The sequence below is a fragment of the Maribacter algae genome (assembly GCF_047345745.1).
In the GTDB taxonomy this organism is placed as follows: domain Bacteria; phylum Bacteroidota; class Bacteroidia; order Flavobacteriales; family Flavobacteriaceae; genus Maribacter.
Genome location: NZ_JBLFES010000004.1, coordinates 57,672 through 115,342 on the forward strand (window position 1 = coordinate 57,672; position 57,671 = coordinate 115,342).

A 57,671-nucleotide genomic window follows, 5' to 3' on the forward strand; every position below is an offset into this window, starting at 1 on the left:
CCTTATCATATGCTTTTAAAGCGCCGTCCAGCGCCTCCAAAGCCTCCGGTTCTCCCATATCCGGGATACTTCCCAAAAGCGTGGGTTTATATTCATGGGTAGTAGAAATACTGGAAAATACTTCCGTTGTATTTCCTTCCCATTTTTTTAATTCGCCGTTCACCAAATAATGTCTTTGGTCTATCGTGTCCGTAATCTGAAATTCTTGAGGTATGTTGGTCGTTTTCATATGTGTTTTTTATCTAGTCGTATAAAAGTGGAAAATAATCAAACCAAATATTCAAATAAGTCCGGTTTGTCATTCAAATAGTCGCCGTAAAAGTTATTGACTTTCATCCGGTGTACCAAAGGTGCTAAATCTTCGGGAGACTTCAATTCGATTCCTACTACGGCCGGGGCATTTTCCTTGCTGGACCTTTTTGAGTATTCAAAATGGGTAATATCATCCAAAGGGCCCAAAATCTCCGCTACAAACTCTTTTAGAGCCCCGGGCCTTTGTGGAAAACGAACAATAAAATAGTGCTTTAACTTTCCATAAAGCAATGCACGCTCCTTTATCTCTGCCGTTCTTGCTATATCATTATTGCTCCCACCAACAATACAAACTACGTTTTTTCCAACGATTTCCGTTTTAAAATCATCTAATGCAGCAATGGTCATGGCTCCCGCAGGCTCTACCACAATGGCATCCCTATTGTATAAATCTAAAATTGTTTGGCACACCTTACCTTCCGCTACCGTTACCATTTCATTAAGATATTTATCGCAAATGGGAAATGTAAGTTCCCCTACTCGTTTTACTGCGGCACCATCTATAAATTTATCTATCGTTTCTAAAGTGACTACCCTTCCCTCCGCAATGGAAGTTTTCATTGAAGGTGCGCCCATAGGCTCCACCCCGATAATCTTTGTATTTGGGGAAAGTTCCTTAAAAACGGATATCAATCCCGATGCCAATCCACCACCACCAATACATACGAACAAATAATCAATAGGAGTTTTGTCCTGTTCCAGAATTTCCAACCCCACCGTAGCCTGACCTTCTATAATTTTAGGATCGTCGAAGGGATGCACAAATATTTTTCCGGTTTCCTCTTCATGTACTTTGGAGGCGTTAAATGCGTCATCAAACGTATCACCTTCCAATACAACAGTTACCCAATCCCCACCAAACAGTTTTGTTTGCTGTACTTTTTGATTTGGCGTTACGGAAGGCATGTAAACCGTACCTTGAATTTTTAAATGGTTGCATGCAAAAGCAACGCCTTGGGCATGATTCCCGGCACTGGCGCAGACGACTCCTTTTTTACGTTCTTCTGCAGAGAGCGAACTTATCTTATTAAAAGCTCCACGAATCTTATACGAACGCACGCGTTGAAGATCTTCCCTTTTTAAAGAAATAGTACTATCAAAAACCTTGGAAAGTCGAAAACTCTCTATCAACGGTGAAGGCTCGGCAACTTGGGCGATGGTCTTGGCCGCCGCCCGTATGTCTACTATGCTTGGAAAATATGCCATAAAAAATCGGGCACATGGCCCGATCAACTTTGGTTGGTAATTAAACTATCGGTTTCATTGCGGTCATGGACTCACGGAGCCTTGCTCCTACTATTTCTACATCATGCTCGCGCAACGCTTTGTTTACGGCGATTAATTTAGCGTTATCTACGCCATTTCCATCGCCTTCGCTGTACGTTTTACCGATTACATCGGTATCAATAGTCTTCATGAAATCCGCTAACAAAGGTTTGCAGGCATGGTCAAACAAATAACAGCCATATTCAGCGGTATCCGAAATAACCCGATTCATTTCGAACAGTTTTTTTCTTGCTATAGTATTGGCAATCAATGGCGTTTCATGTAATGACTCATAATAGGCCGATTCCCCTATGATTCCGGATTCGGTCATGGATTCATAGGCCAATTCTACCCCTGCACGAACCATAGCCACCATCAAAACTCCATTATCATAAAATTCCTGCTCACTTATTTCCATATTGCCAGCTGGAGTTTTCTCAAAAGCGGTTTCACCTGTTGCAGCTCTCCACGTTAACAAATTTTTATCGTCATTGGCCCAATCTTCCATCATCGTCTTAGAGAAATGACCGGTCATGATATCATCCATGTGCTTTTGGAACAAAGGGCGCATGATATCTTTCAATTCTTCGGACAATTCAAATGCTTTTATTTTGGCAGGATTGGAAAGACGGTCCATCATATTGGTGATACCACCGTACTTCATACCTTCCGTAATGGTTTCCCATCCGTATTGAATCAATTTTGAGGCGTATCCGGCATCGATTCCCTTTTCGATCATCTTATCGAAACAAAGAATGGAACCGGTCTGCAACAAACCACAAAGAATGGTCTGTTCCCCCATTAGATCCGATTTTACCTCTGCAACGAAAGAGGACATCAACACCCCTGCCCTATGGCCTCCCGTGCCTACGGCATATGCCTTTGCCTGTGCCAAACCTTTACCTTCCGGGTCATTCTCCGGGTGAACCGCAATCAAAGTAGGTACTCCAAAACCTCTTTTATATTCTTCACGAACTTCTGAACCTGGGCTTTTAGGAGCGACCATAATTACGGTCAAATCTTCCCGAACCTGCGTTCCTTCTTCCACAATATTGAATCCGTGGGAATAAGAAAGTGTAGCTCCTTTTTTCATTAAAGGCATCACGGTACCGACTACAGCGGTATGTTGCTTGTCCGGTGTCAGGTTGATAACTACATCCGCAGAAGGAATCAGATCCTGATAATTTCCAACGGTAAAACCATTTTCAGAAGCGTTTATATAAGATTGTCTTTTCTCTTGAATGGCAGCGTCCCGTAAAGCATATGCAATATCCAAGCCGGAATCCCTCATGTTCAAACCTTGGTTAAGTCCCTGTGCGCCACAGCCAACAATGACTATTTTTTTTCCTTTTAGGGCATTAATACCATCAGCGAATTCAGCAGCATCCATAAATCTGCACTTTCCTAACTGCTTTAATTGGTCACGTAATGATAGCGTATTAAAATAATTTGCCATTTTGTATTCTCTTTTGTTTAATTATAAATTGATTAGTTGTGTTGAAATTCTCTTAACAATGCCGAAATCTGCATTTCATCTTTTGAGACGGATATTCTCCCGGAGCGAACAAACTGCATGATTCCATAAGGTTTGAACTGCTCGTATATTTCATCAATTTCATGCTTTCTTCCTGTTTTAGCGAGCACGAAAAAATCACGGGCTACCGTAACGATCTGAGAATTGCTTTCCTTTATAATATTCTGTATCTGACGTTCATCAAACAATAAATTCGAAGCAATTTTGAACAAAGCGGATTCCTGATAAATAGTCTCATCATCTATATGATAGAAAGCTTTTATCACTTCTATCTGTTTCTCTATTTGACCTACAATATTACGCACCCATTTTTCCGTAGTATAAACGACTATAGTGAATTTTGAAACATTTTCAATTTCTGATTTTGAGACATTTAAACTCTCTATATTAATATGTCGCTTTAAAAATATTCCAGATATTCTATTCAATAATCCTACATTATTCTCAGAATAAACCGATATGGTAAACCATTGTTTTTCCATGTGTTACTATCTCTACTTTTAATATTTTCTAACCGCTAAAATTACCCCGGAAGACCAATTCATCTTAGTGATGCCAAAATCTTTTCTACCTTCTAAATATGCCGTTAAATCTGTCACATTATCCTCGTGACCTTCTAGCCAATTGGGCTGTGATACCATATCATCGATTACATAAAACCCACCGATTTTTATCATGTCCATAATGGTGTCAATATGGCTATATTTTCCTGGCCACGTATCGGCAAAAATTAAATCGAACTTAGGGCCTTTGTAATTTTCTATCCATTTGCCACCATCTTCACGGATAATTTGTAATCGCTCATCATGTCCGAAATACTGTTGTGCGATAGCGATAAGCTCTGGATCGTTATCAACTGTGATTAATTTAGAGCTTTTATCCATTCCATCAACCATCCATGAAAGACTCAGGCCGATACCGGTACCCAATTCCAGAATATGAGCGTTTGGCTTGGAACTTACCAACGTTTTTAAAAGCGAACCGATATACAAATCCGATGGCATTGAAAATCCGATTTCCTCTGATTTTGCCTGAATCCGATGATGTATTTTTGGTATGTCCTGAATATTTGAATCGTTCATCACCAATTTATAGCATATTCCGTTTAGAAAATTAATTTGTGAATTATTTCAGTCTGATCTCAGAAACCGCTGCTCCAGAGGGTATCATCGGGAATACATTATCTTCTTTCTCCACTTTTACTTCCAAAAAGTACGGTTTGTCCGATGCCATCATTTCCTGCACCGCAGCTTTTAGATCTTTACGTTCACTGACCCGTTTCGCTTCAATATGATATCCTTCCGCAATTTTTACAAAATCGGGATTTACCATAACGGTGGAAGCATAGCGTTTGTCAAAAAATAGCTCTTGCCATTGGCGTACCATCCCTAAATGGTCATTATTCAGCACTACAATTTTTACAGGTATATTATGTTGAAAAATAACCCCTAGTTCCTGAATGGTCATTTGGTAACCGCCATCTCCGATAATGGCAACCACTTCCCTATCCATGGCACCCATTTTAGCCCCGATAGCCGCCGGTAGCGCAAATCCCATAGTTCCCAGGCCGCCAGAGGTAATATTACTTTTTGATTCCTTGAATTTTGCGTAGCGACAAGCAATCATTTGGTGCTGTCCTACATCTGTTACGATAGCTGCTTTATGTTCCGAAGCGATATTGATTTCTTCGATTACTTCGCCCATAGTCAACCCTTCCTTTGTTGGATGGATGTCATTCTTTATGACGGTATCGTACTCTATTTGATATTTTTCCTTGAACTGGTTATGCCAGGCTTCATGTTTGTTTGAATTGATCAAAGGAAGCAATAACCCAAGTGTTTCTTTGGCATTGCCCAATACAGCTACATCTGCATTTACATTCTTATTGATTTCGGCCGGATCAATTTCAAAATGCAATACAGTAGCTTGTTTGGCATAATCTTCCAATCTACCCGTAACCCGATCATCAAAACGCATTCCTACGGCTATCAATACATCGCACTCGTTGGTAAGGATATTGGGGCCGTAATTACCGTGCATTCCTACCATACCAACATTTAAAGGATGGTCCGTATCCAAGGCCGATGCTCCCATGATGGTCCAAGCAGCAGGAATGCCTGCCTTTTCTACAAAAGCCCTTAGTTCTGATTCGGCTTTTCCTAAAATGATTCCCTGCCCCCAAACAATAAACGGTTTTTTAGCGGCATTAATGACTTCTGCAGCTTCCTTAATTTGGGACATATCCGGAGTTGGAACGGCTTTATAACTTCTAACACCTTTACATTTTTCGTATGAAAACTCAAATTCATCAAATTGGGCATTTTTGGTAATATCGACCAGTACGGGGCCTGGACGGCCAGATTTGGCAATATAGAATGCCTTTGCCATAATTTCAGGAATTTCAGAAGCCTTTGTGATTTGATAATTCCACTTTGTAACGGGTGTCGAAATACCGATGATATCCGTTTCTTGGAATGCATCCGAACCCAACAAATGTCTTGGCACTTGTCCGGTGATACAGACCATAGGCGTTGAATCTATTTGTGCATCGGCCAATCCTGTCACCAAATTGGTAGCACCCGGCCCCGAAGTAGCCATAGCAACACCTACTTTTCCCGAAATCCTGGCATAACCTTGTGCCGCATGTGTGGCACCCTGCTCATGACGTGTCAAAATATGGGTCAGTCTATCCTGGAACTTATAAAGCTCATCATAGACCGGCATGATTGCACCGCCGGGATAACCATATAATAAATCTACTCCCTCCTCCAAAAGGCAATGAATAATTGCCTCGGCACCGGTAATTTTCATGGAAGTCTTCTTTTTGATTTCCGTACTATTTTCCTTTAATGTCTCCATTTCTAATACTCGAATTCAAGTACGGAGTTAAAAATCAAATCATTGAAATTTGTCCCAATACTTACTTTACATCTTAAAATTGGTCGGTAACGCAGCCTTGAGAAGCTTCCGACACTGTATTGGCATATTTATACAAACTTCCCTTTCTGACTTTTAAGGGAGGTTGTACCCAGGTTGCCCTCCTCTTATCTATTTCATCTTGCGTTAAATCGACTGAAATTTGATTTTTTTCTGCATCTATGGCAATGATATCGCCATCTTCTAAAAGACCGATCAACCCGCCCTCTTGCGCTTCAGGACATACATGCCCCACCACAAAACCATGTGTGCCTCCTGAAAAACGCCCATCCGTAATTAGGGCCACCTCTTTTCCCAAACCGGCACCCATAATGGCCGAAGTAGGTTTCAACATTTCAGGCATACCAGGTCCTCCTTTGGGGCCTTCATAGCGAATGACGACCACATCTCCTTTTTTCACTTCGCCCTTGCCAATGCCCTTATTCGCTTTAAACTCATCATTATAGACTTTGGCCGGTCCGGAAAAATACAAACCTTCTTTGCCCGTTATTTTAGCTACGGCACCTTTTTCGGCCAAATTCCCATAAAGAATACGCAAATGTCCTGTTTCCTTTATCGGCGCGTTCAAGGGTTTAATAATTTGTTGACCTTCCTGCAAAGCTGGTAATTCCGAAAGATTTTCTGCTACTGTTTTTCCTGTCACCGTAAGGCAATCGCCATGAAGCATACCGTTTTCCAGCATGAATTTCATTACCGCTGGTGTTCCACCGGCTCGGTGCAGATCTTCCATCAAATATTTTCCACTTGGTTTTAAGTCGGCCAAAAAAGGAGTGGAATCGCTTATTTTTTGAAAATCATCCAATGTGAATTCTATCTCAGCGGCTTTGGCAATGGCCAAAAAGTGAAGTACGGCATTCGTAGACCCCCCTAACAAGGTTAAAAGACGAACCGCATTTTCCAAAGATTTCCTAGAAATGATATCGCTGGGTTTAATGTCTTTCTTTAATAAGTGCTCCAAAGCCCTACCGGAATCAATAGCATCTTTTTGTTTTGGCTTCCCGATAGCCGGATTCGAAGAATTATAAGGCATTGCCATTCCTAAAGCCTCGATTGCGGAAGCCATGGTATTTGCGGTATACATGCCACCACAAGCACCAGCACCTGGACAAGCGTTTTGAATAACACCTTTATAATCTTTCTCGTTCATCGTCCCCGCTACCTTTTCGCCCCAAGCTTCAAATGCAGAAACGATATCCAATTTTTTATCCTTAAAACATCCCGAAGCTATTGTACCTCCATAAACCAAGACCGAAGGGCGGTTCAAACGAATCATGGCCATTAAAGCGCCAGGCATGTTTTTATCACAGCCCACGACCGTCACCAAACCATCATAATTCATGGCCTGAACAACGGTTTCCATAGAATCTGCAATAATATCACGGGAAGGCAAGGAATAGCGCATGCCATAAGTTCCCATTGAAATACCGTCACTTACACCGATGGTATTAAAGACCAACCCAATTAATCCGGCATCATTTGTTCCCTTTTTGACCTCTAGTGCCAAATCGTTCAGATGCATGTTACACGGATTGCCTTCGTACCCCGTGCTACCAATTCCTATGAAAGGCTTTTTTAAGTCTTCTTCTGTTAAACCGATTGCGTACAGCATAGCCTGTGCCGCTGGTTGTGTAGGGTCTTGGGTAACGTTTTTACTATATTTATTCAATTCCATGCTGTTGTTCTCGTATGCTTTTTAATGGATTTTATAAGCGTCTTCAATCAAAGATAAAAGTTTAAATAGGCTTGTCATTTTAACAAAATTCATCAGTCCAAATTCATTTACTATAAAAATTATTTAAAAAACTGATAATCAATATTTTAAATATTCAATTTATATCATATTCAGTGCTTATAGATGTTCTATTATATCTAAATTTACTCTATAAAAAAACCTGTATCGAACGGGTCCGATACAGGTTTTTCAAATCAATGAATAACTATATCATTCCCTGTAGGGAATAATAATAATCACATTAATTATGACATTCATTAATTTCATGAAGCAATAGTACATAAAATTTTTTTATCGTAAAAATTTAGATTTAGAATTCTTTACATTCGCAATACCAGCACCACGCATATTTCACTTCATATCTATGGAAAAAACGGTTAGCGAAGCAATTGCATATAGAAGATCGGTACGGATATTTGATAAAAATATAGCGCTAGACGATAATAAAGTAAAAGCATGCATTAAAAATGCAGTCTTAGCCCCCACAAGTAGCAATCTACAACTATGGGAGTTTTATCATATTACGAATGAGACCACATTAAAGCAAATGACAAAGGCATGTCTTGACCAGAACGCCGCGAAAACAGCAAAGCAAATGTTGGTAGTAGTGGTTCGCAAAGATCTTTGGAGAAAAAGAGCCAGAGCCAATATTACTTTTCTAAAGGAGCAATACGGAAACAAAAATCCAAAGGACTACTCCAAAAGAGAAAAATTTGCCTTGAATTATTATAAAAAAATAATTCCTTCTATTTATATGGATTTTCTCGGGATTTTAGGATGGACAAAATATATTTTATTTCAGCTGATTGGACTGTTCAGGCCCATTTACAAACAGGTTCGCCATTCCGATATGCGCATAGTAGCCCACAAAAGTGCGGGATTGGCCGCCCAGAATTTTATGATCAGTATGGCTGCGATAGGATATGACACCTGCCCCATGGAAGGGAACGATACCGGAAGCGTAAAGAAGATTCTAAATTTACCTCGGGGAGCCGAAATCAATATGGTCATCGGTTGCGGAGTGAGAGCGGCTAATGGTATATACGGTCCTCGTTTTAGGGTACCTTTTGAAGAGGTTTATCAAAAGATATAAGTTATATCAATTTAAAGGAAACGGTACTGCCCTCCCTTTTTTGGGCCAAGATAGAAATCGCCATATCCGATAGTTGTAGAATACGTGGGTACCCACCTGTGGTCTGACCATCCTTCATCAAAATAATCAGCTTTCCGGATGGCGTCAGTTGCACAGTTCCGGGCAAAGTGGCCGAGGTCAACATACTCATTTCATGCCCGGGGATGGTTTCGGTCAATTGGTAAGCCATCCTATTATTCTCTTTGGAAATAGTGAAATCCTTTGAAAAAAGGGGTTCAAGTTGTTTATCCGTTAAGTTATCGAATTCTGGAGCTTTATAGACCTCCAAAATGGTTTCGGTCAAAAAAGAGTCCACCTTGATTTCCGATATTTTTGGTCTAAAGAGTTTGTTGTACTCAAAGGGTATTACATCCCCGTCATTAACCCTATTCTCTTTGAAAATCGGTCTAAAGAAAGACCTACTCCCATAAGTTTTTTTTGTTTTAAAACCACCTTTAACGGCCAAATAAGAACGAAAACCTTTATATAGCCTACCAAAAGAAATTATGTCCCCCACATCTATCTGATAGACTTTATAAGCTTGTATAGGTTCGTTGTTAAGCGTAACGGACATTTCCGCTCCAGCAAGTGCTATATAGGTTTCTTCTTCAAAAATCAATGTTGGTCCGGTCATCGTGATTTCCAAAACGGCATCCGTATCATCATTTTCCAAAAGGGCATTTGCCTTTAAAACAGAAGCGCTATCCATTACCCCAGATACCGGAACGCCTTTGTTTCTAAGACCAAACCTTCCTAGATCCTGAACGGTAGTGTAAAACCCTGATTTAAGGACTTTAATCATTTATTTCTATTCTTTCCGGTGTATAAATGCCTACTTCAGCCTCAATTTTATGCAAATCATATGCTGCACGGGAAATTTCATAAAATTGAATCTTATCTCCTACACTTACAAAACAAGGCTTTTCATCCTTCGTATTGAACATGGGTACGGAACAATTTCCTATAATATTCCAACCTCCGGGCGACTCCTGTGGATAAATTCCGGTCTGTTGCCCCGCAATGCCGACCGCTCCTTTTTTGACCTTCAACCTTGGAGAGGCTTTTCTGGGGATTTCCAATTCTCTGGGCAAACCGCCCAAATACATAAAGCCGGGCAAAAATCCGATTCCATAGACCGTATAGATGTTATTGGTATGCAATGCTATTATTTCATGAACAGATTTGTTTAATTTTTCCGCGACCTCTTCTAGATCTATCCCGAATTCCAAATCATAGGATACCGGCAGCTTCCACAGACTTCGTTTTTCTATTTTTTTTTCTTTTATCTGGTCGTACCAACCCTGGATTTTTTTGCGGAACGAAACATAGTCCAATGTGCGGTTTCTATTCAGTAACAGTAAGGAATTATAGGCCGGAACGGTTTCCCATCCCTCTTCTACAAGGCAATTTTTTTTCAAGAAAGCTTCAAACTGAAGAATGCTGTTCAAAATAGTTTCGTTTACTTCTGCCGGCCACTCGATCAAAATAGCATGGACACCGAAAGGCTTTATGGTTATAGGTGGGAGATTCACTTTTTAACGAAACAATTATAGTTAGGTAATTCCTTAGAAAGATACGTTAATATTTGCAATGCGGAAGGAGTATCGCCATGGATGCAATAGGTATCTGCCTTTATGGCCTTTTTTTTAAGTGAAACGGTTTTCACCAGGTTATGCGTTACCATATTTACAACATGTTTCAAGACCAGGGATGGCTCGGTAATCAAAGCGTTTTCTTCTCTTCTGGAAACAAGGGTAAGGTCGTCATTATAATTTCTATCGGCAAAGGCCTCCCTTTTAATTTTGTAGCCTTTCACAAACGCAAGTTTTTCTATGACCGATGCATATGGAACGTACAAAAACAACTCTTTTTTATATTTTTCAATAGCTTTTAAAAACAATGACGCAAGTTTTTCACTTTTAGCAACATCATTATATAATGCACCGTGCGGTTTTATATGATATAAATCGATATTTTCTTTTTTTGATATTGAACGTAAAAGTTCGATTTGTTCTTGAATACTTTCCAATAAGTCAGTATCGCCAATATCCATAGAAATACGCCCGAAGTTCTCTTTATCGGGATACGATGGGTGCGCCCCTATTTTCAATTGATGCTTTTTGGCCAATCTGACAACCATGTGCATAGTAGAGGCATCTCCGGCATGACCGCCACAAGCAATATTACAAGATGATATCAATGGGAAAAGCTGCGCTTCGTGACCTATGCCCTCTCCCACATCGCAATTCAAATCTATATAATATTTTTCCATCTAAAAAAGACCAAATACCTTGAAAATACTCCTTACCCCTAGCAGAATGGCCAACCCTATTATAGCAACTCCAAGGATATTTTGAAGCATAGTGTTTTTATAGTTGCCCAGAACAGAAGCTTTATTAACGACCCATAATAAGAAAATGGCGATTACCGGCAGTAAAATGCCATTGGCAACTTGAGCGAATTTTATGATTTCAATTGGTTTTATATCAAACGACAGAAAGAAAACGCCCAATGCTAGAATCAGTATCCATACCGACCGAAACTTTATATTTTTGTAATCGACCTTCCATCCAAAGCAACTATTAGCAACGTAAGCCGCAGCTAGAGGTGCCGTAATCGCAGAGGTTACCCCGGCAGCAAATAAACCAATCCCCATGAAGTATTTTGCCGCCGACCCGTATAAGGGCTCTAAACCTTTAGCCAAGTCCATCACATTTTTCACCTCTACATTTGTAATGGCAGCGGCTGCTATAATAATGCTAATAGATACTAGGCCACCCAATATAACGGATATAAACGTATCTCGTTTAGCCGCTTTTAAATCCTTCTTGTTTTTCCACTTTTCCCCGACCAAAGAAGCATGTAAAAATAAGTTATAGGGCACTACCGTAGTTCCTACCAGGGCAATGACCGTAAGGATGCTTTCATCAGGCATTGTAGGGACCAACAAACCCTTGATAACTACAAACAGGTTTGGTCTGGTTATGATAGCTGTTAAAACAAAAGAAAGACTCATAGTCATGACCAACAGTACAAATACTTTCTCCAATACCTTATAATTTCCTATATATAATAAGATAAATGCCAAACCGCCTATTATAAATGGATAGTAAGCCGAAAAGGAAGTGCCAAAAACAGCCTGTAGTCCAAGGGTGGCACCACCAATATTGCCTGCCTCGTACGCGGCGTTCCCGATAACGATGGCTCCCAAAATAATTCCAATGACGACAACGCGTACCCAAGGGGTTTCTAATTCCTGTTTAATGACATCGGCCAATCCGTTCTGGGTGACTACTCCCAACCTGGCCGACATTTCTTGAAGCACTACCGTAGCGATGATAGATAACAACATGGCCCACAGTAGCGAATACCCGAATCCTACCCCGGCCAAGGTACAGGCCGTAACCGTGCCAGGACCTATGAAAGCCGCTGCAACCAAAACTCCCGGACCTAATTTTTTAAACATTCCATAAAGAAAAACGATTTTGGTAAATATAGTCTCAATTATCAGAATAAATAACCCTGCAAAAATAGATTTTCACCACAATTTTAACATTTTAAAATGTAGTTTATCTAAAAAAATGTAGTTCGTCTAAAAATAGGCTGTCATACATCGATAGTAAATACTAAGACGGAAAATACAGGGTTATATCAATCCCAAATCAAACTTAACCTACTTATTAAATGACCTGTTTAGAATGTAAAAAGGAACTTGGTTACTTAGACCATAAAAATGCTATGGACAGCCTTGGTGTGGAACTATGCGAACCACATCACAAGCGTATGCAAGAGCTTATCAAAACCCACGACACCCCTTTAGAGGCCATACAACTATATTACGGTCTAAAAGAAGCCGGTATACAGGCCATGCTAGAATGGTGGGACGGTAAAAAGTCTATCGATATTGCCATATCACGCGTAAAACTGAACATTGAAATAGATACAGAGTACGAAAAACTCACTGAGAAACAGGCTATCGAGAATCTAGAAGAGGCCATGCATTCTTTTAAAAACGGCTTTACAACGATACGTATTCCCCATATCGTTGTGAGATACTATTTAAACGAAACCGTGAAAAATATCATGGGAATCATGGATGGTCTAAAGGCCAATTTAAAGGTCATTTGATTTAAAATAATTATTATGGAAAAGTCAGATAAAATTTTAAAAACACCCATTAGAATAGCGTTAGTCACTCTTTTATGCGGAATGATCATGCGGGTGCTAAACGTGTCCTATTCCGCTGGAATTATCTTTACGGCTTTTTTAGCCATATTGATCCTATATTTTTTGCGTTTTTCCAAGAAACGAAACAAACAACCCGTAGCCTATATTAAAATGGTACTCGTTCTTTTTTGGGCCACAAACGGACTTCTTAAAATACTGGATTTCCCTTATACCTTAATTTTTCAGATTGGAACCGGTGTTACTTTTATCACATGGTTTGCTATGGAAGGAACGGCCTATTTTATGGACGAGGATAGAAAAACCAAAAATAGTATGTTGGAAATAGTATGGAATTTCTCCATGGTCATGGGTGTACTGATTATCATCTGCGGGTCGCTCATGCACTTATTGGATTGGGATTACGCCATATCCACTTTGACCGTAGGCCTCACTATTGTCACCGCGTACATCTTAAAAGACATCTTTAGACCTTTAAAGGAAAAAAATCCCAATCAAAATGATGAGGAGTTTTTATTGTAATGCTTATGCTAACTGGATAAACTAAACCAAAAAAAATGGAAATCAACATTTTATAATTTATTGGGTGTCCTTTACTCCAATGCCTTGGTGAGAATCCCCATTCATTAACAAAATATTTTTTTCATTTCTATTCAACATGAATTCAGGTCTCTTCCTATCGATAATAAAGATTGTATACAACGAATTATTTTTCATTTCTACCCTAAAGAGAATTCCTGATAAATATTTGTTAACGAAATGAATGTTTCACCTAATTTTAACTAATTTAAAGAAAATTTAATGATGTTAAAAATGGGTAGATTCTTCATATTATTGTCATGTATCCTCTTCAATTTCAACGTTTCAGGGCAAACTTCTCAGGAAAACTTGGTCGGCACATATTCCGATTATTTTGAACTGCCCAGGGAGTCCGGTTATTTACATACTAATAAGACTACCTACATTACGGGAGAGAACATCTGGTTGAAGAGTTATGTTTTCAACAGAAAGACCTCTAAACCCTTTGTAAAAACGACCAATCTTCATATCGCCTTGCATAACGAGGAAGGCAATGTGATCAAAAGAGCGCTCATACTTTCAAAAAACGGGTACGGTCAAGGCAACATTCAGGTAGATTCTTCCCTAGCAAGCGGAAACTATTTCTTGAGTGCCACTACTAATTGGATGCGTAATTTTAAGGAGGACGATAGCTTCGTGCGCCCAATCACCATAGTGAACAAAGTAAGGAAAACACCTATATTCCAAAACGATGAATATGAGCTAATGGTCTTTCCAGAGGGCGGCAACCTAGTAGCCGATGTTGAAAGTACTGTTGGCGTAAAACTTACCGATAGTAATGGGTACGGTGTTCCATTCATAAACGGAGAAGTGCTTAACGAAGATGGATTGAAAATTATGGATTTCAAGAGCAACCGTTTTGGAATCGGTAGTTTTCCCATTACCCCAGAATTGTCTGAATACAGTATAAGAACAACTCTTGTGGATGGTACCACCATCAAGGCCAAACTACCTGCCATCCATAGAAACGGGGTCGTTTTGAAGGTCTTGAACAATTACGAGGATTCTAAAATAAAAATTTCTGCTGCGGTACATAATGTCTTTGCCGATGGTATGGAAAAGTATTCTATTCTTGTCCATAAAAACGGTACTTCCAAGCTTATTCCGTTGGTAAAGGACGAAAACGATGCGATAAAAATTTTGGAGATTGAAAAAAATGAGCTTCTTCCCGGCATCAATATCATTACGCTGTTCAACGAATCGTATGAACCCCTTGCGGAACGAATGGTATTTAACGAAATGCAGGGGAAAAAAGACCCTGAGATCAATATTGGGGTCTTGGAAAGATCAAACGATTCAATCCTTATCAGTTTGAACATTGAAAATGATTACGGAATAAAACAAAATCTAAGTGTTTCTGTACTTCCAAACGTTTCATTGGCCAATAAAAGTCCTTTGAACATTAAATCGGAGTTTTACCTGAAACCATTTATTAGAGGTTTCATAGAAAGTCCGTCCTATTATTTTGAAAATGTTGACAGGCAAAAGCACTACGACCTTGACCTTCTGTTACTGACCCAGGGTTGGAGTAGATATGAATGGAGAAACATCTTCAACGGTGCCCCGGAGAAGAAGTTTGAAATTGAAAATGGGCTAAAGTTGATTGGACGTATCAATGAAGAGAAAATGGAAAAATACAATTCCGTTTTTATAGAGGCCTCGGATTATCATGATAGCCGCGTAATAACTTTGGAGGATACAAATTTTACCGTTGACGGATTTTTCATTGACACCAATGACTCCGTAGAGGTTAAACTTTTGGATAAGAAGGGAAAGGCGAAGGCACCTTATTTATTTACCGCCTTGCGCTCCGATTTTAGCTTAAGTAAACTTTCGGAAGAATACTTACGTTACAGGTTTGAAGACCATGATGTTCCAGACCTGAACTTTGATCTAAAGGACAAAATTATTGTACTGGATGAGGTGCAAGTTTCAGACGAGCGTTTGGATAATGTCTCCTCAGTTATTAGGGATGGGCCCATAAATATAAACCTTGAAATTGCACAAATGTATCCATTGGTCACAGATTTGATAAGAAGACGTTCATTTAATGTTATACAATCAATGGGAGATTTAAGGATAATAAATCGGAGGAGCGTTTCTCTCAATGGTGGATCTACTCCATTGATTTTTTTAGACGGTACTAGAATGCCCCTAAATGGGCAAGCTCTCGACTTCTTATCCACTCTTAGAACCGCTGAAATAGAACAAATTGAAATAAACCCATATCCAGACGTAATGCAAGGCATCAGAGGGGCCAATGGAACGATTAGGATTTGGACAAGAAAAGATTTCCTTTTGGGTGATGGTTATGTCCCTTTTGTAAAAAGAGCTTTTGTACAAAACAATTACGCTTTCACTGCTCCCAAGGAATATTACAGTCCAAAATACGATTATGGCTTTGAGCTGTTCTCCTATCTGGGAGCCATACATTGGGAACCGGAACTCGTCTTAGAAGGTGATAGTAGTGTTAAATTCAAGATACCCGATAGTGGATTGAACAACATCGATTTTTATATAGAAGGCATGGGCAATGATGGAAGCTTAATCTCGGAAATAAAAACAATCAACTTGACTAAAAATAGTTTGAACTAACCTAACCATCCTTCCCTATCCAGACTACGATATTGAATGGCTTCACTGATATGAGATTCGTTAATTTCTGTTTCATTTGCCAAGTCGGCGATGCTTCTTGCTACCTTTAAAATTCTATCGTAAGCACGAGCCGAAAGGTTTAGCCGCTCCATGGCATTTTTGAGTAGGGTCTTGGATTTTTCGTCCAATTTGCAATATTCCCTAATCTGTTTCGTATTCATCTGGGCATTATAATGTACATTATCCAGTTCAGCGAAACGATTGGTCTGAATTTCCCTTGCCGTAGTCACTCGCTTTCGGATATCAACACTACTCTCCCCTTTTCTATCTTCGGAGAGTTTTTCGAAGGGTACCGGTGTTACTTCGATATGAATATCTATTCGGTCCAAAAGCGGACCGGAAATTTTACTCAGATACCGCTGCATTTCTGCAGGAGAAGAGGTTACAGGAGCATCCGGGTCGTTAAAATAACCTCCGGGACTGGGATTCATGCTGGCCACCAACATAAAACTACTGGGATAGGTTACCGTAAAACGAGCTCTGGAAATCGTAACTTCCCTATCCTCCAAAGGCTGACGCATTACTTCTAAAACGCCTCTTTTAAATTCGGGCAATTCATCCAAGAACAGTACGCCATTGTGAGAAAGTGAAATCTCACCGGGTTGCGGGTAAGCTCCCCCACCGACAAGGGCAACATCTGTTTTAGTGTCTTGTGTGGAGGTTTAATTTAAAAGCAAAATATTATGGAAAATTTATTTAAAACAACAATGGTATTAATGGTTCTGGCTCTTACATCTTGTAGTGTTGAACCCTTGGAAAGTAACGAAGTCCTTTCACAAACGTTAAAACAGGATGCCGTTATAGGCGTTTGGCAATGGACGGATAGCGATTATAGTTTTTGTAGCGGTGATTTTACAAGTGAGGAAATAGACCGAATAGGAGACGAACAAAGATTAAGTATGTTCAAAACTATGACTGGTGGCGGTGAAGATTCCATAGAGGTAGAATTTAAGGTTGATGGAACTTATATCCATCTTGAAAACGGATTGCCCCGTATTGGTGAGTATACCACCTTTTACGGATATGAAGATTATTTGAAATGGGAACGATTGCAAGATAAGGCGGGTAACTACAATATCTATCGATTGGAGTTTTGGGATACAGTTAAAGAGGAAGTTTCATTTAGAACCGTTAAGATTGATATTAACGATAACCGTATGATTACCGATGATAGGTTTTATGTTACTGAAAGGGGCTGTACGGATGAAGAAGGAAACTTCACCAAGAACTATGCTATATCATATTTTAACAGGGTAAGATAATGGAAGCCTTTGAAAAGGATGTAGAATTAATCTACAAGGAAATCTATAAGCTGCCCCAATCCTACGGACGGGATAAGATTCTGTTGATGCTTGCAACCCTTTATAATAATTACAAAGAAAATTTATAGGAAGATAACGTAAATTTAAACCATGATTAAATCAAAGAAGGAAATAGACCGTATGGCTTCGGCTGCTGCATATGCAATTAATGTCAATAGCTATAATGTAATGCAAGTATTTGAAGATGCCTTTTACGAATCAGAAGATGCCTTTTACGAAAGGATGTACTATCTAAATAAACTATTTGCTTACTGTTATATTAGTAGTGATAACGTTGGGGCTTGGTCTGAAACAATTGATGACTTTATCATGGACGGAATGGATTTATCCGTAATGAATCCAAGGGAGGTTGCTATTTTTAAAAATCTACCAGATAACGTTACCATCTATCGGGGTGCTGATAAAAAGGAAGCCAAAGAAGGCTATGGCATTTCATGGAGTTTATGTCCAAAGGTTGCCAAAAGATTCGCCTTTAACCATAGAAACCACAAAGGCGAAACTGAAAATAGAACGGTACATAAACTAACAATACCAAAACATTTTATATCCTGTTATTTTGGCAGTAGGAAAGAAAAGGAAGTACTAATATCATCAGACTGGTTAGCTGGTGAATTAAAATAGAAAAAGCCCCTTGATTGGGGCTTTCTTATTTACTGTAAAGTTTAAATTCGGATTTTCTTCTATTAATCAAACCCTGTACAATTTGCCCTTTGGAACGTATCCAACGCATGAACTGCCTTTCGATTTCATCTAGGTCGTTCGGGTCGTTATTGATTACTTTAAGAAGTGTTGAACGCCTGAAATTATGCGCCCCTATATTATAGACAAAAGATACCAAGGCATCGAACTGATTTTGATTAATGATAGCGTAAACAAAGCTGTTTACATTTTGCTCGAATCTTGATACGATAATCGTTAAAAGCTTTTCGGCTTCATTGACCGTAATAACATCACCTTGCTTTACTGGTGTTCCATCTTCGTAAAAAGTATTGCCGTACCCTATTGTCCATCTATCGGTGGGTAGCGGTCTATAAGCTTTAAGCCTTAACTGTTCCCAATCCTTGATATGCTGTAATCCTTTTTCGCTTATTCTTTTCATTACATTACTTCTTTAAAATCTACTACGATACCCCCTATTCCGATAACGGTACGGTTAAGGAATCTAGGATATTTAATAATCCTTCCTTCGTATTCCGCCCCGTTCATACCTTTCCAACGCTCGACAAATTCCATCGGCTTTTTAGACCTCATCACTTTTTTATCGTGTGCCTGAAACTGTTTCCCCGTTTCTTCTCCCCAGACATCAACATCCGTTTTACCTATATAATCTTCCGAACTTTTGCCGATTGGATTTAACAAAGCCCTTTCGTATTCTGGATTTACGAAAAGCATTTTACCGTCCGTATCCTTTAGCCATATCGGTAACGGAACATCGGTATTGGAACTTTCAAAAATCATCAATTGATTTCTTAACTGTTGGTTCTCTAATTTAGCTTCCGTTAAATCTTTCCTTATTTCCTTTACTTCATTGCGCAACTCCACTAAATCAGCCTTGTTGTTCTCAACGATTTCCTTGTACTCCTTTACCAGTGTTGCGAATTCGCTTTCGTCCTGTTTCCTGTTCCCCAGCTTAAAAGTAAGAAATGATGCCAATGCACCACCAGATAGTGCCGATATAAGTCCCGTAATTATAAGTGTCCAATCCATGTTAAAAAAGTTTGATGCTGATGCCAGCGTAAATATTCTGTTGGTTATCGTACCCGATGCTGTATATGGTTTTGGGGGCTTTTAAGCTGATATTAGCCCCTATCGATATATTTTGTTGTGGAGTCGTTGGAACGCCCGTAAAAAGTCCTGTATATACCTCCAGCTTTCTTTTTTTGATAGGTATTTCCATTTGCTGTTCAAATACCCTGTAATCGACTTTCTGACTCTTTAACGTGCCTATGACCTCCGATTGAACGGTAATGGTCTGGGTACTATCGGTAAAGGTTTCTTTATAGGTTCTTTCCGTTACCGCATCCTTTACAAATTCCAATCTGGCAACACTATCCTTTAAACTCTGATATTCGTTTAAAAGCTTTTGGTTTATTGGATTCGGTACTGGGATTACTTTTGTTTCCCCATCAATCCTAATGGTGTCCTTTATCACTATCGGTTTAGGCTCATCTACTTTAAAGCTGCCTTGCTTTTCGGGTACAGTAACTGTTATCGTTTCGGACTTCCTAACGAATAGGATTACCAAAAGAATAGCGATGATTGCGTATGGTATGTACTTTGAATATTTCATTATGGACAAGTTGAAAATGATGTAAATGCCGAACCGTTCCAGTATCTGACCGTTGTCGAATTAGGTACTTCGTACCATCCAGCTATCGGGAAATTCTTTGCGCTTACATCAGTCCAAAAGGCATTGCAATTGGCTAATGTAAAACCGTTCTCTATGTAGTAAGTTGCCGATATGTTAGGACTACATTGTGTAGTACCCGACAAAATAAAAGGGGTTTCGGAAAGCACCGTCGAACATGGTATCGTACTTGTAAAGCTTGAACCGTTCCAATATCTCAAAGTAGTTCCATCGTAATAGAAATCTTCATCTGCCAATATGGTTTTTGCCGAATTGGTATAAATGGCACTTGAATTTGCCAATGTTGTTCCACTGTAATAGATTAGGATGTTGTAAGTAAAACAAGCCGAACCCCTTGAACTGGCTTTCCTTGCATTGAAAGGATTATTGTTGTAACCTCTAAAAGCCTGTAGATTATTACTTGAAATAGTACCGTATGTCGTATTGAAACCTGAACTAAGTGCATTTGCAAAGCAATCTTCCAAAGATGAGCCAGAAGCCAAACCTATTTCAGATATGACCGTAGAAAGTAATATGGGTAACGAAGTAGATATTGCCATTACAAACCAGCTTTTTCCAACCTCGCTTCCAGTTCAGCAACCTTAGCGACCAATAAATCTATATAGCTTACCGACTTATAACCCTTGTCATCGGTACGGACAAATTCAGGATGTTCCTTTTCCAATGTTTGCGCACCTACACCGAATCGTTTTCTACCTTTCCTTTTGTACTCAATCCAATCGACTTTGATTTCTTTTGTTTCAAGTGGTTTGATTTCTTCCTTTAATCTTTCATCCGATGTAGCATTAAAATCATCTGCTGTGATTTCCCCATAATTGATTAAAGTACCTCCTGTAGTCCATTGCGCCAATTCAGTAGAATTACCGAATAATCTGAAATATGTACCTGAACCAGCTGCTCCGTACAACCTAGAATAATTACTACTTCCACCTGCATCGAATCTAATTCCTGTATTACCGCTGGACGTTCTGGTTAGATTAAGGGAAATGTCGCTAGAACTACTGATATTAGCAGTATTTTGAAGTGTAAATACCCCAAACCTATCAAGTCTGGCAGTTTCGGTAGGTGTACCGTTTGAAATATGATGCCATACCATATTGGATAAACTTGACCCATTTTCAACCCCTATTCGATAACCATTAGTTCCCCCGTCATTTAGAAAATCGATTTGTGCATCTTCCCTTCCATCATCATCGACATTTCCCGAATCACCATTTAGAATTAATTTAGCTGGGGAACTATCATTAGATATTGTCAGAGAACCTCTTCCCGTGTGCCACACATCCCATACATTTCCATCTTCATGGAATACTAAATCTCCGTCCGCAACGCTTCTAATCCTTAAATATGTATCAAGTGTATTATTTGACCCTACACTGCTACCTCCAACTAAGAAATTATTAGTAGTGCTAGAATTACCTAAAAGTGTTCTGTGAGTTTGTCCATTACCTTTTGCCGTTAAAAAACCACTTAAAACATCTAAATTTCCCTCTTTGGTGTCGGCTATATCACTTCTTACAAATTGAGAAGAATCCAGACCGTTTAAAGTAGTTGCATCAGAGCCGTTGAAGTTTCCAGAATGGTAAACCGTGTAAGGCGTTCCGTTATCGTTAAACAATAGATTACCGTTTGCGTTAACGTCCAAATATGATACTTCCCCAGTTCCTGAATTACTAGCACCGAACAGACCTTGATTTGCGGAGTTATCCACAAAGGCAGCACCTACGTTCATTACCCCATCAATGGTAAGGTTTCCCGTAACAGTACCGCCAGTTAGATTTAGTTTTGAATCCAAGGCTGTTTGCAAGTCCGTTTGATTTGACAATGTGCCTGTAATAGTTCCCCATGTCAAATCCGTAGCTGTACTTCCGCCACCTCCCGATATTCCCGAAATATTGGTAATAATAGCATCCGAAGTATCGTTAAGTTCATTGGCGTTTCCCTTGACGGTAATTATCGCCAGTAACCTAGCTGTATCGGTAACATTGACAATAGGTACGAAATCTTCCGAATCCTGAAACCTTAAAGCTTGGTTCTTCGTGTTGTATACCACCTGACCATATTGTACTACCAGATTTCCATTGGTAAGCATATAGACCCTTTGGTTAGTCCAGTCCGAAGCGGGAACAGGGCTTAAAGTTCCGTTGTTGTCATATTGGGCAACATCCAAAAAAGTAGCGTTAGCACCATTTGAATTTCTATCCCTCATCCTTAGAACTGGTGCGATATATTCAGGATATTCACGGATATTAGGGCTACTGGCATCCTGAAAGAAGTTTACTCCCTCCCCCATCAAACTACCAGCACTTTTATTTAAACTTAAATTAGAACCGTTGGCACTGATGAAATTTCCTTTAGACAATACACCAGTAAAGGCCAGAACGTCCCTAGTCAAGTCCAACGGGCTTTCAAAGATTGTAGGGGCTTGCGCCACGTTAAGTATCTCGGTTGCATTCCCACTATGTCCCAATTGTGCGATAAATACTAGTTCCCTCCTATCGACTCCGTTTGGTGGTGTCGATTTCTGTATGATATTGGAACTACTATCCAAATAAATGAAACTAGCCGATTCCGTACCCAACAAAGTAGCTGCAATGCCTGTCTGTGATGTCCAATTAAATTCTGTAATAATAGGGTTCAACGGGTTAGACCTATCAACTATAACAGCATTTCCAGCCGTTAAATCGAATGTCGTGCCATCACTGGAATTGATGGTCAATTCCCCACCGTTCAATAGACCGCTTGAAACAGCGTTACGTATGTAGGGATGGTTGTTTACAAAAGGTAAATACGAAAATGAATCCAATGGTGCGTATCCGTCGGCATTACCCTTATTTGATAGAAGTTCATATCCAAAAGTGGAGTGGTCGCCCCACGAAAAAGCTGTATCCCAATTTTCGACCTTGGAAGTTATACCTACTGGGAAACCGTTATCACCGTCGAATATGTCCAGAATATCGTTTTTGGTATAATACCTTGAATCCAATCCAGTATACCCGCTCAAAAGGTTAGACCTTCTGATTTTCTTGGACGTACCTTGTGGGCTTCCTGTAGTATCGGAAAAGTCCACGATATGCAACCAATCTAAATCCGACGGGTTCAGTAATTCATTTTTGCTAGTTAATACACTCATCTTGTTTTAATTAAATTGGTATAGTTCCCCGTCCTGAAAGCAGAATGTTTCAAGGTTCTGGAACTGATAAAAGTCTTCTCCGTCCACCTCTATAAATCCATTGTTGAAAGGGTCTATTACGTGCAATGCCTGTAACCTTTCCTTTCCGTTAAAGCTTATGGAATAACCATTGAAATCGCTGGTAGAGCCACCAGATGTAATCTGTATTCCCGTACTGGTCAATCCGTTTTCCAGACCCAGTAGATAATAGTCCCCGTTCCTATCCAGTATCAAAGCCCGATAATCCAGATAATTTAGGCTTTCGGACAATTTAGAGGTCGTAACATCCTGTTTCTTGAATTCAAGGCTTAGGCTCTGGGAATAGCTTTTACCGTCATAACTCTGGCTAAAACTGTTTTTGTCCCCGTCCAACTCGAATCTGTAAATAAAGGTTTCGGGTATCGATGTAAGTACCGTACCGTCCAGACCGAATTCATTTCTTTGATAGGGAACGAACGTTGCTAGGTAGACCAATTTTATCCCTCCGATGGTCGTTTTACAACCTGCTCTTTTTCCAGATGTGATTAGAGCCATTACCTTTCATTTGCCTTTAAGAATCCATTGTCGTTCCTATTGCTATCCAACTTCCAACCCCCTGTAAATTTTTGGGTCTTATCTGGGTACAAATCGTAGTTGTTATCCTGTGTTTGGTTATATTCCGTTATGTCTACACCACATAAGAATTTATGCATCCTTTGGATATAGGCATCCACTTTATTCTGTTGTTCCTGTACCAAAAAATCCACTTCCGATTTTGATACGGATTCCGAATTTTCTGGGGCGTTCTTGAATACACCCCCGTTAGCGATATTGTAACTATGGACTAGTATAAATTCAGCTGCCACCGAATAGATTAGGATAGGCTTTATGTAATCGTTTAAAAGCGTTAGGTAATTTCCCGTAAGGCTCTCACTTTCAAAGTCAGTGACTATCTTGTTATATAGCTTAGTTCCTAGAATAGGTTCAACCACGAAAATCTGACTTTCCTTGATTACATGGACGTATTTCTGGGGGTCTATATTTCCGCCCATGATGGTATTTTTTGTCAGGTCGGATGCTGTTATAAGTAGTGTTGTCATCTTAGTTTAATTTCCAATGGTTGTTTGATGGTGAAGCAGATTGGGCTACCTCCTTTTCGTTCTTGGGCAGTCTTACCGAATCCCTTTGTTTTGGTTCTAAATCCAATATCATTTTCTGGGCTTCGTTCACACTGATTATTTTGTTGTTGGTCTTTAAATAGACCCTTCTCTGCCAGAAGTGTTTGCAGTTTACACCGCCTTTGAATTTCCAGATTGAATAGGTATCCGAACCGTTAGCACCCAGTCCAGCATTAACGACCTTATCACCAGCTGCAACGATGTCTTCCTTTCGATAGACCTTACCTGCATTGACCATCAGCTTACAAAACTCCCTGCTATTGGCACTGACATTGTTCGGTGCGTAGGTATATCTTACCCTGAACAAAGGGTTATCCTGTTCTGATTTTGTAGTTGGTTTTCCAGATACAGTACTGGCTAAGTTTGTTTCAAAGTCCTGTGGTTCTTCCGTTATCTTGGATTCGTGAATGAGTTCGTACCCTTCCATTTCGCTTTCGTCCTCCCCTAAATCGATAAGGGCGTTGGCCGTGAAGGTGTCCAGTTCCAGTTCTGGACTATCTTTTTTTTTTAATTCTACGTTTTCACCACTTGCAGAACTAGAACCGTCCGTTTTTGTAAAGTCAATCAATGGTTTGAACTCAAATTCGTAATTGACTCCATTTACTCCCGCTATTTCTTGGAATGCATCGGTAATAGTCTCTTGGTAAGGCATGATAACAGTACCGTAAAGGAATTTTGCCGATACTTCTATTTCGTCCGCATTGTTCCCAAAACCAGTCGATTTTTCCAGACCGAAAAGGATAGGGTTAACAACCTCATGTGCTACCATGATTTGGGTCTTAGCTTCGTTTACCCAGAAATCCCATTGCTTATGACTGGCATTTTGTGGGAACGGCTCTACGGTTGTTTTTGTATCGGATGAATTATTAAAGCTTATGATAACGTTACCTGCTGCACTAGACCCAGTTACTTTCTGTAAAATGGATTTTTCCATTTCGTCCTGTACCTCTTTTTCTGGTATTCCGTTGTTTAAATTGATTACCCAGCCAGCACTAAGACCGTTCTGTATATGGGAAATACTGTAATGGCTTATTTCTTCTTCCAGTTTGCAGTATTCCAGACTGCTTTCATAATCGGCACTTGCAAAGTATTCCGAACCTGCTTCATAATCCTTTACCTCATATATCTCTATTGCTTCTTTTGAAGTCCCAAAAGATGGAAAAGGTTCTGGCTTGTTGCTGTTTACCTTCGACCAGTCCTTACAGTACCAATAAGTTAAAATGTCCCCGTCCTCGTTCTTTTTATTAGGTGCTATCGTTTCCCTAGGAATATGGTAAGCCCCTGTGACCTTTCTTAAAGCCCCTTTACCTTTGGAATAGATTACCTGAATCGTTGCAGAACCGAAAAGCTTGTAATCGTTTATAATCTTCTTTATTTCCTTTTTAGGAAAAAGACTAAGGATACTCTTATCATCTGCATTGACCGTCAAGCCCTTACCATAGATGAAGCTGCAATATTTCTTGATTATGGTCGAATTGGTCGGACTGCCTTTTTTACGCTCTATAAGCGTTTGAAAATGGCTATTGTTCTTTCCATTTAGTACCCAATCCTTACCAGTTACCTCCTTAACGATAGGTTTGGTATAATTGTTCAATTGGATGACTGATATATGTTTTGGTGTAGGTTCTTTTTGTTCCATTAGTCGGCAATTAGTATATCTGGGTTGACTTTGTATTCCTGTAAATCGGTCTGGGCTGTAACAAAGATTTTGCCCCTGTACATTAGTTCGTTTTCAGTGTCCCTTACCTCGTATGAATACCTTCCGCCCTCTATAAAATCATAGCTGATATTGGCGTACATATAGCCGTCCAGATAGGTAGCTGTTAATTCCAATTCCGTACCCGTTTCGGTCTGTTCGTCCGTGATGTTCAAAACAATGTTTTGAGCGTTGTACCTCGGTATAAAAATCAAGGTCTGTTCGGTCGATATTGGCTGTAGGATGTTCATGTTATAAAGAGTATTAAGGACGGTTTTTGGAAGAAAAAAACCCTTAACAAAGAACTTGTAAGGGTCAAAAACTGGATTATCCAATAAGTGTAGGTAGTTTTTACGCTTCGATGTTCGTTGCTGAAACAATTGCAAGCAAAGCGGTAATAGTTGCTTCGTCCAAGAAAGGTGCATTCTCGCCCTCCATAGATGTAAATGTCAAATTGTAACCACTGAAATCCGAATGCGCTCCACCAGAATTGATGTCAGAACCTGTCAAGTCCATACCTTCCGATAGTCCAGCTACCTTGTATGAACCGTCCCTACCCTGCACAACGATAACGGGTCTACCTTTAGCCAATAGACTTACCTGTAAGGAAGTTTCCTTATCCAGTTTAGGCAGTACCAAGTTCAGTGTTTGGGTATTGACCGTAGTACCAGTATTCTTATCCGACACAGGGCTTTCGGAAAGGATGTTACCATCGTTTCTAAGTTCGTATTTGAAAGCTTCCGTTACACCTACATTAAGTGCCGTTGCTTCTCCGTTCACGACCGTGAAAGCTTCTTCTATATAATTTATGAAATAGGCAGCTACAAGTCCCCCTAAAGTATCTTTGCAAGGGATTTTTCTACCTGAATTGATTAAACAAGCCATAATAAAATTTGGGTTTTATAAAAAGAAAGGTGGATAGGGCAAGCCCGTCCACCCTTGTTTTTTAGTTATTAATTACCAGTTATTAGGCTGGTGTTTCAGTCGATACGTAGTAGATGATTTCATCACCAGCATGATAGCCAGTATCAGCACCGTAAACGATTTTACCCCTGATGTTTCCATCCAGTAAGGTTTCCGATGTATCTACCAATGAAAGTTCATTTTCAGAATTTGACTTGGAAGAACCTACTACGACATTTGAAGTCCTGTAAGCTATAATCGTGTTGTCGTCCAACGCTTCCACTTCTTCCAACATATATTTGCTGTACTTTGATTGGAACTGGTCAGTACCACCGAATCCAGCGGTAATACCATTAGCGATTAGATACTGCTCGTATGCCAATGCCACATCGGATGAAACCAATACTTTGAAATCGGCTTTTTTTCTGATTTGCTTAGGGAAAGCGGACGTTACTTTTTCAAGTTCCGCAAGTACGTTGGTCTTTGTAATAGCTGCACCTGCTGGACTTATCCCGTTATTGGCCTTGATTACGTCCCCATCGGCTTCAAATTGAGGTATAAGACCCCCGAATTGTCCATCAACGGAACTATCTCCGTTCCAGATGTCGTTATCCCATTTTTCGGCTTGACTTGCAAGTACTTCCACCTGAACGGCTTCCATAATGTCCCCTTCTTCGTCCCAATGCGCTCTAAAGTCGTCCTTACAGACTTCCATATCGTTTTTGAGCATTTTTATCGTTAATTGGTTCTCACTTAAAGTGATAGAACCAGCTGGGGTAAATCCACAACTGTAATCGGTCGTTCCGTTTCCGTAGTCGATTTTCTTTAATGAAAGTTTGTGTTTTACGTTTGGCATAAATGTTACCAAACCTCTTTGTACTGCATTGGTTTCCTTGAAAGCTGCTCCGAAAAGTTCGCCAGCTGCCACCCCTGCATAATTACTTGTTACTGTAGTTGTAGTAGGCATATCTTAATTGTTTTTTTGTATTGCTAATCTTAATCTCTCCTTGGTAGTTTTGGGTTTATCATCAGCGGAAAGGTTTACCGATGTATGTACTTTTGGTTTAGAAGCTGGTTCGGTTGCCAATTGGGCTTCCAACTCCGCTATTTTTTGGTCTTTTGAATCCAATGCTGTCTTTAGTTCCGTCTGGATAACCTGTAGTTCGCTTTGAAGTTTCGATAACTCCGTAGGCTCTTGCGTTGCACCTTCTTTTGGTACAATTGAGACAATTACGTTGTGCTTCCATTCGTTTTCAGAACCTTCGTTATCAATAGTTTCTACCACCGTGTAGATTTTCCCATCGATTTCATGTTCTCCGACTGGTAATTCAAGATGTGCGCTGACACCTTCCGAATTAAGGTTTAAGGCATCCTTTAAAGTTTCCTCCGCTTTGGCGGTCACTTCATCGACAATGGATTCGGATTCTTCCGAAGCGGACTTATCTTCCACTGGCTTGATTTCCGTAACCTTTCCTTCTTCGGTACTGACTTTAGTACCATCTTTAAGGGTATGTTCACCGTCTGGGGCTGGTGATTTCTCACCGTCTTCCGATACTATCATTATTGCAGTACCTTCTTCCAAAGTTTCGCCCTCGTATTCGATTTGTGTACCGTCTTCCAGTTCAGCCGTAGCCAATTCAATCTTTTCAGCTTTGAAAATGTTCTTTAGTTCCATGAAACCAGCTTTGATTTCATCTATAATTGTTTTGTTGTTATCCATAGGTTTTTTATTTAGTTCCAATTTGTTCAGGCTAAAAAGTCCATCTATTGAAAACCCCTTGATTTTTCCAGTCTTTACATAATCGTTCCATATTTCCTCATTGTCCACCTTCATAGCTGCTACCCAACTTCCTTTTGGTGCGTTCAGACCGTAGGCATTCGATTTATCGTTCTTTTCGTCCGATACAATCCAACTTTCGATTACGCTCATATCGTTAAGCTTTATTTCATGCTCGATAGTGGAGTTGTTGTTATGTTGGTTCTTTAGAAATGAATGTGCAGCTGCCTTAATGGTCTCTGCTGGAAAAGTGATATAAAACTCTTTTCCGTCCTGATTTCTGTAGATAGGTTTATCGGGAATCAAAGCAACTCCCATCAAGATTCGTTGCTCTTTATTGACCTCTGCCAATTGTATTTCAACCTCCTTTACATCCTTGTTCAAGGCTATGAACATAGATTCCATCGCTGGGTCGTTCACTACCGATAGGGCGTAAATTCCTTTGTCTTTTTCTGGGTTAAATGTTACTTCGTAAATGTCCACACCTTAAAGAGTAAATAGGCGTGTTTTTGGAAGATGGGTCAACCGAACGTGCTATCGTTTTTCGCCTTTCTTGCTGCTTCCTGTTTAGAGGTAACTTCACTTTCTACGACTACTGCCTGTATCGGTTGGTCGTTCTCTTGGTTCAGACTTTGTAGGATTTGATTTTCTGGGCTTTGTCCCACAAGGTTGAACGATGGGGCTTGTGGTTGCGCTCCACCTGCTCCGTCCCTTTGTAGACCTCCGCCACCTCCACCAAGTTTTCCGATAGCCTTAGCTGCACCTGCGACCGATGAAGCGATTCCCAATCCAGCTGCAATCGTATTTATGATATTAAAGGGTGCGCCCCCTGTCAATGGAAAGGCTGCTGCTGCCTTGGCATTGGCAACGGCCGTATTTGCAATAATCTTTGCGACCGATGCGACCTGTTCCACAACGATACCAGCAATGGCAATACCTTTGTTTTCCTCTCCGAGTTGTTGTAATAGGCTTCCGAACTGGATAGCTAAATTTGCTTGTGCATTAAAGATTTGTGCCTTAGCTTCCTTCTCTGCCAATGCATTCGCCAAACGTTCTTCGGACTGTTCTTTTTCCAGTTGTGTCTGTAGTTCGTCGTAATACCTTCTTACCTCTAATTTCTGCTGCTCATTGGCGTTCAAGGCTTCAAGTTCCGCAAGCTTTCTTTCTTCCTCCAAATCATTTTTGGCCTGTTCGTCCTCCGCCTGTAGGTCTTCCAATTTCTGTTTGAACTCATCCCGTATCGATTGGATTGATTCCAGTCTTTTCAGTTCAAGTTCTTTTTCCTTTTCGATTTGGGCTTCCTTAGCTGCCAGTTCGGCATCTCTTATGGCCTGTTCTTCCTTCCTCGCTCCCACTATTTCGGCTGTAAGGCTCTTTTTGAGTTTTAAAGACCTTGTTTCCAACTCGATTACTTTGGCTCGTGCCGATGCTTCCGCATCCAAGTCCTCTTTACTGGATTTGGATAAGCTGTTTTCAAGTATAATGGCATCCCTTCTAAGCTTTGCAGCCTGAATTTCTTTGGCGGTAATAGCCTGTTCTATTTCACTCGCCTTTGTTAGAAACCCTATTCTTTCCTCGGCATTGAATTTGTCCTTTTGGGCTGCTTTCTCCCTGAACTCCGCAACATCCCTATCGGCTATGGCTCTTTGAACCAATAAGGCACGTTCCTTTTTATCTGCCAGTGCCCTTTGGTCTGCTATTTTAGAAGCTTCTTCCGCATCTTTTTTTACCTCTGCTGCGAATTCCTTTACTTTATCGATTGCACTATTGTAACCGTCTACAATTTCTTGGTTACGGGCTTTGATAACGTCCGTGGCCGCTTCGACTTCCTTCTGCACGTCTTCCAGTTGCTTGGAAAGTTCTTCGGCTTCCTCGGCATCTCCTGTAAAATCGTTCCATGCAACACGCATTTTGAGGATTCCAGATTCTACCCCACCAGAAAGAATAGTCCACGCACTCCCGAACCTATCGATTACCTGACCCTTTACGAATTCGTATCCGCTTTTTAGGTTATCGGTAAAGCTGTTCCAAGATTTTTTTGGATTCTCGAATGCTTCTATGACCGTTTCCCCGAAATCGGAAAGCACGTCCATAAGATTACCGACCACCGAACCGATTACCCCTAGTATTTTCTGGAACTTGTTTTGTCCTTCCTCGCTTGATTTAAAGGCAGCTGTAACCGCTGCAATCGTTACTACAAGTAAACCGATACCAGATGCTGCGATAGCCGTACCAATGCCCTTAAAACCAGTTGCCACACCTCCCAAAGTCCCTTTCAGTCCCTTGAACTTTGTTAGCAGTCCGCCCGTAAGTCTATCCAGTGTATCCGTAAGACCAGAAAAAGACCCTTTGATGTCCTTTGCTTCTGAATTGACGGTATTACCTAGTTTTTCAACATTTTTTTGGGCTTTCGCTGTATCGGCATCGATTTGTATTACCTTCTTTATCGCCATTGGTTAAGTTTTATATAGGTCTGGGGCTTTTAATCTCCTTTTGGCCTGTTTTAGGACATCGGAAAAAGTTTCGGGAAGCTTGTTCGCTCCCTTTGCTATTTCTATTTCTTTTGAAATACCGTAAAACTTATCCTTAGAAAGGATTTTCAAGATTGTACCTATCATTTTAGATTTGGGGTTTAATAGATGTCGTTCAGTAGCTTGAAATTGACCTGCTGGGTACTGATATTGGTCTGCATATCGTTAATCAGATACCTGACACCATCTATTATTAGTTTATCGTTCAGTTTAAGGTTTGTTATAAGGTATACAGGTAGCTTAGCCTTATATTCAAACATTCTGGACTGTTCGGAAAAAGTGTCCGTTATATAGTTCTGGTAGTATTTACTGAAAAGACTGTTCGAGTTTAAGACATTGGTATGTTCGTCCACTTCCTCGCCAAAATTGGTAGAGTCCGTTCCGTCAAAATGTGAGGGCATGGAAACAGTCGTACTTACTTGTTGATTGTTCCCAGTATCGTTTATATAACTGATTGGGTTGGTGGTCACATTGACCATTTTATTGTAGAAAATGTGAGCCTTTGGGGTATTGGGTTCTAACTTGTCGTCCAAGGTAAGTCCGTAAACGATATTAGTATCCGTTAGGTTCTCATAAACGAACTGTTCGAATTTTGGGTCGATGGTATATTTACCCCCGTCCAACTTAGTACCTTCCGAATCCTTTAATTCTGCCTGTAAATCACCATAACCCCGTCCGAACAGGCTTTCATATTGTAGGTTTAAAATTGTCGTTGGTTCTAGGAAAGTAAAGTCTATTTCACTGAACAGCTTTGAGGTCTTAACCGTATGCTCCGACCTGTCTACATATTTTGAAATGTCATAGGTAATACCTTCGTTGTACCAGCTATCGAGATTCTTTACTTCAAATGATGTCGATGATAATGGAAGTATGGTCAAATTATACATCTTGATAAGTGACGAAATAAAATCACCTATCTTCATTTCGGGTATAAAATCGACTATCTCAAAGGTTAGGGCATCAATCGAAAAATTATATTTTTCGGTAAATAATACCGTGTCCTCCGATAGTTCCTTTATTCTTAATAATACTTCGTCCACTTGTTTGGCAGCGGATGTAACCAACCTTACATAAATATTGCTACCGATGTTTACACCAGCCCCAAAATCATGTGCGAAAAATGTTTCGTTTATGCCGTCGTGGGTTTCTTCGTATACTACTTCGTCGTTGTTCATCAATTGAACCTGAACTGGTACACCATCCGATGAATTGACCCTGACATCCGACACCCTTATTTTTTCGCTCCCCGACTCCGTAGGGCTATAAAAACCAGTTTCATTGTTATATGAACCAATCGCTGGTTGTGCAAATAATACTTCGTCGTAATTCTTAACGGTGCTATCCTGTTCCAATACCTTTCCCGTATCCTTTCTGTCAAGCCAGATATATAGGTCGTCGAACGGGGTCGTTCCTAGAAAATCCCTACTGAACGTAATCCCGTAATTATCTTCGATTGCTTCGATAACTCGCATAAGCCGAATGGCTGGACGTAGGTTCTTCCAGAAAATTCCATGGGTTTCCGTACTGTTATTGAAAGCTATATTGGTCAGTCTTTCCGTATTGGTGAAGTCTGCATTGTCATCATTATAGTACCACTGCTTTTGAGTACTGATTAGTGGGAAAATGATTTGACCTGGTATTGTCATTCTATTGAATACGGTTGCCGAACTATATGTAAAATCATAGTCCGTAAAATCCAAGTCCTGTAAAGTGTCCTCCCCGAATAGGGTATTTAGGTTAGTTAGATTACTAAAGAACCTTATGCTGTAGTTATCTGGTCTGTTGTCTTTAAGCTTTACACTTTCAAGGCGTATATTTCCATCCTTAAAAGGTTGTTTGGATAGTTCTACATAACTCGGTTTCTTAACCCTTGCATCGAATCCACCAGTAATAGAAGCATTGTAATAATGCTTGAAAATCCTATTATTTTTCTTGCTGGCTGGTACTGTAAACGACTGGCTGTAATCGCTGAAAATCTTGGAAATATCATTTACATTCTGAACGCTGGAATTTATAACGATGTTCTCGTTATCATAAAGGTCTAACCTTTCCCCCTCGATATATATGTCCAGATTTTTGTTCATTAGATATTGTTGATTGCATCGAATGAGTAATCAAAAGTCATTTCATAGGAAATAAGCTTATCGACTATTCTAGTTTTGTATTGATATGTTTTGGTCTGGACGTTGACGGGTATATAAGTCCCGTCTTTTTGAAGGATGTATACATACTCCGATAACAGTAATTGTCTTATCGTTTCGTTATAGGATTCTGGCAGAAAATCGGAAGTAAGTTTTATTTGTTCCCTACCATTTTTATTGAAATCCTGAAAGCTATGTTTTGTAGTATCAAAGCTTCCGTTTGAAACAAAATTGGCCTTGAAATTCTCGGATGAAGTTTTAATACTTTCCTTGCTTACCTTGGAAAAGGTCATCAATTCGAATACCCCGAACTTATTTCGGAATACAATGTCGTAAGGTTGGTATTTACATTCGTCCTGTATTTCCAGACTGATTGCCCGTCCAGCTGTTTCTATTAAGATTGTACCTGAAAATTCGTTACAGTTCAACCATAGGTATTTGACCTTTGTTTTAACCGTGCTGCTTTCGGTCAATGTATAATCAGTCCCATCTACAGTAACAGTAGAAAGCGTACCATCGTTATAAATCGGGATAGCGAAATACCCCTGTTTGTTTACAACATAATAATCGTTGGACAATAGAATTTTATCGGCTGGCAGTTGTGGGTTTATTCCTTCCAAGAAATAACCGTACCCGTCCAATACGTCAACATTGGTAACTGACTGGTCAATACCTCCGCCCGAATAGGTAAGACTATAATTAACGCTTAGTACATTCTTATCATTTGAATCTAAAAGTGCCGTGGTAGGGCTAAAAATAGGGTCTGGTTCAAAAAAATCCCTTATAAGGTTGCTTACTTCAAAATCCAAGTTTGTTGTACTGGCACTAGGTTTATTTTTTACAATAGTATAATCTGGATTTGAAAGACTACTGGACTCCACCGAATCGATAACCTTTAGGTTTAAGGTTACGGAGGTTGTACCAGAAACCAATGGGGCTGTTATGTAATAAGGGCTTTTAGTTAGTATCATTGTCTTTTAGTGTTGCTTTCAGAAAGTTTTCCATATCAAGGGCAAAGGCTTCCATTACCGTATCTGGTAATTGCTTGAAATGTTTTTCAAAAGGTTTGGTGAAAAACAAACTGGGTTTGATTCCCTCAAAAAATATCTTCCGACTGATTAAGAATTGAAGACTTCTACGGCTTATGAATTTTCCGTCCTTATCCCTTGGTGCAATTCCTTTTTTGACAATCCATTTATCAAGTGCCTTTAACGGTGGTCTGGCATCCCTGTAGCTGAAAGGACTGTTATTCCTTTTAACAAGAAATCCGTTTACCCCCTTATCCTGAAACTCCCCGTACTTTTCCATTTCAAAGGATAGCCCGAACGAATTATCGGATACGTTCAAATCGAATCCTATCGATTTTTCAAGTTTTCCGCTGGTGGACTTTCCCGAATCCTTCAAGTTCCTTTTGGATTCCTTCACGACCAGCCGTGCAAATTTTGAGAGTGCCTTTTTTGTCTCCGTAGGAATCAACATATCGCTATTTCAGTGTTAGGGATTTGAATTACAAAACTCATAGCGAAGCCGTCAAGGGTATTTGTACGGCTTTCGTAAAAAGGTTCGCACGTTGGATTGTCCCCTATTGAAAAATCATCTTCCAGAACAGCTATTGACTTGAACAACCTGTTACAGATTGCCAGCATTGAATTCAAATTGTCTATTGCATTATGATTGCCGTTAAATTTGTCCGTTCTGGGTACGTTGCTGGTGTCCCTTATGTCCATGGCAAAGACCGTAAGGTTAAAATCTATGGTTTTCGCCCCGATGACCGCTGTACCCGTTTGAATGTGAGCCAATGGAAATAGATTTTGCTTATCCAAATCGATTTCGGTTATATCACCTTGCGTAACTGTATTTACTAAGGGGTCGGCTTCCAGTTTTTCACGTATTAGCTTTAAGATTTGGTAGTAGGTTCTCATTTCTTGATTAATTTGGCTTCGGTCTCCGCTTTATCCTTTAGAAAAACTAGATGGTATAAGGCAGTAGAAAGTTTTGATTGAGTGATTTGGTCAATATTTGTGAAATCGTGTCCAGCGAGTTCTGAAATTGAAGCGTACCAGCCCCAGCGTTGTCCGAAATTTTGGCTAATTCCTGCTGTATCTTGGGAGTTTGAAGTGCTTTTGACCCATAATTCTTCGTATGACTCAATAATTTGTTCCCTAAATGCCAAAAAAAAAGCTGTGAGCCTATCACTATGTCCAGCGGTAAATCGCTAAATGCTTCGTTTTTCTCGGCTTTATAGGGTTTTATTCGATATTTTTTACCCTTTTTCTTCTTAATTGGACGGTATAAAATGCTCATTAACATTACCATTTCGTCCCAGTTGCCCGTCAAATTGTCCAAATCCACGAACTCACCGAAGGAAATGGCATCAAAATCAGGGATAAAGCCGTATTCTATGCCCTTTAAGGTGAATCTTTTAGTTAATTCAGGGGTTTCTTCCAACATCTTTTTTAGAATCCCGATAATCTCATCGAAATCCTTCTTTTGCATCTTTTCGACATCCAGCAAAGGGACGTTACAGAATATCTGTATCATCTTTTTTTGGATGAATACTTCATCTTCGTTAATCTGGGCTACATTCAGAAACCTTTGGTACTGATTAAGTGTTAAATCGCTTAAAGTTTCAGGTATATAGATAGTTTGCTTCATATCCTAAAGAGTTTTTAGGACGATTTTTGGAAGAAAATTATCTTAGGTGATATTGGCCATAGAACGGGTTAAGTTCAAAGAACATTCTTAACATAATGGCATCCGAATAATCTGGGGAACGCCCGATTTTCTTTTTAATGGCTTCCTTTCCCACGATTTTTAGTTTTGATACGTCTGGGGCAGCTGGTTCTTTTACCTGTTCCAATTCTTCTATTAATAACTTCTGGATTGAGTGGGGCAATAAGACATTTAACAAATTGGCGTTAATCATCTCTGCCAACTTGTAGTAGCATTGGTCTTTAAGACTGGCAAAATTCTGTACCTCTCCTTTTACCTTGATTGGTTTGGAGTTATTGACGAACCCACGACATCCGACCATATCGATTACACCAGCACCAATACCGTTTTCGTCCAGTAAAATGTTCTGTAGGTTTATATTGTGCTTTGCCTTTAATAGTTGAACCTGTACCGCTACATCGGTCAGAGAAGATTTATCGATAATATGCCAGCCGATTACCTTTAAGCCCGACCAGACCAAAAGAACCGTTTTATCCGCTCCGAATCTGGCTATGTCCCCAGTCAGGTATTTGATACCTTCCGTAACTGAATTTAAAGGCAGTTTAATTAAGCTTTCGTTCTGGATAAGGTTTCTTTCATCGTTTCCGCCCTCCGCCAAATACAATGCCCTGAACTGGTTTTCTGGCAAATCCTTTTTAGCCTGTTCAATTTCCTTTTTTGAAAGGATTCCAGCTTTAACGGCATCATAGGCCGTTACCTTGATGAAATGGTATTCTGGGTCTGATTTAGCTTTCTCCGCCAATCTGGTAACCCAGTTCTGACTACCCCCAAAGTTCCCTATCAATATAGCCTTACCGTTAGTAGCGGTCAATGTAGAACGTAAAGCGTACCAAGCATCTTCGTTACATCGTCCAGCTTCGTCCAAAACCACGAAAACAACATCGTCCCCAAATAAATTATCTGAATCCGATGCTGTCTTAAAATGTATTTCCGCTCCGTTAGGGCATTCGATTACAAGGTCTGTATTATTGAACTTATATATGCCCGACCTAATCAAATCTCGCTTTAATCGTTTGTAGGCTATTTTGGTCTGGGCGTATGTCGGTGCGACCCACCAAAAATTGTCCCCTTCTCGAATCTGGGGCTGGTGGGCTGCTTCAAAAATTCCAAAAAGTGCTGAATAGGTCTTACCTACTTTGGTAGAACAAGTGGCAATTGTGAACCTTGCTCCGTTGTATAATATTTCTTCTTGATAGGTAGTTAATTCAGGTTTATCTATCTGAATCTCCACCGAACTTGATTTTTATCTTTTCCTCCGTTTTAACTTCTTGCTTGTCCGTAAGACCTAATTTCCTTGCTGTCAAACTGTGATTAAAGACCCCAGCCATACCGCCAGTAAATTGGTCGTCGAATGTCGAATCATCGATATATTGGTTGACCTCTACGAAATCTTCGAATCGACCATCTCTATTAAAAAGAATATCCGTACCGCTTCCTGTAATCCCTTCACGCCTTAGATAAAGTATGAAGCCAGTCTTTGTCAATGGAATTTCCATTTCAAGATTTATTACTGAATCGGTTTTGGTATTGGGAACTTGTTTGATTTTGGGATTTTGTTTAGCCCAAATCTTGTAGTCCTCGAATGCCTGTAGCAATTCATCTGGGGTAATACCCTTTTCAGAACCTAGCCACCTGCCAGTTTTCTCGTCCCTTTTTGGTTTCGTTGTTTTATTGATTTTCATAAGTAGGTTGATTTGGGTTATTATTGGTAAGTGTCCGCCACTTTGTCCAACATGGTTATGTACTTTTTCCACAATGAGACATTACACTGTTTGCAGCCGTCACCAGAAACGGACATATTCAAAATCGAACGTAGGTACATTATGATTTTGGTCTGGTTCTCCTTTGTGATTTGATTGGATTCCTTTATCTCTTTTGATGTTGCCGTCCAGTCCTCGTAGCTGTTCTTATCAAAACAATTGGGCTTGTTCCTAGGGTAGAGTTTGTTAAGCTTTTGCTTTCTTTCGTCACATCCGCAATCCTTTCCGTCTGGTGTGAAAAGTTCCACTATTTTGGAAATCCCAGTGGCCTTTAAGACTTTCTCTACGTCGTCCCCCAATCCTTCACTAGGCTTATCGATTTCCTTTGGCTTGTAATTGCTGTTCAGACCTCCTACGGTGCTGTAGTACTGTTGACCAGATTTGTAGATGCCGTCCGATATGATTTCAACTTCGGAAACTTTAAAGGTCTCCTTAATACTGTCTATGTTCTTTTGGTCGTTAGTTGGTGGTTTGGGCATTTTGTAAATTTTTTAATTTTTCTTTTTTCAATCTATCTTCCTCGATGATTTCATTTAACCTTTTGAGTCCCCTGTTTTTGTAAACCCTCAATCTATCCCTACAGACCCCCGTATCCTTTTGTATCTGTCTTTGTGTTTTTTCTTGATGCTGTAACAATACCTCCCTGTCTAGGTATGGGACTTGGTTGAGGAACTTTTTAAAAGTTTCCAGCTTTTGGTTCTTATTATCATCGCTTTCAAATTCGAATCCTTCCAGTTCCTCCGCATATAGCGTTGTACTTATTTTTTTGTTCCCTTTAAAAATCATGTTCCTGACTATGATATATGCATAGTCCAAGGGCTTTTTAATCGGTTTCAAGTCCGTTCGGGCTAATCGTTCTGCCATTAACAGATACATTTCGGAAACTGCATCCTGTGATTTGTGGAGGTTTTTTTTAGTTAGGGACATTGCCAATTCCATAAAATCATCATGGTTTAGGCTAAGTTCCGTTAGGACTTCATTCATTGTAAAGAGTATTTTGGATGGTTTTTGGAAGATTATAAGTATAAGGGCTAGGCTTTTAGGTGTAGGCACTACCTAGCCCTATGAACAAGAAAGAAAAGTCTGTTATTGTAGCCCTGCGAATTTCAGAAGTTCATTTATTTCAACGGAATCCTTGAATCTGTAAGCTCTAGTTTCTGGTACTTCCTGACCGTTTAGGAAAACTGCGGAATAACCGTTGTCAAGTACCTCTAAAGATGCGCCCCTGATGGCTTTTATGGCTTTCAGGAAATCAAAAAACTCGTCTTGCAGGGTAAGAAAATTATATAGATGTTGAGGGTCGAAAAAGGATTCGAGTTCATCGATTTTTGATGTGTAATCCCTTTCAATTTCTAGGTTGTTCGGTGGGTTCTCGGTCATTTAAGTAGGTTAAGTTTTGGTCTGGGTTCTAAAATTTCAATACTCTTTTTTTGCGGTGTCGTTTTCGCTTCGACGGCTCTATTTTTAAAACATATTTCTTGTATAGTTTAGTAATACTCCGACCGTATTGCTTACCATTTTTAAGGAGCGTGATAGAACCTTCGATTTTGCTTGCTATTGGTCTGGGTGCTTGTGGTATAGTAGTTTGGTATTCATCCAATAGACTACCGTCTTCGTCAAAAAGTTGGTGCGTATTTACCTTTATACAGGCTCTACGGCGAACAATCTTTGTATCTGAAATCTCGTATTGGGGAAATTCATCTATGGTATTCCATGTTTCGGTCTTTTTATTCATTTATCAAGTTTAAAAGATGGTCTATTCTGCCATCAATCTCGCCTATTCGGTTACTGGCCTCGAAATTGTTGAAATTGAGGGTTGCCGACTGGTGTTGAATATCACTGAACTTTGCCCGCCCTTCAATCAGTTCGGAAATGAGCCGTTCAATTAAATCATTTTTCAAATTGGTTGGTTTTTATTAGGTTAATCTTTTCAATGTTGGCATGTTCTTTTTTACCGCTCCCATAGGTACGCCCGTTATTTCATGTAGTTGCTTTTCGGTCATGCCAGTTACATAATTTTCTTTAAGGATTTGATACCGCTCTACGTTGGTTATTTTAATTTGAACGTTGCCAACTTTTTTCTTTTTTCGGTCGGGAGTTCGCTTAACGTTCCAAACTTCTTTTTTGCCGTCCGCTTTCCTTTGGGCTATCTTACTCTTTCTGTTCATTATTCTAAATTTTTACGCTGCTTTTAAACTTTCCGGGTTTACAACATAACCGCTTTGGTCAAACGGTGCGAAAAATTCAAACTCTTTGCTTTTTGCAGCCGTCTTTTTCTTTAAATGTTCTTTGATGGGCTGTAAGTATTTGCCATAACTTTTTACTGTGTCAAGACTTTTGCCCGACGCATCCGCTAGGTCTTTGTATGTTGGTAGACCTTTGTCCAAATCCCATGATCTCATTAATATTTTGAGTTCGTTTAGGGTCTTGTTTTCTTTGGGGGTACGGCATTTTTTAATTGCTTCTTTCTTTTTCTCTTTAAGTTCTGGGCTATAGTCTTTAATAGTACGAATTGAAAATCCTGAAATCTGGGCTATTTTTTGATTTGTGGGTTTTCCATAATTTGGCATCCAATTTTCCAATGTCTTTTTGAGTTTGTCGATAGTGGTGCGCTTTCTCACCAATCCAGTACATTTCCCTACGTATTTTTTTCTTTCCGTTTCCGATAATTCAGGGTTGACCAGAAACGATTTTTCAAGATTTGGTAAAAGCGGTAGACCACCTTCATTCTGTAGATATAAAATTTCATCGGCCATCCCATGGATTTGGGTAGGTAGGATGCTATTGTATGTTTTACTATTAAGGATTTTCAGCAGATCGAGATAAACGCCTTTATCTGCGTTTGGATTGAGATAAGCGAAATTGCAAATCAATCCCATTATTATCATGTAAGCACCACTTTCGTTATGGTTATTATACTCATTGTTGGAATTGGGGAGTATAAATTTGGGTACATAAAACTTGTGAAATAATCTAGGTTCATCAAAAATTAGGTAAGGTTGCCCGTCAAAATCAACGGTGTCGGTATCATCCATTCTGAACCGTGAAAAATCGAAAAATGTATTTGATGCTGCCATGCGTTACTATTGTAGCACCGCTTTGGCATTTTGGAAGAAAGACTATCTTTGTAATCACCACAATCAAAAGATTTAATCTTTAGTCCCTGCCTTTACGGTGGGGTTTTTTCTGCTTAGGTGCGAGTTTTATACACCTAATATATTAATTATCAATACTTTACAAATATACTTCAAATATTTTTATTTTTAAAATCTGTCATTTTTATCGCAAGTGGTATATTTTTTCAGGTCTTACACTCGAAAACTACACTCGCCCAGAATTTTCCAAAAAAAGTGTAACAAAAAGGGGGTAAAAAGTACATTTCGCTAACATTTAATATATAATGTCTTGCATAATGTACTTTTTTGGGGGTTTTTATTACACTTTTTAAAAATTCCTTGTTTTTACACGACAAACCATTATCAACTTTATTTGGCTTACCGCTTAAACCATTTACCTCGGCTTTAGCCTCGGCGAATTGTGCAATTGTTTGTCGGTATACGAGCGAAGCGAGAATACCTGGTTATATTTGTTTACTACCAGTCCTGATCGCTGCGCTCCCACTTAAAACCATAGCAACTCAAATAATACTAGGTTCTACCAATACAAGATATTCAGAAACACGGTTATCGGAGTTTTGACCAACATGCGAGCAACCATCTTATCGCTTAGCAACTCCAATATCAGCTACTTGAATAGTTCTTTGAACAATTCATTTGCAAACGCATCGAAATCTCTAATACAACTCAATCTTGTTGCAGAGACGACCCCGAATAAATGTTTGACTATATTTATCCAAACCCCTCTATCATTAATGGAAATACGATAGTCTATGTTGTTCTCGTTAATCAAGTCCACTACCAACAAATCGCATTTCTCTATTATCTGCTGATATAAATAGGCTTGTCTTTCCCTAAAATCAATTACATATTCGGGTGGGTTTGAACGTAGTTCCTCTTTTTGGGATTCTGTAAATTCCTCCAATCTTTTAGAATGAAGATTTAAAAAATTTTCCATCGGAAATCCGTGTGATTTTTCCATAATTCGATTTTGAAATTGCCTCCGCTTATTCCCGTGGAAGGTGTAACGGGATATTTTGTTAAGATTTAGACTACAAAGCTAGTGCGCCCTTTTCATTCCCAAAAGTGAATTTCAAAGTTTGTGACAACCTTGTGAGCCTATTGTTAAAAAGGGGTGCGAGTGTTTTACACTTATCTTAAATCCGTGTCAAATTCTTGTGTCGATCGCTGATGAAGGGTTAAAAAATAGTTAAGGACTTTGCAATTATTTTACGCACCAAACCTGTTACTTATTAACAATCTGATAATATTTTGGATATTTACCATAATTTTGGATTATATCCATTTTAAATTAATATGTACGAAAAATTTCCGTTGTCGTCCCAGCTCGTCCATGTTTGGTTGGAAGAAACCATAATTCACGATTTGGGCTACGTTATGGTGACCAATCATGGAGGGAAATACGCATGGGTGGACGAGGGTAGCTACAACGTAAAGCTTAACGGGCTTACAAGTGGCGTGAACAAATCCAAACAGGAAACTTTGGAGATTTTCAAAAAGCTTGTGGACAAGTACGGCAATTTCGAGCGCAACGGATATAAATACCACCGTATGAAAGAAGGTTGGCAAAGAAGAAAACTAGGTTATGACAAACAATTTGTACACACAAGAAAAACTTATTGAAACCCTATTGAAATTCAGATTGAAAAAGTACGGTTTCGATAAAATCAAGGTCGAATGCTACAACCGCTTTGATAAGGACACGACAATGTGCCGTCTGGAAGTTTTTAAAGGCGGTACAGGAATCAAAAACAGATTGATGAAGCATGAAGCCATATTGGATGAAAACTTCGTTAAGGAAGCTGAAAACAGGTTAAAAGCTATTGAGTATATTTGATTATGCTTTCTGGTACTGACTATTTATGGGCTTTGGGTTTTATGACATTGGGTCTGATTGAAACCTATTGGAACAGAACTGCATTCGAGGAAGAAAAAGATACTTGGAAATCTTTGTATAAGGTAAGGTTTGTTTTTGGAGTGATATTGGCACTTGGAAGCATTTTGGTAATTCTGGCAAATCTATTAATGTTGGTTTAGTAAATGGACTTTGAAAACTGGACTTGGTACGAAATTGTAGGGGGCGTTATCGCATTTGTCCTAATCTGGATAGTGGGCAACTGGCTTAATGGAAAAGCATACAGGAACAGGTGGGGGAAATAGTCAGTTTATATCAATATCACCAGCGTACTTATCCAATATAATACCAGTTTTAAAATGTGCCTTATCCAGTATCTTGTCCGTTATAGGGTCTAACCTTACCTCCACGAAGAAATCGAACAAAGCATAGAGATTGCATTTATACTTATCATCCAAACGATGGGTAATATAATCGCCCTTGTTCCAAAGTACGTTCCATTGTTCCGTATCCTCCAATATCATGTAATCATATAGACCCATATACAAAAATGGGTAATTACATCACAATTAGCAATTAATGGTTGATAACTAATAATATCCCGACTTTGAAGGGGGTCATTTAAAAATTAATTTTGTGATATGAACATAGCTGAATATCCATGGGCTAAAATTTTTATTATACTAATCGGTGTGTCTATAACAGTTATAGAGGTCTGGGAGTATAAACGGAGAAAAAAAAAGAAAAAATGGGAGAAAATAAAAAAACCTATAATAATCGGCTTGTCTATGATACTGCTGATATTATCGGTTTTTGACGAAGTGGATACTAGTAAGGAACAGAAGGAAGCGGAAAATATAGAAACCGAAAGAAGGAATCAGCAAATTATTCAGGACAGCATCAGAGCCTCCAGAATTATTACAGATTTGGGAAAGGCATTAAATAAAATCGATTCCTCGACCCAAAATCTGGGCAAAGTTGATAACTCTATAAATATCGTGAGGGACGTTGTGGACAATCAGGTCAAAACCCTAAGGTCTGTTGTATCAAAAACAAAGGAGGTTCAAAATAGTATTACTGGTGGAGATAGTTACGTTAAATTTTATCTAGTAAAAAGTTGGAGGGATAAAACCATCCACCTTTTTTGTGCGGTGGTTGGAAAATACCCGATGAGTTTAATTGATTTAAAATTCAGTTCATCATCATTTAAAAAAAGTATTGCAAATAAACCAATTCAACTAAAACCCTTATTGGAGGGGCACGGCACTTACGAGCGTTTTGAAATTAAAATGAGAAGTTTGGATTCAAATCTCGGTGTACTTGAGATTGCTACTTTTAAAGAAGAAGATTTCAAGGAGAATATTCAATTTAGTTTATGGGTATCCTCAATTAATGGACTAACACTACAAAAAACAGAATGGAAAAATCACAAAAAATATTTTTCAGCACCAAGAAAAAGTGGATTGACAAATTTAACCGATGACGTCGACTGGAGTGGTAAAGAGTTTGAATATACAACAAAAATAGATAGGGTAAAACCAGTTGACATAAAGAACACAGACCCAAGAAAATTTATTGATAAGTCAGCTGGCATATATTATTACAAAGAAACCTATACGGTTCAGCTAAAATATGGCGATGAATTTCACTTTATGGCTATGTAGATAACAATTCTATTCTAGGTGTACGTTTTACTACTTACAATAAATTTTTAACTTCTAGTACCGTTTCCTGACTAACATCTCATAAATTTCTGTATTACGCAATGATTACCCATAATTTAGACGTTAAACGACATTAAGAGAAAGGTTTGATAAACTCATTTTATAACAATATCCTCCGAAATTAGGAGGTTTTTCTAGGTGCAATTTTGATAAGCTTTTAATAAATTGGTACTAGTTCCCCCAACTATTTATTAACCAAAACCAGACCAGATGAAAAACTCTTTAGCCTTGCTAATACTTATTAGTCTATTCTCGCATACAAACTCATTTTCACAAGTTGTGTTCAAAAAAAGATACACAATAAAAAACAAGCTTGATTTTTATTATTGGGAATATAAAAAGGAAAAAGAGAATTCAGGAATTTCTGATGATGAAACAGAATTGTGTTGCCTAAAAAAAATACCAGATATAAAAAAAAAGGAAGATAAAACTACCAAAATCCTAAACCATTGGGAACGGAAACATGAAGAAAAAAAATTGCTAAAGGACAATTACGTCAATGTGTACGACTATTTGGATGGTTTATCTAAAAATTGTGAATCTTACAAAAAATTAGATGCCACTGCACAAGAAAAACTAAATAATATAATTGAAAGAAACCAAGCAGAATTATCAAACGTAAGAAATGCAATAAAAACAGTTGAAGATTTAATCAAACAAGTTAAAGAGGGATATAAATATTCAGCTGAATTAGTAGACTCCGAAGGCAAAAAGTTTACCGTTACGTCTAAGGAAGCAGATTTATCAAAGCTTAAAAAGATTCTAGGTTATAACGTAAAGATGGTGCCAGATTTTTTTAAGAAAAATGAAAATTTTACATATCGTGGTAATGTTTTATTTGAAAAGGAAAAACTTTATGTAAATATCTGGAACTTTCCAAAAAGCACTTATAAAGATGACGAAACAGATTTGTATTATACATTAAGGGATGGTCAAACCGCTAAACTAAATTTTAAAGAATTTACCACCACTGCATTGACAATACCTTTCAAATATCGCCCTGAGCATAGTGGCAACGTTGAAGTAAAAAGTTTTTTCTCCACAACTTTCAATGCTGGTCTGTTCATGGGGGCGACCACAGGAAGAACTAAATTTCATTACAGGAAAAAGGTAGGCAACAAAACAGTAGAAGAAAAATTATCCCTTGGAGTTTTTCTAGGGGCAGCTTCCGAAACACTAACAGCGAACAATGTATTTAATAATGCGTTGACCGATAGTAAAACCCAAACAATTGGATTATTTTCCAGAGGTCTAGGCATTATATACAGTAGGGACAAAATATCGGCTGGATTTTTTATGGGCTGGGATAAAGGATTAGGTTCACTTTCAAGTAATTGGCATTACGATAATCGGTTATGGCTTGGTATTGGAGTAGGGTATGACATATTCAAACTTTAAAACTTTTGTCAAAAATGGGTGAAAATTTTATTGGGGAACTCATAATCCTGTACCCCAGAAAACACGGTATTAGAGGAAATTTTTAACTTTTAGAACCGTTCCCTTACTAACATCGCATAGCTTAGCCGTATTGCGTAACGATTGCCCTTCCCTTAGACGTTTAACTACATTGGGATACTTGGATAGTATTTCTTCTTTGGATTCCTTAGAACCCCTTACACGCCCTTTGTACTTTCCTTTGGCCTTTGCTATTTCGATACCCTCCCTTTGACGTTCCAAAAGGGTTTCCCGTTCCATCTGGGCGACCTGACCCATTACGGTAACTATCATTTTAAAAGCTTGGTTGGGCTTTAATTTGCCTTTGTCTGGGGTAAGGCTTTCGATACCTAGATTATCAACCTTTAATATAATCCCGTTATCATCAAAGTGCGCCAAAGTGGTCAATATGTCCAACAAGTTCCGACCCAGTCTATCAATGGAATGTACGCTAACATAGGTAAGCCCTGTTAAGCTTATCAGTTCTTTGCCCTTTGGTCGTTCGTTGAATGGAACAGAACCGCTACAAACGTCTATAAACAGTTTTTCGTCCTTGTGCTTCTTTGCCAGCTGTCTTTCCAATTTTTGGTCTGGGGTACTTATCCTAATATATCGTGCTTTCATAATCTAAATATAAAGCCCCAACGTTTGGGCTGGGGCAATTGTTTTAATTAAGCTTTTATTTCATAGGGCTTATCCCATCTACCTATTGTAATATCTACATAGAAATTAGGTACGCTTCCATAATCACCATCATAGGTAAGTTCCCTTTGACCTCCTTTTGCAATATCATAGATGGTTTTAAGAACCTTCTTAACTTCTGGTTTGTCCTTATAGTTATCTTCAATATAGAAATGGTTTACGCTCTCATAATCCCTTTGGCTATCTCCCATCAAATCCAATTTACCTTCCATTATGGCCACGCTTATACTTGTGCCGTTCTGTCTGGTAACGCTGAATTTAAAATCTGGTAAAGCTTTCTTGATAGCGTTTCTTTTTTCTTTTACTTCTTCTGTTGTAATGTAAGGCATAATAAATTGATTTGGGTTATTACTGGTACAAATATAGGGTAGTTATAAATGACCCACAATAAAACCCGATAAGCTGTAGGATAAAATCGATAAATTGGTATATATTTAGACTATAGTCTATTTTTGAACCTTTAAATCGCTTGTGTATACGTGTGGGATTGGGGATGGGACGTTTTTTCTTATCAAATTTGACCCCCAACAAATTGGATTTCAACGGTAATTATTTCCAACAAAGCTTTTATCAATAGTATTTACGCCCCCAGCAAATTGGATTTAAAAGGTTGCAACTCCCAACAAAGAAGCTTTAGAATAGTACTAAAGAAGTTGATTTAGGGTACGGTTAACCCCTAACAAATGACAATCGAACGCAATAGGAACTGTCTTATCTCTCTCTTATATATACTCTATGTACTAAGCTTTCTTTTTACTGGATATGGATAACCTTTGCCGAATTTTTTTTATCCTTGCGCCACCCTGATTCAAAAGGATAAAATATTTTCTTTATCCCATTAATTGAAATATTCCTTTAATCTTTTGTTGGTCTGCATGATGTAGCTTGCCGTGAATTTTCTAGTGTTCCCCTCCCATAGCCATTTGGTCATTTTCTTTTTGTTATGGTCGTAGCCATATAGATACCAGTTGTCGATTAGATAGGTTTCGTCTTGGATGGGCAGGTTATATTTTACCGTCAGGATATAGAGTTTGTTATCGTTATCATGTTCGATAAGTATCCGTTTGATGTATTTTTTGATAATGCGCTTTTTTTCGTTCCAAGGCGGGTTGAATTTTCTTTTGCGCCTTTTGAGCGTTATATGTTCCTTTAGTTCCGCCCGTAGCTTCTCTTTCCCCGGCTTCATCAGACTATCATAGCTTTCCTTGTTTAAAAAGCCCCAATCAAAGGCTATATCTTCCAGTACCTTGTTTTCTTCATCCAAGGTGGCGTATTCCTCCCTGTCTTTTTTTAGATGTTCCTTTAAATCGTTCTCCGTTCTGATAATCCTAGTTTTTTCGTCCTTGAAATCACCTTCGCTTATCAATCCTTTTACCAGGGCGTTTATCATTCTTTTGCGTTCCCCGTCCAAGGCTTCGAGCTTCTTTTTGTTTTTTTCAATGAGTTTTGCCAGTTCGTTGCGCCTTTTTTCCGTTCCCCCTTCCTTATAGGTCTGTACCATTTTTTCATACATCCCGTCACCCTCGAAAAGACTTTCCCAGATAAAGGATTCCAGTACGTCAATGTTAATGGAACGGTTGGTACAGGTCTCGTGCTTATAACGCTTTGACGAACACATATAGTAATTATCCTTTTTGTTCTGCCTGGTACGGCCATAGTAGTTCCGACCACATTCAAAGCATTCCAAAACACCTTTTAGCATATATTTATGGTCTACTTTCTTACCCTTGGTATTGTAGTTGTTGACCAAGTTGTCGTTTACCTTTTGCCAATAATGAGGTTCTAAAATTTTTAAAGATGGTAGTTCAATCGTTTCACCTTTCCAAAGTCTTTCCCCCTTAAAAATTGTATTGGTAATTATATTCCTGATGGTGTTCCCAGCCCATCGTATATCACTTTTTTTCTTTGTGGTCTTTTTGCCCGTGTCCTTATGTACGAAAGTGAGAGTACCCTCCCCTATTTTGTTATATCTAGTAGGTATTTCTTCATCGTTCAATATCTCGGCAATGCTTCTAGTTCCCGTACCGTTCAATGATAGGTCATAGATTCTTTTCACGACCTCGGCTTCCTCATCGTTTATATGTAAATATCCATCCACATTATCATATCCATAGGGGGTGATTCCGAACGCCTTACCCTCTTTGGCGTTGTTGAGAAGTGCTTTTTTAGTCTGTTGGCTCTGCAACTCGACCTGATAGGAATTAAATTCGTTGAATATGCCTAAAATCAGTTTTGCCGTTGGATCGTCAAGGTCATATTTTATGTCATTGAAATAGACGTTTACGCTATGTTCGTTTACAACATTAAGGAACTCGGCAAATACCATCCGTGAACGTGAAATCCTGTTCTGGTTTCTCGCCCAAACTGTAGTTACCTTACCTTCTTTTATGTCCTTTAATAGGTTTTGGAATACTGGTCTATCTTGTATTAGGTTCGCACCGCTCACCCCCTGCCCTTCGTTATAGACCAAAAAAGGCTCTTTTTTGTCAATGGCAAATTTTTTTCCCTCAAATAACTGATTTTCAATGGAATTACTTTCTTCATCTTCTTGACTCAACCGTATATATATACCTATCATTCTTTACCGTTTATCGAAAATCGTGTTAATATTCTTACAATTTTAGACAAAGATAAAATAAATTTTATACATTTGTACACATATTACCATAACACATCCGAAATGGTATGATGCGGACTTCGAAAAGGTCGCTCGCTCATCAATCCCATATTCTTAATCTTACCCACAACACTATGAATCTTTGTCGTCTCCAACGCTTCATGAAGCGTCATTGGCGGTAAAATAGAGGGTAGTCTTTTTGCCAACATTGTTTTACCCGCCCCCGGAGGTCCTATCAAAATAATATTATGTCCTCCAGCAGCAGCGATTTCCATACATCGTTTGATGCTTTCTTGACCTTTTACATCGGAGAAGTCAAACTCAGGAAAATCCAAGCTTTTATAAAACTCCGCTCTCGTGTCGATAACAGTCTGTTCCAGAGGGTTACCTTTATCAAAAAAATCGATTACTTGTTTTATGTTATCAACTCCATAAACTTTTAAGTCTCCAACTATTGCTGCTTCTTTTGCATTGGCACTCGGTAAAATAAACCCAGTGAACCCCTCTTCCTGAGCTTTTATGGCGATAGGTAATGCTCCTTTTATCGGCTGCAAACTCCCGTCAAGGGACAGTTCTCCCATGATGATATACTTTTCAATATCGTCCGACTGTATTTGACTGGACGCCGCTAAAATTCCTATGGCCAAAGTAAGGTCATATGCCGAGCCTTCTTTTCTCAAATCGGCCGGAGCCATATTAATGGTGATTTTCTTTCCCGGGATTTTATAGCCATTATTTTGTAGAGCAGCAGCAATTCTATAATTGCTTTCCTTGATGGCATTATCGGGCAGGCCTACTAGATGATATCCAATTCCTTTGTCAATATTAACCTCAACAACAATCGTTGTGGCCTCCACCCCAAATACGGCACTACCATAAACTTTTGTAAGCATATTAATCTTATTATAAGGAATATCTTCTATTCTACATTAAATACCTTTTGTAGGGAAATAGGCCTTCCATCATTTGTTAAACCCTCTAAACAAACGGAAAAAACACCTTTCACATCCGAAGTGTAAAAGACTAGCTTTTTACGCTCTTTGGTTTGAGTTATTCTTGGATTCCATAATAATTGATGTCTAAAATCAGGAATTGTTTCGTTGTAGTTCTTATCAGGGTATACTTGCCTAAAATAATTTTTCAAGGGCTGTTTTGGAATTAAATTAAATAATTTTGTATTGCTAGCGGTATATGTGTTTTCAGAATAATCGCCGTTAAAAGTCTTTATATTCACAATACCCTGATAAATTTGTGGTCCTAAAACATATTGATGGTGTACAACATCTATTTCTTTTATTTTCCTAGCATCGTAATCCAAAAGTGTGGTAATGTCCTCGATTACATTACCGTCAATAACAACAAGCGGTAAAAATCCAAGCTGTTCACTTAATGGATATTCAGTCCTGATTTGAAATACTTTTTTATTGTTAAGTTCCGTTACAAAGACATCCTCAACTATTTCGGTTATCGTTTCTTTTAAAGTCTTAAATCTGGTGTATTCATCCAATACATATCTAATGTTTTCACCATCATAAAAGGATTCGGTTTTAATTTGTGAAAGCTTTATACTATCTGGTCTAAACGAAAAGTAATTATTTTCGATTTGATTATGTATACTACGTTGTTTTATAAGCTCTTCCATATTTCTATCGAGCTGAAACTTTTTGAACTTCTTCTCTTTAAAGGTAATTTCTTTTGGGGTAGATAAGATTACTTCATAATCATTCCCATTGTTCAACGGAGTTATTTCTAAATTTTCTATCTCGTAATTTCTATTCAACGGAAAAATGAAGTTGCCATCACTTTTAGTTATAATGATGTTTGTATAGCTATTATTACCAGTAATGCTTACTAATAAACGCATAGGAATATTTATCTCCTGTCCGCTTTTCAGTAGTACTTTACCTTTTATGTTTTCACCTCGTATTTCCGGCACAAAAGATGTTTTGGACGAAATCTCAGAGGTCTTAGACCCGATAGTCTTATTTTTTACCGCATAATTTTCAATTTGAGGTATGTCATTTTCGAAAACAGCATCAAACTTTCTAACACTTATGGAATAATTGTAACTCGCCAGGTCTTTAGCAACCAGTTCTATCTCAACTTTACTCCGTATATTATATTTAGATTGGAGCCCTTTTATCAATAAAAGTTTATTTACGTTATTATTGGAAAGTTGAATCCCGTTTTTATCGCTATGCTCAATATCTCCATTATTATCCCAAAAAACTTCTTGGTCATTGGTGTACGGATTTAAAACCATAATATCCATTTCAAAATGGTCATTTTGTGCATCATTGCGCATTAAGTTTGTATATACGACCATTTTATAGGTGCCGGATGCTATATCCAAAGGAATAAAAAAATCTCCCTGCCCTAAGCCGTTGAATAAATCTATTTTGTTGTAGAATACTTCTTCTGTTGATTCATTGATTAATTGAACATGTGCTATTTTACTAACATCACTTGGTCGTTTAGTTACCCTATTGAAACAATATATTGAAAAGTAAAAATACTCTCCTGGAAAAAAGAAGGTATCATTACCATGCACGAAAATATTTTCCTGTTCAAACTTAACGGAATCTAAATTTGGGCGCTGCGCCTTTAATATGTATATGCTTAAAAGGCATGAAATAATAAAAGTAGTTATGTATTTGTGAGTTTTCATATCTCTAATCTTCCCAGAAATCTGGCTTTACATTGCTTCCCAAAACTGTACAATCAACACATACCTTAGGTGCTACTATATAATCACCAGAAAACGCGTCCTCAGCTACCAATTTGTATCTTGATTTTAATAACTGTGCTAGTCTTGCTCCCTCCCTACTTGGGCTCAACTGTACCGTGACACAATCATTGACAAAGGCGGGTCTAATCCCATCAGGAAATAAATCTCTGAAATTAAAAAATATACGTTGTGAAGAAACCGATGCAACACTGAAAATACCAAGTACCTTATTCTCATTGTCATTCGCAGTAATGTTTCCACCTGCAAAACCCGCTTGTGTTTGGGAAAAAACATTTTCTGAACTTGAGAATTCGTTCAAGGTCTCATAAAAGGATTGAACCTCTCTAGATTGTATAAATTGTGTCACTTCTATACTATACCTATCCCTTACTTCAAAACTGGTTTTTGGTAAAAATCTAATAGGAACATCATTGGTTTCGTTCAAGGCTAAAGCTGAAGAACTTCTTAAATTTAAATTATTGGAAGCAATCGTACGATAGCAAATTCTTTCCTCCCTTTCTTTAATTCTGGTTTCAAAAGTAAGTGGACTTTCAGATACCACAAAAAGGTTTTGTGGTGATGCATAGAAAGATTTTATTTGATATGTTTCTTCATATTCATATCTAAAAAAAGACGAATTGGGCCCTATTCCTTCACCGTCTACCAAAATTTGAACCCCTTCTTCACCATCGTCATTAGTAGTTCTAATAGCTTGTAGATTTGTCAAATTGGAAGTTCCGGAAAGCATTTCGATACTGGAAAAGTATGTATCACCGTTCGCTGTAATGATAGATAGGCCATAATCTACATTTAGTTCTGCGTTAAATGGTTCAATAGAACGATAAACTCCGGGTTGGACTTCCTGAAAATTATAACTATCACCCATATTATTAGCAATTATTACGGTAGCATCACCCTCTGGAACAAATTCCATATTCTCCAAAGGAGTAGTTCTAGAAAGCACTACTTCTTGTTCAATAAATTCATCGGTAATGACAGCTTCAACGACCAAAATGTTTTCGAACCCCAAAGTTTCCGGTTCAAAAGTTTCCAAACAACCCGCAAGCGAGAATACTAAAAATCCTAAAGAAATTTTTAGGGAACGTACTCTAAAATAAATATGGGAATTATTATTGAACATTTTAAAACTTGAAATTATAGGTTATGGAAGGTACAGGAATAGAAAAAATTGAACTTTGCAGTGCTTTTATGTCCCCTTCTTCAGTTATGAAAAACACAGAAAACGGATTATTTCTACCTAATACATTATAAATTGAAAAAGTCCAAAAACTATGGGCCAGTTTATTTTTCTTATGATTTCCTTCTACGTTAAAGCCCAAATCCAATCTATAAAAATCCGGAATTCTAAATTCATTCCTGTCACTAAAAACAACAAAAGGTGAGTTATTAAACTGAAAATTCCCTACCGGAAAAGTTACCGGACGCCCTGTTTGGTAAACAATATTAGCAGATACACTAAATCTTCTCGTAAATTGATAATTACCAACAAAGCTGAAATCATGTGGCTTGTCAAAATTAGAGGGAAAAAATGCTCCATTATTAACCCTTTCTTCATTAAACTCACTATCTAATTTCAAAAAAGATCTGGAATAAGTGTATCCTAACCATCCATTTATTTTCCCCTTATTTTTCTTAATTAAAAGTTCAATTCCGTAAGCCTTGCCCCCTCCTTGTAGTACTTCCCTTTCTATATTTTCATTTAAGAGCAATTGAGCACCTGTTTTAAAATCCAAAATATTATCAGAATTTTTATAGAATGCCTCTACACTAGTTTCGTAATTACTTCCGAGCCAGTTCTTGAAAACACCGAAAGCGAATTGATTTGCTCTTTGAGGCTCTATGTTAAGGTCGGATAGCTTCCAGGTGTCTATTGGAGAAACAGTGGTATTGTTGGTAAGTTGATGTATATATTGTATAGTGCTATTAAAACTTGCTTTTAAGGACAAATCTTGTTTTATCAAATACCTAGAAGACAAACGCCACTCTGGCCCGCCATAAGTCTTCACAATTTCGTTATTTTCAAAATTCAGAGTATTAATAATAGTACTCTCATTTTTGGGTGAATTTTCCTCATACACAAATTGTGTTCCCGGGCCAAGGGCATTAAAAAGTGAAAAACGTATTCCTGCATCAAGAGATAATTTCTTAACCGGCTCAAAATTTGCAGATACAAAAATTGCTGACTCGAGACCTCGTTCCCTTTCTATTTCCAAAGGTACGACCAAAGACTCCTCGCCACTTGGCATAAAACTGCCCGGGTCAATTCTGTAAAGTTTTGAGGATAACCCAACATTATAACTTAGATTGGGTTTGAGAACCTTGCTAAACTTTGTCTTGAATTCTGTCTCCGCCACTTTATATCCCAGAGTGAAACTATCGCTTGAATTACCGTCAAAATTAATATCAAAACCATACTGACTATTTGAAACGGTAGTGCCTAAACTGCTTTTCTCATTGAATTGATGATTCCAATTAAGAGCTACCAAGCTGTTTTTATAAATGTTCAAAGAATCTGAAGTAATACTGAAATCATCTCTACTGGCGTAAGCTGTTAATTTCACTTGATTTTTTTCGTTGAAATTGTGCTCATAAGTAGCCGTAAGGTCATAAAACGAAGCTTGGCTCTTGTTCAAGGACTCCTCGTCCAAAGATCTTAAGATCCAGTTGGCATAAGCACCCCTACCACCTACATTCAGTGAAGATTTATCTTTAACTACTGGAATTTCAATGGAAAGATTACCTGTCACTGGTCCAATAGACCCTTCTCCGGCCAACTTATTCTTGTTTGATTTTTTTGTACTTAAGTCAATAACCGAGGACAATCTTCCTCCATACTCAGCCGGTATTCCTCCCTTAAAAATCTGAACGTCTCCCAGCATAAAAGGGTTAAGAGCAGAAAAAATACCAAAAAAATGTTGTGTATTGTATAATACGGCATTATCAAAAAGAATTAAATTTTGATCTGTTTTACCTCCTCTTACATTAAACCCCAAAGCGCCTTCTCCAGCTGTTGAAATTCCAGGGAGACTCGTAGCAACTTTGAGCACATCTCTCTCCCCTAAAACCAATGGCACCTTTTTTGTTTCTTCTACATTGATTCTAGTAGAACCAGATAATGTTTTTTCTACATTCGAATTGTGTTCAGCCTGTAGAACAACTTCATCCAATTGCTCAAAATCCTCATTTAATCGAATATCCAGAGAACCGTTATTAAACATTAGAATACGGAGCTTTCTATTTTCTATACCTAAAGATTTTGTTTCAAGAACGTTCTCGCCTTTATTAAGTATGATTTGATAAAAACCGTTTTCATCGGTAACCGATACCCTACCCGACTTTTTTAGCAGCAAAGAAAGGTCAGGAATAGGATTGCCTGTTTTAACTTCGGTTATCCTGCCTTTTAAGACAAATTCCTTTTCATTAGAAGAATAATCCTCTTTCCCTATTTTATATGTTTTGGTTTCTGTTTTGTTATTATCATTAGAGGCCCTAAAGATGTTGATGGGTTGTATGTTAATATAAGTGCCCGTAGATTCTTCTATGGTGTCCATTGCCTTCCCAAAAAAACCACTTGGTAATTCATCATATATCAAAGCATTTTGCGTTAAGATGATTCTATTCCCCAAAAGGAAATGATTCAATACGGTTTCATTTAAAATTTCAGACAAAGCATCATCAACACTTAAGTTATTCAATGATCCTGTATAGTTGATATTCACGACCCAATCTTCTGAAAAAAAGAAGTTATAATCGGTTTGAGCCTCTATTTCCCGAAAAATCTCCTTTAGACTCTTATTTTCCGCTCTAATCGAAACGTTGTTATTTATTTGCTGTGCGGAAAGATTCGCAAAACTGAGAAGTATCAAAAATATAATACTCAGAAACTTATTCATTATCCTGTTGGGTCTTTTTTATTTTATTAATTGGTTAAGCTGTTCAACAGAATTCTTAAAGGAATTTGATTCATTCGCTTTGTGAACCTTTTTATTGTAATTATCAAGTATTTGTTTCTTAAAGGTTGGGAACAAAAAAATCAAATCTCTTATGTTTTCGATTAGAGTATAATCCTCATTATTCTTTATCAAAAAAAGAGACTTCGAATCTTTAAATTCATAATAAGTTTTTCTATCAATTATCCGTTTCCTTACAGCTTTAGAAAGCTTTTCATAAAGTTTTATCTTCCCATCAGTACTGACCTCTTTATAAAATCCACTTTTAATTTGAGAATTTTCAAAGTCATTAAGATGAGTAAACGGTACAGCATCCATAGATAGTCTTTCTATTTTATCAGAGGCCAAAACTATCCATCCGTTCCATAAACCTGTTTTGCAATAAAGAAGCACTTGGTCGTTTAAAAGATCATATCTAATAGCTAAATTATAATACGATTGTCCATCATAAACAATGTGCGTTTTAGAGTGGTTTCCCTGCTGAAAAAATTGCCGTTCTTTTTCCTTTGAAACAAACTTTGGTATAAACACTTTCCCTTTATAAATATCTAAATTCCGTTCTCCAACTATATTATCGTGCCAAATGTAATAGTTATTATCTGCTTTTTTTTGAGCGGATAATCTATAAAGGTTAGGATACAAGAAAATTAAAAGTGGGATTAATTTAAAAATTGATTTTTTCAAAAAAAAGATGCCCGTTATTTTCATTGGCGTTGTTGACGACGTTTTTATAGGATAAAATAAAACTACTTTTTAAAAATAAGCAACTTACTTTCCTTATTTGTTATTTCTCCCTTATTTAACATCATCTTCCTAAATTCTCCATCCACGTACATTTGCGCTTGGTCTTTATAATGTTTGCTAAAAAGATTTCCGGATTGGCCCGTTGGAAGGATACTAATACTATTTTCAATGTCTGAAAAATCGATTATCCTTCTTGTAGAAGGTCCGGTTGTAGTTTCGTATAATCCCTCATTATCGTAATCAAAATACATGTTGTTGATTACTTCCCTTGATCCCGTTACCGAAAAGGGACCCACATTAAAAAAAGACCGTAAAGCCTTGACCTGACCTATGGGATGTGGGTGTTCTACAGTATGGACATTGCTCCAGACCCATTCGGATTCGTTAGGACCTAAATCCATTTTCAAGGATTTTATGGCTTTTGAAAAAGCGTTTTGCACCAATTCTTTTTGAGTTTCTTTCTTTTCTGGGGTATGTACATTGTCCCACCAAATGGAAGTTGCATCTAACATCAACGGTGCAACTGTTCTTTTACTTAAATGCGTTTTCAGAAACTGCATGTACATTTCATCACCTAATTCATCCTTGAAAACTTCTTCCAGCAGCATATGAATCCATCTTGAATAAATGGTGGCCGGAATACTCTCCAACGGATAATCACCTTTCCATGATTCTATAAGAGTCAAATATTTGACCTCCTCTTCTGTGAGTTCCGAGACGTTGACATTTTTAATAAGATTTCTGACTATTTCTGAATTTACGCCTGAAGTCGCATCCAAAATCATATCGCTGGCGGACTTTTTGTCCCAATCATTTTTGGATTCCAACAATTCCACGATTCGTTTTCCCCTATTTTCAGGAAGATAG

At 38.5% G+C, this 57,671-nt stretch carries 60 protein-coding genes and 2 pseudogenes (2 of these 62 cut by a window edge); 11 read left to right on the plus strand and 51 right to left on the minus strand.

The features are described 5' to 3' along the window. The 7 genes from ACKWBX_RS14795 to ilvD all read right to left on the minus strand — a co-directional run. Nucleotides 1–229 carry the beginning of an NADP-dependent glyceraldehyde-3-phosphate dehydrogenase gene (locus ACKWBX_RS14795; RefSeq protein ID WP_413969495.1) on the minus strand. The gene continues 1,358 nt to the left of window position 1, outside the view, so only the first 229 of its 1,587 coding nucleotides appear in the window; the start codon lies at nt 227–229; the stop codon falls past the left edge of the window. A 38-nt stretch (nt 230–267) separates the two neighbouring features. After that, a complete protein-coding gene (gene ilvA, locus ACKWBX_RS14800) occupies nt 268–1,518 on the minus strand; it encodes a threonine ammonia-lyase IlvA (protein WP_413969496.1) in 1,251 nt (416 codons plus the stop codon). A gap of 40 nt (nt 1,519–1,558) precedes the next feature. Beyond that, a complete protein-coding gene (ilvC, locus tag ACKWBX_RS14805) occupies nt 1,559–3,034 on the minus strand; it encodes a ketol-acid reductoisomerase (RefSeq protein WP_413969497.1) in 1,476 nt (491 codons plus the stop codon). A 32-nt stretch (nt 3,035–3,066) separates the two neighbouring features. Further along, the gene (ilvN, locus tag ACKWBX_RS14810) at nt 3,067–3,594 is read right to left on the minus strand and encodes an acetolactate synthase small subunit (RefSeq protein ID WP_413969498.1); all 528 of its coding nucleotides are present in this window, start codon (nt 3,592–3,594) and stop codon (nt 3,067–3,069) included. Nucleotides 3,595–3,612: 18 nt separating this feature from the next. Next, entirely contained in the window at nt 3,613–4,194 is a 582-nt protein-coding gene (locus ACKWBX_RS14815; protein WP_413969499.1) for an O-methyltransferase, read from the minus strand. A gap of 43 nt (nt 4,195–4,237) precedes the next feature. Continuing rightward, the gene (gene ilvB, locus ACKWBX_RS14820) at nt 4,238–5,971 is read right to left on the minus strand and encodes a biosynthetic-type acetolactate synthase large subunit (protein WP_413969500.1); all 1,734 of its coding nucleotides are present in this window, start codon (nt 5,969–5,971) and stop codon (nt 4,238–4,240) included. A gap of 73 nt (nt 5,972–6,044) precedes the next feature. Then, entirely contained in the window at nt 6,045–7,721 is a 1,677-nt protein-coding gene (ilvD, locus tag ACKWBX_RS14825) for a dihydroxy-acid dehydratase (RefSeq protein WP_413969501.1), read from the minus strand. Between the two features lie 424 nt (nt 7,722–8,145). Here ilvD and ACKWBX_RS14830 point away from each other — a divergent pair, with 424 nt between their 5' ends. Further along, nucleotides 8,146–8,874, plus strand: coding sequence for a nitroreductase family protein (locus ACKWBX_RS14830; RefSeq protein ID WP_413969502.1), 729 nt, complete (start codon nt 8,146–8,148; stop codon nt 8,872–8,874). A gap of 1 nt (nt 8,875) precedes the next feature. Here ACKWBX_RS14830 and ACKWBX_RS14835 read toward each other — a convergent pair whose 3' ends face one another. Genes ACKWBX_RS14835 through ACKWBX_RS14850 form a run of 4 tightly spaced genes read right to left on the minus strand, consistent with a single transcriptional unit; the run spans nt 8,876 to nt 12,379 of the window. Beyond that, complete coding sequence (locus ACKWBX_RS14835) at nt 8,876–9,715, minus strand: 5-oxoprolinase subunit C family protein (protein ID WP_413969503.1); 840 nt, start codon at nt 9,713–9,715, stop codon at nt 8,876–8,878. Then, a complete protein-coding gene (gene pxpB / locus ACKWBX_RS14840) occupies nt 9,708–10,445 on the minus strand; it encodes a 5-oxoprolinase subunit PxpB (RefSeq protein ID WP_413969504.1) in 738 nt (245 codons plus the stop codon). Before pxpB ends, ACKWBX_RS14835 begins: the two co-directional genes overlap by 8 nt. Beyond that, the gene (gene pxpA, locus ACKWBX_RS14845; RefSeq protein ID WP_413969505.1) at nt 10,442–11,185 is read right to left on the minus strand and encodes a 5-oxoprolinase subunit PxpA; all 744 of its coding nucleotides are present in this window, start codon (nt 11,183–11,185) and stop codon (nt 10,442–10,444) included. The genes pxpB and pxpA overlap by 4 nt, the downstream gene beginning before the upstream one ends. Next, nucleotides 11,186–12,379 carry an Nramp family divalent metal transporter gene (locus ACKWBX_RS14850; protein WP_413969506.1) on the minus strand — a complete coding sequence of 398 codons (1,194 nt, stop codon included), beginning with the start codon at nt 12,377–12,379 and terminating at the stop codon, nt 11,186–11,188. A 218-nt stretch (nt 12,380–12,597) separates the two neighbouring features. On the opposite strand from ACKWBX_RS14850, the gene ACKWBX_RS14855 reads away from it, so the two are divergent. From ACKWBX_RS14855 to ACKWBX_RS14865, 3 genes are all read left to right on the plus strand, one after another. Beyond that, nucleotides 12,598–13,041, plus strand: coding sequence for a hypothetical protein (locus tag ACKWBX_RS14855; protein WP_413969507.1), 444 nt, complete (start codon nt 12,598–12,600; stop codon nt 13,039–13,041). 15 nt (nt 13,042–13,056) lie between these two features. After that, a complete protein-coding gene (locus ACKWBX_RS14860) occupies nt 13,057–13,620 on the plus strand; it encodes a hypothetical protein (RefSeq protein ID WP_413969508.1) in 564 nt (187 codons plus the stop codon). Between the two features lie 291 nt (nt 13,621–13,911). Next, entirely contained in the window at nt 13,912–16,272 is a 2,361-nt protein-coding gene (locus tag ACKWBX_RS14865) for a TonB-dependent receptor (RefSeq protein ID WP_413969509.1), read from the plus strand. On the opposite strand, the pseudogene ACKWBX_RS14870 reads toward ACKWBX_RS14865, so the two are convergent. Then, a pseudogene (locus ACKWBX_RS14870) lies at nt 16,269–16,979 on the minus strand (YifB family Mg chelatase-like AAA ATPase); the annotation flags it as partial. The gene ACKWBX_RS14865 and the pseudogene ACKWBX_RS14870 overlap by 4 nt on opposite strands. A gap of 36 nt (nt 16,980–17,015) precedes the next feature. Between ACKWBX_RS14870 and ACKWBX_RS14875 the strand changes: the two are divergent. Continuing rightward, the gene (locus ACKWBX_RS14875) at nt 17,016–17,594 is read left to right on the plus strand and encodes a hypothetical protein (RefSeq protein WP_413969510.1); all 579 of its coding nucleotides are present in this window, start codon (nt 17,016–17,018) and stop codon (nt 17,592–17,594) included. A 150-nt stretch (nt 17,595–17,744) separates the two neighbouring features. Continuing rightward, nucleotides 17,745–18,275 (plus strand): hypothetical protein, encoded by a 531-nt coding sequence (locus tag ACKWBX_RS14880; protein WP_413969511.1) that lies wholly within the window; start codon nt 17,745–17,747, stop codon nt 18,273–18,275. A gap of 25 nt (nt 18,276–18,300) precedes the next feature. On the opposite strand, the gene ACKWBX_RS14885 is transcribed toward ACKWBX_RS14880, so the two are convergent. The 29 genes from ACKWBX_RS14885 to ACKWBX_RS15025 form a co-directional block, all read right to left on the minus strand. Then, nucleotides 18,301–18,753 carry a lysozyme gene (locus tag ACKWBX_RS14885; protein ID WP_413969512.1) on the minus strand — a complete coding sequence of 151 codons (453 nt, stop codon included), beginning with the start codon at nt 18,751–18,753 and terminating at the stop codon, nt 18,301–18,303. After that, a complete protein-coding gene (locus ACKWBX_RS14890; protein WP_413969513.1) occupies nt 18,753–19,361 on the minus strand; it encodes a PAS domain-containing protein in 609 nt (202 codons plus the stop codon). The genes ACKWBX_RS14885 and ACKWBX_RS14890 overlap by 1 nt, the downstream gene beginning before the upstream one ends. 1 nt (nt 19,362) lies before the next feature. After that, entirely contained in the window at nt 19,363–19,944 is a 582-nt protein-coding gene (locus ACKWBX_RS14895; RefSeq protein ID WP_413969514.1) for a hypothetical protein, read from the minus strand. Then, nucleotides 19,944–20,561 carry a hypothetical protein gene (locus tag ACKWBX_RS14900; RefSeq protein WP_413969515.1) on the minus strand — a complete coding sequence of 206 codons (618 nt, stop codon included), beginning with the start codon at nt 20,559–20,561 and terminating at the stop codon, nt 19,944–19,946. The genes ACKWBX_RS14895 and ACKWBX_RS14900 overlap by 1 nt, the downstream gene beginning before the upstream one ends. Then, entirely contained in the window at nt 20,561–23,155 is a 2,595-nt protein-coding gene (locus ACKWBX_RS14905) for a hypothetical protein (RefSeq protein WP_413969516.1), read from the minus strand. Before ACKWBX_RS14905 ends, ACKWBX_RS14900 begins: the two co-directional genes overlap by 1 nt. 6 nt (nt 23,156–23,161) lie before the next feature. Next, nucleotides 23,162–23,728 (minus strand): hypothetical protein, encoded by a 567-nt coding sequence (locus ACKWBX_RS14910; RefSeq protein ID WP_413969517.1) that lies wholly within the window; start codon nt 23,726–23,728, stop codon nt 23,162–23,164. Then, nucleotides 23,728–24,273, minus strand: coding sequence for a DUF6712 family protein (locus tag ACKWBX_RS14915; RefSeq protein ID WP_413969518.1), 546 nt, complete (start codon nt 24,271–24,273; stop codon nt 23,728–23,730). Before ACKWBX_RS14915 ends, ACKWBX_RS14910 begins: the two co-directional genes overlap by 1 nt. Nucleotide 24,274: 1 nt before the next feature. Then, nucleotides 24,275–25,990, minus strand: coding sequence for a hypothetical protein (locus tag ACKWBX_RS14920; protein WP_413969519.1), 1,716 nt, complete (start codon nt 25,988–25,990; stop codon nt 24,275–24,277). Beyond that, nucleotides 25,990–26,298 (minus strand): hypothetical protein, encoded by a 309-nt coding sequence (locus ACKWBX_RS14925; RefSeq protein WP_413969520.1) that lies wholly within the window; start codon nt 26,296–26,298, stop codon nt 25,990–25,992. Before ACKWBX_RS14925 ends, ACKWBX_RS14920 begins: the two co-directional genes overlap by 1 nt. Nucleotides 26,299–26,398: 100 nt before the next feature. Then, complete coding sequence (locus tag ACKWBX_RS14930) at nt 26,399–26,932, minus strand: hypothetical protein (protein WP_413969521.1); 534 nt, start codon at nt 26,930–26,932, stop codon at nt 26,399–26,401. An 82-nt stretch (nt 26,933–27,014) separates the two neighbouring features. Then, nucleotides 27,015–27,917 (minus strand): hypothetical protein, encoded by a 903-nt coding sequence (locus ACKWBX_RS14935; RefSeq protein ID WP_413969522.1) that lies wholly within the window; start codon nt 27,915–27,917, stop codon nt 27,015–27,017. Nucleotides 27,918–27,920: 3 nt separating this feature from the next. Next, nucleotides 27,921–29,210, minus strand: coding sequence for an XkdF-like putative serine protease domain-containing protein (locus ACKWBX_RS14940; RefSeq protein ID WP_413969523.1), 1,290 nt, complete (start codon nt 29,208–29,210; stop codon nt 27,921–27,923). 38 nt (nt 29,211–29,248) lie between these two features. Then, the gene (locus tag ACKWBX_RS14945) at nt 29,249–31,180 is read right to left on the minus strand and encodes a hypothetical protein (RefSeq protein WP_413969524.1); all 1,932 of its coding nucleotides are present in this window, start codon (nt 31,178–31,180) and stop codon (nt 29,249–29,251) included. 3 nt (nt 31,181–31,183) lie between these two features. Then, nucleotides 31,184–31,345 (minus strand): hypothetical protein, encoded by a 162-nt coding sequence (locus ACKWBX_RS14950; RefSeq protein WP_413969525.1) that lies wholly within the window; start codon nt 31,343–31,345, stop codon nt 31,184–31,186. Between the two features lie 14 nt (nt 31,346–31,359). Then, on the minus strand, nt 31,360–33,342 hold the full coding sequence (locus ACKWBX_RS14955; RefSeq protein ID WP_413969526.1) for a hypothetical protein: 1,983 nt from the start codon (nt 33,340–33,342) through the stop codon (nt 31,360–31,362). After that, nucleotides 33,342–34,370, minus strand: coding sequence for a hypothetical protein (locus tag ACKWBX_RS14960; protein WP_413969527.1), 1,029 nt, complete (start codon nt 34,368–34,370; stop codon nt 33,342–33,344). Before ACKWBX_RS14960 ends, ACKWBX_RS14955 begins: the two co-directional genes overlap by 1 nt. Further along, complete coding sequence (locus ACKWBX_RS14965) at nt 34,357–34,878, minus strand: hypothetical protein (RefSeq protein ID WP_413969528.1); 522 nt, start codon at nt 34,876–34,878, stop codon at nt 34,357–34,359. Before ACKWBX_RS14965 ends, ACKWBX_RS14960 begins: the two co-directional genes overlap by 14 nt. Further along, nucleotides 34,872–35,321, minus strand: a complete 450-nt coding sequence (locus tag ACKWBX_RS14970) for a hypothetical protein (RefSeq protein ID WP_413969529.1) — start codon at nt 35,319–35,321, stop codon at nt 34,872–34,874. Before ACKWBX_RS14970 ends, ACKWBX_RS14965 begins: the two co-directional genes overlap by 7 nt. 46 nt (nt 35,322–35,367) lie before the next feature. Further along, entirely contained in the window at nt 35,368–36,054 is a 687-nt protein-coding gene (locus ACKWBX_RS14975) for a hypothetical protein (protein WP_413969530.1), read from the minus strand. A 37-nt stretch (nt 36,055–36,091) separates the two neighbouring features. Next, nucleotides 36,092–37,363: a terminase large subunit domain-containing protein gene (locus ACKWBX_RS14980; RefSeq protein ID WP_413969531.1), complete on the minus strand. Its 1,272-nt coding sequence runs from the start codon at nt 37,361–37,363 to the stop codon at nt 36,092–36,094. Then, nucleotides 37,344–37,814, minus strand: a complete 471-nt coding sequence (locus tag ACKWBX_RS14985) for a hypothetical protein (RefSeq protein WP_413969532.1) — start codon at nt 37,812–37,814, stop codon at nt 37,344–37,346. The genes ACKWBX_RS14980 and ACKWBX_RS14985 overlap by 20 nt, the downstream gene beginning before the upstream one ends. Before the next feature lie 20 nt (nt 37,815–37,834). Continuing rightward, nucleotides 37,835–38,371: a hypothetical protein gene (locus ACKWBX_RS14990; RefSeq protein WP_413969533.1), complete on the minus strand. Its 537-nt coding sequence runs from the start codon at nt 38,369–38,371 to the stop codon at nt 37,835–37,837. Then, nucleotides 38,352–38,876 (minus strand): sigma-70 RNA polymerase sigma factor region 4 domain-containing protein, encoded by a 525-nt coding sequence (locus ACKWBX_RS14995; protein ID WP_413969534.1) that lies wholly within the window; start codon nt 38,874–38,876, stop codon nt 38,352–38,354. The genes ACKWBX_RS14990 and ACKWBX_RS14995 overlap by 20 nt, the downstream gene beginning before the upstream one ends. 102 nt (nt 38,877–38,978) lie before the next feature. After that, on the minus strand, nt 38,979–39,272 hold the full coding sequence (locus tag ACKWBX_RS15000; RefSeq protein WP_413969535.1) for a hypothetical protein: 294 nt from the start codon (nt 39,270–39,272) through the stop codon (nt 38,979–38,981). Nucleotides 39,273–39,300: 28 nt separating this feature from the next. Next, nucleotides 39,301–39,627: a hypothetical protein gene (locus ACKWBX_RS15005; protein ID WP_413969536.1), complete on the minus strand. Its 327-nt coding sequence runs from the start codon at nt 39,625–39,627 to the stop codon at nt 39,301–39,303. Beyond that, nucleotides 39,620–39,793 carry a hypothetical protein gene (locus ACKWBX_RS15010; RefSeq protein ID WP_413969537.1) on the minus strand — a complete coding sequence of 58 codons (174 nt, stop codon included), beginning with the start codon at nt 39,791–39,793 and terminating at the stop codon, nt 39,620–39,622. The genes ACKWBX_RS15005 and ACKWBX_RS15010 overlap by 8 nt, the downstream gene beginning before the upstream one ends. A 15-nt stretch (nt 39,794–39,808) precedes the next feature. After that, nucleotides 39,809–40,060, minus strand: coding sequence for a hypothetical protein (locus tag ACKWBX_RS15015; protein ID WP_413969538.1), 252 nt, complete (start codon nt 40,058–40,060; stop codon nt 39,809–39,811). Between the two features lie 12 nt (nt 40,061–40,072). Beyond that, nucleotides 40,073–40,969: a hypothetical protein gene (locus ACKWBX_RS15020; RefSeq protein ID WP_413969539.1), complete on the minus strand. Its 897-nt coding sequence runs from the start codon at nt 40,967–40,969 to the stop codon at nt 40,073–40,075. A gap of 667 nt (nt 40,970–41,636) precedes the next feature. Next, a complete protein-coding gene (locus ACKWBX_RS15025) occupies nt 41,637–41,990 on the minus strand; it encodes a hypothetical protein (RefSeq protein WP_413969540.1) in 354 nt (117 codons plus the stop codon). A gap of 335 nt (nt 41,991–42,325) precedes the next feature. On the opposite strand from ACKWBX_RS15025, the gene ACKWBX_RS15030 reads away from it, so the two are divergent. Genes ACKWBX_RS15030 through ACKWBX_RS15040 form a run of 3 tightly spaced genes read left to right on the plus strand, consistent with a single transcriptional unit; the run spans nt 42,326 to nt 43,066 of the window. Beyond that, nucleotides 42,326–42,652: a hypothetical protein gene (locus tag ACKWBX_RS15030; RefSeq protein WP_413969541.1), complete on the plus strand. Its 327-nt coding sequence runs from the start codon at nt 42,326–42,328 to the stop codon at nt 42,650–42,652. Further along, nucleotides 42,615–42,866: a hypothetical protein gene (locus ACKWBX_RS15035; RefSeq protein WP_413969542.1), complete on the plus strand. Its 252-nt coding sequence runs from the start codon at nt 42,615–42,617 to the stop codon at nt 42,864–42,866. The genes ACKWBX_RS15030 and ACKWBX_RS15035 overlap by 38 nt, the downstream gene beginning before the upstream one ends. A gap of 2 nt (nt 42,867–42,868) precedes the next feature. Then, nucleotides 42,869–43,066, plus strand: coding sequence for a hypothetical protein (locus ACKWBX_RS15040; RefSeq protein WP_413969543.1), 198 nt, complete (start codon nt 42,869–42,871; stop codon nt 43,064–43,066). A gap of 123 nt (nt 43,067–43,189) precedes the next feature. On the opposite strand, the gene ACKWBX_RS15045 is transcribed toward ACKWBX_RS15040, so the two are convergent. Next, nucleotides 43,190–43,426: a hypothetical protein gene (locus ACKWBX_RS15045; protein WP_413969544.1), complete on the minus strand. Its 237-nt coding sequence runs from the start codon at nt 43,424–43,426 to the stop codon at nt 43,190–43,192. Between the two features lie 99 nt (nt 43,427–43,525). On the opposite strand from ACKWBX_RS15045, the gene ACKWBX_RS15050 reads away from it, so the two are divergent. Continuing rightward, a complete protein-coding gene (locus tag ACKWBX_RS15050; protein WP_413969545.1) occupies nt 43,526–44,548 on the plus strand; it encodes a hypothetical protein in 1,023 nt (340 codons plus the stop codon). 270 nt (nt 44,549–44,818) lie between these two features. Beyond that, entirely contained in the window at nt 44,819–46,006 is a 1,188-nt protein-coding gene (locus ACKWBX_RS15055) for a hypothetical protein (RefSeq protein WP_413969546.1), read from the plus strand. Nucleotides 46,007–46,075: 69 nt separating this feature from the next. On the opposite strand, the gene ACKWBX_RS15060 is transcribed toward ACKWBX_RS15055, so the two are convergent. The 9 genes and pseudogenes from ACKWBX_RS15060 to ACKWBX_RS15100 form a co-directional block, all read right to left on the minus strand. Then, complete coding sequence (locus ACKWBX_RS15060) at nt 46,076–46,666, minus strand: recombinase family protein (protein WP_413969547.1); 591 nt, start codon at nt 46,664–46,666, stop codon at nt 46,076–46,078. A 47-nt stretch (nt 46,667–46,713) separates the two neighbouring features. Then, a complete protein-coding gene (locus ACKWBX_RS15065; protein ID WP_413969548.1) occupies nt 46,714–47,073 on the minus strand; it encodes an LPD29 domain-containing protein in 360 nt (119 codons plus the stop codon). 509 nt (nt 47,074–47,582) lie between these two features. Further along, nucleotides 47,583–49,322: a recombinase family protein gene (locus ACKWBX_RS15070; protein ID WP_413969549.1), complete on the minus strand. Its 1,740-nt coding sequence runs from the start codon at nt 49,320–49,322 to the stop codon at nt 47,583–47,585. Nucleotides 49,323–49,414: 92 nt separating this feature from the next. Then, a pseudogene (locus ACKWBX_RS15075) lies at nt 49,415–50,254 on the minus strand (YifB family Mg chelatase-like AAA ATPase); the annotation flags it as partial. Nucleotides 50,255–50,280: 26 nt separating this feature from the next. After that, nucleotides 50,281–52,029 carry a hypothetical protein gene (locus ACKWBX_RS15080; protein ID WP_413969550.1) on the minus strand — a complete coding sequence of 583 codons (1,749 nt, stop codon included), beginning with the start codon at nt 52,027–52,029 and terminating at the stop codon, nt 50,281–50,283. Between the two features lie 4 nt (nt 52,030–52,033). Then, complete coding sequence (locus tag ACKWBX_RS15085; RefSeq protein ID WP_413969551.1) at nt 52,034–53,230, minus strand: DUF4249 domain-containing protein; 1,197 nt, start codon at nt 53,228–53,230, stop codon at nt 52,034–52,036. Nucleotide 53,231: 1 nt separating this feature from the next. Beyond that, a complete protein-coding gene (locus tag ACKWBX_RS15090; RefSeq protein WP_413969552.1) occupies nt 53,232–56,003 on the minus strand; it encodes a TonB-dependent receptor in 2,772 nt (923 codons plus the stop codon). An 18-nt stretch (nt 56,004–56,021) separates the two neighbouring features. Then, entirely contained in the window at nt 56,022–56,744 is a 723-nt protein-coding gene (locus ACKWBX_RS15095; protein ID WP_413969553.1) for a hypothetical protein, read from the minus strand. A 62-nt stretch (nt 56,745–56,806) separates the two neighbouring features. After that, nucleotides 56,807–57,671, minus strand: partial view of a penicillin acylase family protein gene (locus ACKWBX_RS15100; protein ID WP_413969554.1) — the end only. 1,526 nt of this gene lie beyond the right edge of the window; the window shows 865 of its 2,391 coding nt (coding positions 1,527–2,391); the start codon falls outside the window, past its right edge; it ends in the stop codon at nt 56,807–56,809.

Coding starts and splice junctions, on each gene's coding strand:
- ACKWBX_RS14995 (WP_413969534.1), bottom strand. CDS start 38,876: ATGAATGAAGTCCTAACGGAACTTAGCCTAAACCATGATGATTTTATG.
- ACKWBX_RS14985 (WP_413969532.1), bottom strand. CDS start 37,814: ATGAAAATCAATAAAACAACGAAACCAAAAAGGGACGAGAAAACTGGC.
- ACKWBX_RS14875 (WP_413969510.1), top strand. CDS start 17,016: ATGGAAAATTTATTTAAAACAACAATGGTATTAATGGTTCTGGCTCTT.
- ilvN (WP_413969498.1), bottom strand. CDS start 3,594: ATGGAAAAACAATGGTTTACCATATCGGTTTATTCTGAGAATAATGTA.
- ACKWBX_RS14970 (WP_413969529.1), bottom strand. CDS start 35,321: ATGAGAACCTACTACCAAATCTTAAAGCTAATACGTGAAAAACTGGAA.
- ilvB (WP_413969500.1), bottom strand. CDS start 5,971: ATGGAGACATTAAAGGAAAATAGTACGGAAATCAAAAAGAAGACTTCC.
- ACKWBX_RS14895 (WP_413969514.1), bottom strand. CDS start 19,944: ATGAAATATTCAAAGTACATACCATACGCAATCATCGCTATTCTTTTG.
- ACKWBX_RS14815 (WP_413969499.1), bottom strand. CDS start 4,194: ATGAACGATTCAAATATTCAGGACATACCAAAAATACATCATCGGATT.
- ACKWBX_RS14965 (WP_413969528.1), bottom strand. CDS start 34,878: ATGTTGATTCCTACGGAGACAAAAAAGGCACTCTCAAAATTTGCACGG.
- pxpA (WP_413969505.1), bottom strand. CDS start 11,185: ATGGAAAAATATTATATAGATTTGAATTGCGATGTGGGAGAGGGCATA.
- ACKWBX_RS14850 (WP_413969506.1), bottom strand. CDS start 12,379: ATGTTTAAAAAATTAGGTCCGGGAGTTTTGGTTGCAGCGGCTTTCATA.
- ACKWBX_RS15025 (WP_413969540.1), bottom strand. CDS start 41,990: ATGGAAAAATCACACGGATTTCCGATGGAAAATTTTTTAAATCTTCAT.
- ACKWBX_RS14920 (WP_413969519.1), bottom strand. CDS start 25,990: ATGGAACAAAAAGAACCTACACCAAAACATATATCAGTCATCCAATTG.
- ACKWBX_RS14910 (WP_413969517.1), bottom strand. CDS start 23,728: ATGGCTCTAATCACATCTGGAAAAAGAGCAGGTTGTAAAACGACCATC.
- ACKWBX_RS15005 (WP_413969536.1), bottom strand. CDS start 39,627: ATGAATAAAAAGACCGAAACATGGAATACCATAGATGAATTTCCCCAA.
- ACKWBX_RS15090 (WP_413969552.1), bottom strand. CDS start 56,003: ATGAATAAGTTTCTGAGTATTATATTTTTGATACTTCTCAGTTTTGCG.
- ACKWBX_RS14830 (WP_413969502.1), top strand. CDS start 8,146: ATGGAAAAAACGGTTAGCGAAGCAATTGCATATAGAAGATCGGTACGG.
- ACKWBX_RS14945 (WP_413969524.1), bottom strand. CDS start 31,180: ATGGCGATAAAGAAGGTAATACAAATCGATGCCGATACAGCGAAAGCC.
- ACKWBX_RS14885 (WP_413969512.1), bottom strand. CDS start 18,753: ATGAAAAGAATAAGCGAAAAAGGATTACAGCATATCAAGGATTGGGAA.
- ilvD (WP_413969501.1), bottom strand. CDS start 7,721: ATGGAATTGAATAAATATAGTAAAAACGTTACCCAAGACCCTACACAA.
- ACKWBX_RS14890 (WP_413969513.1), bottom strand. CDS start 19,361: ATGGATTGGACACTTATAATTACGGGACTTATATCGGCACTATCTGGT.
- ACKWBX_RS14935 (WP_413969522.1), bottom strand. CDS start 27,917: ATGCCTACTACAACTACAGTAACAAGTAATTATGCAGGGGTGGCAGCT.
- ACKWBX_RS14880 (WP_413969511.1), top strand. CDS start 17,745: ATGATTAAATCAAAGAAGGAAATAGACCGTATGGCTTCGGCTGCTGCA.
- ACKWBX_RS15080 (WP_413969550.1), bottom strand. CDS start 52,029: ATGAAAACTCACAAATACATAACTACTTTTATTATTTCATGCCTTTTA.
- ACKWBX_RS14960 (WP_413969527.1), bottom strand. CDS start 34,370: ATGATACTAACTAAAAGCCCTTATTACATAACAGCCCCATTGGTTTCT.
- ACKWBX_RS15085 (WP_413969551.1), bottom strand. CDS start 53,230: ATGTTCAATAATAATTCCCATATTTATTTTAGAGTACGTTCCCTAAAA.
- ACKWBX_RS14950 (WP_413969525.1), bottom strand. CDS start 31,345: ATGATAGGTACAATCTTGAAAATCCTTTCTAAGGATAAGTTTTACGGT.
- ACKWBX_RS15060 (WP_413969547.1), bottom strand. CDS start 46,666: ATGAAAGCACGATATATTAGGATAAGTACCCCAGACCAAAAATTGGAA.
- ACKWBX_RS15020 (WP_413969539.1), bottom strand. CDS start 40,969: ATGGCAGCATCAAATACATTTTTCGATTTTTCACGGTTCAGAATGGAT.
- ilvA (WP_413969496.1), bottom strand. CDS start 1,518: ATGGCATATTTTCCAAGCATAGTAGACATACGGGCGGCGGCCAAGACC.
- ACKWBX_RS14835 (WP_413969503.1), bottom strand. CDS start 9,715: ATGATTAAAGTCCTTAAATCAGGGTTTTACACTACCGTTCAGGATCTA.
- ACKWBX_RS15000 (WP_413969535.1), bottom strand. CDS start 39,272: ATGACCGAGAACCCACCGAACAACCTAGAAATTGAAAGGGATTACACA.
- ACKWBX_RS15065 (WP_413969548.1), bottom strand. CDS start 47,073: ATGCCTTACATTACAACAGAAGAAGTAAAAGAAAAAAGAAACGCTATC.
- ACKWBX_RS14860 (WP_413969508.1), top strand. CDS start 13,057: ATGGAAAAGTCAGATAAAATTTTAAAAACACCCATTAGAATAGCGTTA.
- ACKWBX_RS15015 (WP_413969538.1), bottom strand. CDS start 40,060: ATGAACAGAAAGAGTAAGATAGCCCAAAGGAAAGCGGACGGCAAAAAA.
- ACKWBX_RS14925 (WP_413969520.1), bottom strand. CDS start 26,298: ATGAACATCCTACAGCCAATATCGACCGAACAGACCTTGATTTTTATA.
- ilvC (WP_413969497.1), bottom strand. CDS start 3,034: ATGGCAAATTATTTTAATACGCTATCATTACGTGACCAATTAAAGCAG.
- ACKWBX_RS15055 (WP_413969546.1), top strand. CDS start 44,819: ATGAAAAACTCTTTAGCCTTGCTAATACTTATTAGTCTATTCTCGCAT.
- ACKWBX_RS14855 (WP_413969507.1), top strand. CDS start 12,598: ATGACCTGTTTAGAATGTAAAAAGGAACTTGGTTACTTAGACCATAAA.
- ACKWBX_RS14930 (WP_413969521.1), bottom strand. CDS start 26,932: ATGGCTTGTTTAATCAATTCAGGTAGAAAAATCCCTTGCAAAGATACT.
- ACKWBX_RS14900 (WP_413969515.1), bottom strand. CDS start 20,561: ATGGCAATATCTACTTCGTTACCCATATTACTTTCTACGGTCATATCT.
- ACKWBX_RS15030 (WP_413969541.1), top strand. CDS start 42,326: ATGTACGAAAAATTTCCGTTGTCGTCCCAGCTCGTCCATGTTTGGTTG.
- ACKWBX_RS15035 (WP_413969542.1), top strand. CDS start 42,615: ATGACAAACAATTTGTACACACAAGAAAAACTTATTGAAACCCTATTG.
- ACKWBX_RS14915 (WP_413969518.1), bottom strand. CDS start 24,273: ATGACAACACTACTTATAACAGCATCCGACCTGACAAAAAATACCATC.
- ACKWBX_RS14955 (WP_413969526.1), bottom strand. CDS start 33,342: ATGAACAAAAATCTGGACATATATATCGAGGGGGAAAGGTTAGACCTT.
- ACKWBX_RS14990 (WP_413969533.1), bottom strand. CDS start 38,371: ATGCCCAAACCACCAACTAACGACCAAAAGAACATAGACAGTATTAAG.
- ACKWBX_RS14975 (WP_413969530.1), bottom strand. CDS start 36,054: ATGAAGCAAACTATCTATATACCTGAAACTTTAAGCGATTTAACACTT.
- ACKWBX_RS15070 (WP_413969549.1), bottom strand. CDS start 49,322: ATGATAGGTATATATATACGGTTGAGTCAAGAAGATGAAGAAAGTAAT.
- ACKWBX_RS14905 (WP_413969516.1), bottom strand. CDS start 23,155: ATGAGTGTATTAACTAGCAAAAATGAATTACTGAACCCGTCGGATTTA.
- ACKWBX_RS14865 (WP_413969509.1), top strand. CDS start 13,912: ATGGGTAGATTCTTCATATTATTGTCATGTATCCTCTTCAATTTCAAC.
- ACKWBX_RS15040 (WP_413969543.1), top strand. CDS start 42,869: ATGCTTTCTGGTACTGACTATTTATGGGCTTTGGGTTTTATGACATTG.
- ACKWBX_RS15045 (WP_413969544.1), bottom strand. CDS start 43,426: ATGGGTCTATATGATTACATGATATTGGAGGATACGGAACAATGGAAC.
- ACKWBX_RS15050 (WP_413969545.1), top strand. CDS start 43,526: ATGAACATAGCTGAATATCCATGGGCTAAAATTTTTATTATACTAATC.